A 56,632-nucleotide genomic window follows, 5' to 3' on the forward strand; every position below is an offset into this window, starting at 1 on the left:
CGGACCGCGTCCAGGGTGTCCATGACCGCCAGGGTGCCGGCCAGCGGCACCAGCGGCGACTCGGTCAGTCCCGACCGCAGGCACCGCATCACCTCCCGCGCCTGGTGGCCGTAGCCGTTGCCCCGCTGTGGCGGTGCCGTGTACGTCTGCGGCTCGTGTCCGTCGCGGTGCAGCACGAGAGCGGACGGGTTGTAGAAGTCGGCAGGAATCTCGATGCGTCCCGCCGTGCCGTACACCACCGCCCTGCGCTCGTCGTCGGCGAGCAGGGAGCACGACAGCACGGCCATGGCCCCGCCCGAGTGTCCGAGCAGGATGCCGGTCTGCTCGTCGACGCCCTGCGGCGACAACCGTGCGTGCGCCGCGACCGACTCCGGCGCGCCGAGGAGCAGATGCGCGAACGACACCGGATAGGTGCCGAGATCCAGCAGCGCGCCACCACCGGTGGCGGGGTCCCAGAGCCGGTGCTCCGGCGGCACGGTCACTCGCCCTCCGAAGTGGGCGTGCAGCGCGCGGATCTCACCGATGGCCCCGTCGGCCACCAGTTCCACGACACGGCGCACCAGCGGATGCACGTACGTCCACATCGCCTCCATCAGGAACAAACCCTGCTCGGTGGCGAGTTCGGTCAGGAGGCGGGCCTGGTGGCCGCTCAGCGCGAACGGCTTCTCGCACAACACCGGCTTGCCCGCCTCCAGACAGGCCGTCGCGGCCGCCACGTGGTTGGCGTGGGGAGTGGCGACGTAGACGACGTCGACCTCCGGGTCGGCCGCCAGCTCATGCCAGCTGCCGTAGGCCTGGGGTATGCCGTACCGCTGCGCGAACTGCCTCGCGGCAGCCTCCGATCTCGACCCCACGGCGGCCACCTGAGCCCCTGGTTCACGCAGAAGGTCCTCGGTGAAGGCGGCGGCCATGCCACCAGTGGCCAGGATTCCCCAGCGGATGATCTGCTCGCTCACTCACAACTCCTGTTCTGTACGACGAAGGGCTGCACGTCGCACTCTATGGGCACGTTCCCAATCGTGGGCAAGCCGTACCCCCGAACCTCCATAGGAGTACACCCGACGTCACGAGACTGCAGCAGTTGCCGTTCGGCCAGGGTTTCCCCTTCGTCACCGTCAACGGCACCTACGACGAGGCCCCCGCCACGGCGGCCACTCCGCTCTCACACCGCCCTTGCATGCTCGTCCGTCGCTCGGCACCGCTGGCGACAACGTCGGTGCCGCGCAGCATCTCCTCGTCCGACGGGCGTGCCCGCCGCACCACGACCTCATCCCCGCTTCTCGCCGCCGCACCGCCATACTGCCGTCTCTTCGGTGGACAGGCGCCGTGCCGGCGTCCCGACGTAGCGGTCGATGCGGCCGGAAACACGCGTGCGGTCCTTCAGCGGCGCCAAGTCTCCGTTTCGTTCAGGTGGACTCCCGCACCACCAGTTCGTTGGGCATGATCACAGGCTCCAGGGCCTGCCCTGCCAGCAGGCCGAGCAGGAGGCGGACGGCGGCCGACGCCTGGTCGGCCATCGGGCTGCGCACCGTGGTCAGCGGCGGGGCACTGTAGGCAGCGGCCTCGATGTCGTCGAAGCCGACGACGGCAACATCGTCCGGTACGCGCCGCCCCATCTCCCTCAATGTCCGCAGAGCACCGATCGCCATCAGGTCGTTGGCTGCGAACACCGCGTCGAGGGACGGCTCGTCGGCCAGGAGCTGACGCATCGCTTCGGCGCCGGAGATCCGGGTGAAGTCGCCCAGCGCCACCAACGGGCGCCGTCCGGTGGCGCCCAGGGTCTCGCGGTAGCCCGCGAGGCGTTCGCGGGCGTCGCTGAGATCCAGTGGCCCGGTGACGGTGGCGATGCGTTTCCGCCCTCGGTTCAGGAGATGGCGCACGGCGAGGTCGGCACCGCCGACGTTGTCCAGGTCCACGTAGGGCACGGCCGGGGCCGCGGTGCGGCCGAAGGAGACAATCGGCAGCGAAGTCCTGGCCAGCAGGGCGGGCAGCGGGTCGGCGCCGTGCAGGGAGAGGAGAAGGACGCCGTCCACGTTGCCGGCGGCCACGTAGCTTTCGACGCGGGCCCGGCTCCGGTCGGACTCCGCGAGCATGAGCACCACCTGTTTGTCGGCCGCCTCCAGTTCGCGGCTTGCGGCCCGCACCACGGTGGAGAACAGCGGGTCGTCGGAGAGCACTCCCTGCGGCGGGTCGGAGACGACCATCGCGATCGCGTCCGTCCTGCGCGTCACCAGTTTGCGGGCCGCCGCATTGGGGACGTATCCCAGTTCGCGTACGGCGCGCATCACCACGTCCCGGATCTCCGGCGCAACGGTGTGTTCACCATTGACCACCCGCGACACGCTCGACTTGGACACGCCGGCACGTGCCGCGACTACGTCCAACGTGGGTCGCTTCGCCCCGGACCGCCTCGCTGCCCCCGGTGCCATCTGCCGCCCCCGTCTGTCGTGCCCGTACTGTCGCGGCGCTCGGTGTCGCCGAACCGCCGTCCGGACGGGGCCGCGTCGGCACATCGTCCTGCCCCGACCTTACGAAATGCCCGGGCGTCCGCAATCCCCCGGTCCGGAAGAGGACCGGCACTCGTGCGGGACCGTTCCGTTCCGGTAGTCCACATGCCGCCGACGCCGTGGCGTTCAGGGAGCGCTCCCTGGCCAAGGGCGGGGTGGGCGGGCGCCTGCCGGGACACGACCGGGAAGTGGACCCACTCGACGATGACTGCCGTCTGACCAACGCGACGAGGGAACTGTCCACAATTAGGCTGCGATAGACAAGTTTTGATTGTCCATCAGATGCTGAGGCCATGCTTCCTCCTGCCGTGTCGAGACCCTTGACACCTCCTCGCGACAGCAGCAGGCTCCCCCTCCAGGGAGCGCTCCCTGACGTTCTCACCCCACGCATCCGCTTCGAGGAGCCGCCATGAGTCCGATGCGCCGCCGCCTGGGCCTGCTCATAGCCCTCGCGGTCACCCTGCTGTCGCTCGCCGGCCTGTCCGGCCCTCCGCCAGCCCACGCCGCCGACACCCTGCTCTCCCAAGGCAGACCGGTGACGGTCTCATCCACGGAGAACCCGTTCGCCGGCGCCAACGCCGTGGACGGCGACCTCGGCACCCGCTGGTCCAGCGCCTTCGCCGACCCCCAGTGGATCCAGGTCGACCTGGGTGCTTCCGCCAAGATCAGCGAGGTCTCCCTGAGCTGGGAAGCCGCCTACGCCAAGGCGTTCCAGGTCCAGGTGTCCGCCGACGCCCGTACCTGGTCCACGGTGCACGAGACCTCCGTGGGCCCCGGTGGCAATCAGCGGATGAGCGTATCGGGAACCGGCCGGTACGTCCGCGTGTACGGCACGCAGCGGGCCACCCAGTACGGCTACTCCCTGTGGGAGTTCCAGGTGTACGGCACGAAGGACACCGGCGGCGACCCGGACCCCGCCCCCGGTGAGAAGCTCCTGTCCTACGGCAGGACCGGCGCGGCGTCCAGCTCGCAGACCGACGGACACTGCTGGGAGTGCACCCCGGCCCGCGCCTTCGACCGCGACCCCGCCTCCCGCTGGGCGACCAGTCCCACGAACGGCTGGGTCGACCCGGCCTGGATCTCCGTCGATCTGGGCGCGACGGCGCAGATCAGCAGGGTGGTGCTCCAGTGGGACCCGGCGTACGCCAAGGCGTTCCAGATCCAGGTCTCTCCCGACAACGCGAACTGGACCCCGATCTACTCGACCACGACGGGGACCGGGTTGAAGCAGACCCTGGCCGTGTCCGGCACCGTCCGGTACGTCCGCATGTATGGCACCCAGCGGGCCACCCAGTACGGCTACTCCCTGTGGGAGTTCCAGGTGTACGGCACCGGCGGAGCGCCGATCACCCCGCCTCCGCTGCCGCCCGACCCCGCCGACCCGCCCCGGATCGTCTGGCAGGACGAGTTCAACACCCCGGCGGGCACCAAGCCGGACCCGGCCAAGTGGACCGCGGACCCCGGGACCGGCCCCAACAACGAGCTGGAGTACTACACCAACCACGACAACGCGAGCATGGACGGCGCAGGGCACCTCGTCATAGAGGCCCGCAAGCAGGCCACCCCCGGCACCTCGTGCCCGACCGACCCGCTCACCGGGAGCGGCACCTGCCAGTACACCTCAGCCCGGATGAACACCGGCAACAAGTTCGAGTTCACGTACGGCAGGGTCGAGGCACGGATCAAGGTGCCCAAGGGCAACGGACTGTGGCCCGCCTTCTGGATGATGGGCGCCGACTTCCTCGACGGCCGCCCGTGGCCGTACAACGGCGAGGTCGACATCATGGAGGTCCTCGGCAAGGACGTGAAGACCTCGTACTCGACCGTCCACGCTCCGGCGTACAACGGTGGTGGTGGCATCGGAGCGTCCTACCGGCTTCCGGGGGACGTCGACTACTCCGACGACTTCCACGTGTGGGCCGCGCACTGGGACAGCAAGGGCATCGTCTACAGCCTCGACGGCCGGACCGTCCTCACACTCGACAAGGCCGAGATCGAGCGGACCCGCGGCCCGTGGGTCTTCGATCACCCCTTCTACCTGATCCTCAACCTCGCCGTCGGCGGCGACTGGCCCGGACCGACCGACGCCTCGACTCCCTTCCCGGCGAAGATGCTGGTGGACTACGTGCGGGTCTACCAGTGACCGGCCGTTCATGACCGTCACCGCATGAACCCCGGCGGCCGCCACCGGCCGCCGGGCGCCCATGGGCCACGTGGCCGGGATCGGCGCTCCCGGCCACTCCGTGTCCGCGAGGCGCGCGGGATCGTCGGGTGCGGGCGATCGAGCCGCAGCCGGCAGGGACAGTCCCGGTGCCGGTCGCGGGGCCTGTGTGGCTCGCGCCGTGCAGGCCCCGGCGGGTCAGCTTGATCAGGAAGGAACATCCCCATGCTGTTGTCAAGCCGCCAGCGTGACGGGCAACGGGCCCTCGCAGCACTCTCCGTTGCGGAGCACTGAGGAGGCGCCCGGCGGGCGCCGGGCGAAGACCGAGCGGTACGGGGCCGGCGCCCCCGCTCCACCAGCCGGAAGCGGGCGCTCAGCCACCGTTCCGGTCGAGGCGACCGAAGTCGGAGTCGCAGGGCCAGCTGCAGAAGCCGGCACGTTCGACCTCCTGGTAGAAGGGGATGTCGTCGTCGCCCCGGTGGGCCGCCCGGTCGTGGTGGAGGTGGACGAGCGGGTCGCGGTGCCGGTCCATCGGTCCGTACCGCTCGACGCGCCAGACGAAGTCCTGGTCCTCGCCGCCCCAGCCGCAGAAGCGCTCGTCCATCCCGCCGATCCGGGTGTAGAGATCCTCACGCAGCCAGACGCAGCCGCCGGGCGGCCGACGCAGGTGGACGCCGCGCAGCCGGTCCTGGCCGGGGGCCGGCCGGTGGTCGAGGCAGCGGGTGCGGACGGCGTCCGCGCTGGAGGCCGGGTCGAGGAACAGCAGGTCCTCGAACGGCCAGTGCGCCTGGGTGCCCGGCTGCCGGAAGCGCTCGACGGCGCGCGCGACGAAGTCGCGGTCGACGAGGATGTCGCCGTCAAGGACGCAGACCAGTTCGGCGGGCCGGGCCCCGTGCACCACGCCGACGTTGACGGTCCAGGACTTGTTGAACCGGCCCGGGTCGGGGGCGAAGACGTAGGAGTCGCAGGCGTCGGTGAACATCCGGTCCCAGTGCGGCCGTTCGTCGCTCTCCACCACCACGACGCGATAGCGCTCACGCGGGTGCGACTGGTCGGCGAGAGCATTGAGCACGGCCGCGAGGTTGCGGACCCGGCCGGTGGCTCCGTCGGGGGCGCGGAACGGGATGACGACGGCCGCGTCGACGGGGTGCCCGCCGTGGTGCGGTGGGCGGGCCACGGAGGCCAGCAGCTCGGCGGGGTCCGGCGCGGGGCCCACGGCCGGCCGGCCGGCCGCTCCGGGCTGGACCAGCAGCCGGGACAACGACTCGGTGCGGGCGGCGGCCACGCGCAGCGCGTCGACGGCCCCGTCCTCGCCCTCGGGCCGACCGAGCAGTCCGGTGAGCGCGGCGGTGAGCCGGGCGGCGGCGTGGTCGTCGGCCGGGTCGTCGGTCAGCCGGTCGGCGGCTGCCCCGACCTGCTCGTCGTCGAGGGCGGTGAGCGCTTTGGCGGCGGTGCGGTGGGCGTCGGCGGACCAGTCCCAGTAGTCGGGGGCGACGGCGCGCGCGACCGGATCGTGCAGCAGGACCAGGCTGCTGGTGACGGCGGCGGCCAGCGCGGCGGGCTCGGACGGGCGGGCGGCGGACATCGGTCGTCTCCCCACGGTGTCGACGGGCGCGGTGGGCGGATGAGAGCAGGGTGGGCGGTGAGCGGGCAGGAGAGGTGAGCGGATGAGGGGGCGGCGCCGGAGGAACGGTGGCGGTCAGCTCGCGGGGGCGACCTCGGTCCAGCGCAGCGCGGTGAGGTCGGGGACCACCAGGTCGGCGTGGGCGAGGTCGGCCGCGCCGTGGGTGGTGGTGAGGGCGACGCAGCGCAGCCCGGCGGCCTTGGCGGCGCGGATGCCGGCCGGGGCGTCCTCGAAGGCGAGGCCGTCGGCGGGGTGGACGCCGAGGGAGCGGCAAGCGGCGAGGAAACCTTGCGGGTCGGGCTTGCCGGCGGTGACGTCCTCGGCGGTGACGATGACCTGGAACAGGCCGGTCCCGCCGACGTGTTCCAGCAGCTCGGTGGCGTGGGCACGCAGGCCGGAGGTGACCACCGCGAGCGGGACGCCCCTGCCGTGCAGGTCGGCGAGGAGGTCGGCGGCGCCGGGGACGGCGTACGGCGGCGGGCTGTCGGGGCCCATCAGGTAGCCGCAGGCCTCCTCGAACAGCTCGTCGACGGTGTGGCCGGGGAAGCGGTCGACGTGGTCGGCCAGGGCCTCCTGCCCGCGCCGCCCGACGAAGGTCGCGAGCAGGGCGTCGTCGCAGGGCAGGCCGTGGGTGGTGAACAGCCGGGTCCAGGCGGCCCGGCTGCGGTGCTCGGTCGCCACCAGGGTGCCGTCGAGGTCGAACAGCGCGGCCTTGGCGTGGAGGTGGTGGAGCGCGGTCATGGCGGTTCGTCCTTACGTGGTGCGGTCGGCTTCCGAAGCGCGGCCCGCGGCGGGCGCGCCGGGTCGTTCTCTGGTGGTGAACACCGGGCCCGCCGGTTCGGTTGCACCGGCCGCGGGGCCTGCCCCGGTCTTCGGAACGACGGTCGCCGCCCCGGCCTGCCCCGGCGCGGCGGCCGCGGCCCCCTCCTCGTCGGATTCCGGTCCCGGTCCCGATCCCTGCCCCGGACCCGACTCCGTGGCCGCCGCCCGCAGCGCGGCCAGGCCGCAGAGCGCGGCGATCAGGGCGAGCCCGGCGCAGACCAGCGCCCAGGCGCCCCCCGGACCGACTCCGTCGCTGCGGCCGAGCCAGGTGTAGACCGCTCCGAACAAGGCGATGCCGGTGACACCGACGACGGTGGAGAGGGTGTTGACGGTCCCGCTGAGCGTCGCCGCGAAGCGCGACGGGACGGCGGTGGTGAGCAGGTTGAGCAGGGCGGTGTGGCTGAGGCCGAGCCCGAAGCCGCCGGCGCACAGCACGGCGGTCAGCGGCCAGATGGCGGTGCCCTCCCCCGCGGGGACGACGGGGGCGAGGGCGTAGGCGGCGGTGAGCAGGGCGCAGCCGATGACCGGCAACAGCCGGGCGAGCCGCTGCGGGGACCGGCCGATGACCGGCCCGGCCAGCCCGAAGGCGAGGACCCAGCCCAGCGGCACGAGTCCGGCCTGCCAGGCGGGCAGCAGCAGCTGGCCCTGGAGGTGCAGGGAGAGCAGGTAGAGCATGGCCAGGTAGGTCAGCGTGGTCCCGGCGTACGAGGCAAGCGCCCAGCGGACGGCGGGGGCGGACAGCGGCCGCAGGTCGAGCGCGGGGGTGTCGCCCCGGGCGATGACGCGCCGCTCGGTGCGGATCAGCTGGACGCCGAGCGGGACGGCGGCGGCCAGCAGGATCCAGATCCAGTCCGGCTTCTCCAGACTGAGCGGGATCAGGACGGCGAGGGTCGCGGCGGCGAGCAGCACGGTGCCGGGTACGTCGTTGTCGCCGCGCCGGACGTCGGCGGGGGCCGGCCGGTCGTGCGGGAGCAGGGTGACGCCGAGCGCCAGGATCAGCACGCCGATCGGCACGTTGAGCAGGAAGACGGCGCGCCAGCCGGTGCCGAGGATGTCGGCGGAGACGATGGTGCCGCCGAGGACCTGGCCGAGCGCCGCGCCGCCGGAGAGAGTGAGGGCGTTCCAGCCGAGGGCCTTGGCGCGGGCGGAGCCGGTGTACCAGCGGTGGATGCCGACCAGGACCTGGGAGATCATCAGCGAGGTGGCCGCGCCCTGCAGGCAGCGGCCGGCGATGAGGACCGGGGTGCTGCCGGCCAGGCCGCAGCCGAGCGAGGCGAGGGTGAACAGGGCGAGGCCCCACAGGTACACGCGGCGCACGCCCTGGCGCTCGCCGAGCCGGGCGGCCGGGGCCAGCAGGACCGCCGAGCACAGCGCGTAGGCGGTGACCATCAGGGTGAGTTCGGAACTGCTCACGTGCAGGTCGGCGCTGACCGCCGGAGCGGCGAGGTTGACAATGGCCAGGTCGATGTTGGCCATCGCCTGCCCGATCAGCAGGACCAGCAGCGCGGTGCCGCTGGGCCCGGTTCGTCCGCCGGCGCTCTGCCCGGTGGTGGCGTGCACGGTGTCTCCCCTCGTCGCTCCCCGCCGGCGAGGTCCGTCCGCGCGGGAAGATCGTTCCCCTGCTTGAACACCGGCCGGCCCGGTCGGGTTGCGTCCGCCGCCGGGTCAGGCGCTGAGGACGCCCAGGCCGAGGTCCCGGTAGCCGGCGGCCCAGGGCCGGTGCTTCTCCAGGGCGGCGGCGGCGCGGATGACCAGCGCGTCCCCTCGGCGGCGGGCGGCGACCTGCAGGCCGACGGGCACGCCGTTGCCCGCCCGGCCGACGGGCACGGAGGCGGCGGGGCTGCCGATCAGGTTGTACGGGCTGGTGAGGGACCAGCCGACGTACGGGTCGACGCGCTGCCCGGCGACGGTGTCGGGGCCGACGGTGTCGCGGCCGGGGGAGTTGGGGATGCCGGCCACGGAGTTCACCGGGCTGACGATCAGGTCGTAGCGGTCGAAGACGCTCTCGAAGGCGTAGAGCACCCGCGTGCGGCCGAGGTCCTCCAGGCGGAAGTCGACGGCGCTGAGCGACTGTCCGACGCGTACGGAGTCGAGGTAGCCGGGGTCGATGGAGCCGGCGTAGGCGCCGAGCAGGTCGATGCCGCTGTCGCGGGAGATGGCGGCGGACTCGGCGTGCGCGACGGACAGGTAGCGGCGCCACATGGCGGTGAGTTCGGCGTGCGGCAGCGGCAGTTCGAAGTCGATCTCCTCGACGGTGGCCCCGGCCGCCCGCAGTGCGGGCAGCGCAGCCCGCACCACGGCCTCGACCTCGGGCTCGACGGGGTACCCGCCGAGGTCGGGGCTGTAGGCGACGGTCAGCCCGGTCAGGTCGCCGTGCAGCTCGTCGGCGAGTCGGCCGGTCACCGGGTACGAGTACGGGTCGTACGGGTGCTCGCCCGACATCAGGTCGACGCCCAGGGCGGCGTCGGCGACGGTGCGGGCGAGGGTGGAGTAGCAGACCATCGGGTTGTAGCGCCGGAAGGCGTTGGGCTTGGCGGGGACGGCGACCCGGCCGAAGCTGGGCATCAGGGTGAAGACCCCGCAGAACGCGGCGGGTACGCGCAGCGAGCCGCCGGCGTCGGAGCCCTGGGCGAGCGGCACCATGCCGGCGGCTACGGCGGCGGCGCTGCCGCCGGACGAGCCGCCGGCGTTCATCGCGGGGTTGAACGGCGTGGAGGCTGGCCCGAAGAGGGCACTGTCGGTGGTGGCCTTGAAGCCGAACTCGGGGGTGTTGGTCTTCCCGACGACGATCGCCCCGGCCTCTTCGAGGCGGGCGACGCAGGAGATGGTCTCCTGCGGGACGTCCTCGGCGAACACCAGCGAACCGCGGGCCATGCGCACGCCGGCCACGGGGTCGAGGTCCTTCACCCCGATGGGCACCCCGTGCAGCGGGCCGAGCTCGGCGCCGGAGCCGACGGCCCGCTCGGCGTCGGCGGCCCGCTCCAGGGCGCGCTCGCCGCAGACGGTCACGAAGGCGTTCACGGCGGGGTCGGTCTTCTCGATCCGGTCCAGTGCGGCCTGGACGGCCTCGACCGGAGAGATCTCCCGCCGGCGGATCGCATCGGCGAGCCGGGTGGCGCTGAGTTCGGTGCTGTCGGTCATCTGCTGCCTCGCACTGGTTCGACTGGTGGCTCCGAGAGCCGGGCGAGAGGGAGAACACCGGGTCGGCCGCCCGGGTTGCACGGCGGCGGTCCGGGTTGTGCGGGAGCCGCCCGGGATGCGGGGCGGCGGTCTCCGGGTCGAGCGGCGGCCCGGCGGTGCGTGCGGGCGCCGGTCCGGCGGCGCGGTCACCGGTACGCGCCTCGCGGGCGGGCTGCCGTGCGCGCGATTCGCGTCCGTGCGGTCACCGGTAGGCGACCCGCGGGCCGGGCCGCCGTGCGCGCGATTCGCGTCCGTGCGGTCCCCGCCGCGGTCCTCTTGGGATCCGCGCGCGTACCGGATCGATCCGGTCCGATCAAGACTTACCACATGCCCGACGCTCCGCTAGTCTCGCCGCAGAATCGGCAGGTCTAGACCTATCGGAGATCCGCCCATGGTCGCAGTGCCCCGTTCACCCCAAGCCCGGCCCGGTGGTCCCGCCACCCGCCCCGACCTGGTGCGACTGCTCGGTCGGCACTTCACCCGGGCCGAGCCGCGCGACAGCGCCCTCGCCTACGTCCGCGCGCTGCTGGCCGATCCGACCCGCGGCGGAGCCGCCGAGATCGCCGCGCGCACCGGCGCGGACAACGCCTGGAGCACCCAGCGGCTGCTCACCCGCACGGTCTGGGACGCCGACCTGCTGCGCGACAGCGTCCGCGCCCACGTGGTGCCACTGCTCGGGGCGTCCGGCCCGTACGCGGTGCTCTGCCGGCACGAGACGGCGCGGACCGGAGCGGGGGCCGTCGCGGTCGCCCCCGCCTCGGCGCGTGCTCCCGGCCGGGAGCGCAACACCCAGGTCGCCGCCCTGCTGTGCTACGTGTCCGGCGGCGCGGGCGCGCTGATCGACCGCGAGCTGTACCTGCCGCCCCGTTGGACCTCCGACCCGGCGCGCTGCGCCCGCGCGGGCGTGCCCCCTGAGCGGGCCCAGCCGCGCGGCATGGCCGCCCTCGGCCAGGAGATGCTGGAACGGGCGCTCGCCGCGACCGTGCCGATCGGCTGGGTGTTCGGCGGCCCCGACTTCGCCGACCCGCACCTGCGCCAGTGGCTGTGCCGCCGCCGGCTTCCCTTCTGCGTCGAGCTCCCGCAACTCCCCAGCGTGCAGGCAGAGTCCGAGTTATCGGCCGCGGGCGGCAAGCCCGGCCGGGAGGAGTCCTGGCAACTTCTGGGCCGCGACCTGGGGGCGGTCTACGGGCATCCCGCCCCCGGCTTCCGGCTCACCCTGCTGGCCCGCCGGCGGCCCGCCGGACACACCGCGCGCTTCCTGCTGCACGTGCCCGCCTCCGCACCCGACCTGCCCGCCGCCCGAGCCGCGGCGGCGGCCGGCCGCGCCGCCGCCCGAGCCGTCCGCGAGGCAGACGCCCGGGCCGGCCTGAGCAGCCATCACGTCCGCAGCTGGGTGGCCTGGTACCGGCACACCACGCTGGCGATGACCGCGGCCGCGCTGCGTCTGGAAGGCGGGCCGGCGGCGGACGGAGAAGCAGCGGACGGGGCCGCGCGCGGGGCTCCGCCGACGCGTCCGCACAGGTCGGACTGAATGGTTCCCCATTCCCGGAACCGTTTCCGGTTGTACAAGTACCGCTCCTCGCGGGGCGTGCTTGCCACCCCGACTCGGGTGATGTTCTAATCGCATCGGCGGAAAGCGGTTTCGAGTGCGCACGCAATGCACCCTCGAATTTATCCACCGTTTATATTGAATTGTCCGGCACCCGGGATCTCCATTCTTTTCGCGCCTCGGTCGGCCTCGATGAGTTCTCCGCAAATTCGCGGAGAGTTCAGGTTCCTCATCGGGGTGAGCGCGGTCCCGGCCTCTGTACAGCGTGTCTCGAATAGCCATTCCTACCAGGAGTCTGCGAAGCGACATGCCCCCATTGATGAGTGTCACCAGCCCGACGGCCGAGCAAGAGGTCCGGCTCGTCCTGGCGGGTCTGAGGGCTCGGGCCGAGGAGCTGAGCCGGGTCGCCGAGGCCACGGCGCGAATGCTGGCCTCGCCGGACAGTCTGACCCCGTCGGCGCCCCTCTTCCGCGAGTTCGTGCGCGAGGCGGTGCCGCGCTGGCACTTCGCCATGCTCAACGACCACGAGCGCAACGACGCACTGGCCACCGCCCTGGAGCGGGTGATCCCGCGCGGCGGCACCGTACTGGACATCGGCGCGGGCACCGGCCTGCTGGCGATGACCGCGGTGCGGGCCGGCGCCGAACACGTCTACAGCTGTGAGGCCAACCCGCTGATGGCGGAGGTGGCCCGGCAGGTGGTGGCGGACGAGGGCTTCGCCGACCGGGTGACCGTGCTGACCTGCCGCTCCGACGAGCTGGTGGTCGGCCGCGAACTGCCGCGCCGGGTCGACGCGGTGATCTCCGAGATCGTGGACTGCGGACTGATCGGCGAGGGCATCCTGCCCTCCGTACGGCACGCCCGCAGCGAACTGCTGGCCACGAACGGCGTGATGCTGCCGAAGGGGGCCCGGCTCCTCGGGATGCTCCTGCAGAGCGAGAACGCCGTGAACCTCAACCGCGTCGACCGGGCCGGCGGTTTCGACGTGTCCCGCCTCAACGCCCTCTCCACCCCGGGCCACTTCCCGATTCGGCTGCACACCTGGCCGCACCGCGTCCTCTCCGAGCCGCAGGAGCTGGCCTCCTTCGACTTCGCCGCCGACCCGCTCGGCCCCGGTGGCAGCAAACTCGCCGTCCCGGTGCGGGAGTCGGGGACGGTGCACGCCCTGGTCGCCTGGTTCGAGCTGGACCTCGGCGGCGGGGTGACCCTGCGCAACTCGCCGGACAACGTCGGCTCGCACTGGATGCAGGCGCTTCTGCCGCTGGCCGAGCCGGTCGAGGCGGAGGCCGGCGAGACCCTCCTGCTCGACCTGGTGTGGACCGACACCCACCTCTCCCTGGCCTGAGCCCCGCAGGCCGCCGCCGGAACCCGGCCGCGCGCACCCCGCCGTCACCGGAACCCGGCCGCCCGCACCCGACGCCGCCAGGCCCGCGCCCCCACCGACCAGCGGAAGGCAGATCCGAACATGTCGCACGCACCCGTACCGTACGAGCCGTTCGAACTGCGCGGCGAGGCGCTGCGCGAGGCGGTGCTGGCCTACGCCGCCAACCCGCTCTACACCGACAACCAGGAGTGGGAGAACTCCGACAACCCCTATCGACGCCAGCTGCGCCCGCAGGTGCTGCCCCACCTCGACTTCGACCGGGTGGCCCCCCGGGACCGGATCCTGGAGTACAGCAGCCTGGCCGCGCAGCGCCTGCTCACCAGCATCTACGAGGCCGACCTGGTGTTCTTCCCCAAGGGCGGCCTCGGCGGGCAGGGCGAGGACTTCCGCCGCTACTACAGCCCCGGCAACCGGGCCCGCGGCGAGCTGATACGCCCCGCCCTGGAACGCTTCGCCTTCGGCTTCCTGGAGCAGGAGGTGGAGGTCAGCGGGGACTGGACCACCGAGGGCCTGCTCACCTACCTGGAGGGCCTCGACGTCCTCGCCCAGGCTGAGCCGTCCCCCGCCGAGAAGGCGATCCGCGATTCCACCGACCCGCAGCGGGCCGCCCGGAAATGGCTCATCCAGTTCGCACCGGACTTCCTCTCCGAAGCCTCCCCGATGGCCCGGAACGTGCTCGGCTATTACGGGCCCGAGCAGTCGGAATGGTTCAAGATACTGATCGACGAATACGGCTACGGCGTCCACGACACGAAGCACAGCACGCTTTTCGAAGCCACCCTGGAATCGGTCGGCCTCGGCTCCGACGTGCACCGATACTGGCAGTACTACCTGGTGTCCAGTCTGGCCCTGAACAACTACTTCCACTACCTCGGGAAGAACCACGAGCACTTCTTCCGGTACATCGGCGCGCTCTACTACACCGAGAGCGTGCTCGTGGACTTCTGCCGCCGCGCGGACAGCCTGCTGACCGACGTTTTCGACGGCTCCGTGGACACCCGCTACTTCACCGAGCACGTCCACATCGACCAGCACCACGGCCGGATGGCGTTGGAGAAGCTGGTCAAGCCGCTCATCGCCCGGCACGGCGAACAGATCATCCCCGAGATCGTGCGCGGCATCGAGGAGTTCCGCCTCCTGAGCGACATCGCCGACGAGGACTTCGCCACCCAGATCGCCTGGATGGACGACGCCGACCGCTACGCGAAACTGCACGACCCGGTGTACGCGGCGATCGTCGAGGGCCGCATCGACCCCCCGCTCGCCAACGTCTTCGAACCCCGCGGCGAGCTCTCCAACACCCACAGCCACGAGGGCGACGAGCTCTGCCACATCGTCAGCGGCACCATGCGGTTCGTCAGCGGCTTCAACTCCTACCGGATCCTGGAAGCCGGCGAGGGCACGGTCATCCAGCGCAACAGGCTGCACGGCGCGATCATCGAGTCCGAGGAGTGCGCTTACCAGATCTACTCGGTGGGGGACTACCGCGCATGCCTCTCGTGACCTTCAAGGTCAGCGGCACGGACAACTGCGTCCGGATCGACGACCTGCCCTATGTGTACATCCGCACCGAGGCGGGCGGGTCGGTGCTCGCCGCCTCCTGCCCGCACCGGGGCGGACCGCTGCACCTCGGCACCCCGGACGCCGACAACCGGCGCCTGGTCTGCCCCTGGCACGAGCGGGGCACCTCGCTCAGCCGGCTGCGCCGCCTGGTGCCGGCCGTCCGCACCGGCGACACCGTGACCGCAGTACTGCCGGGCCCGGCCGACGCCGACGTGGAACTCTGCCACCTCCCGCTGTCCCCGGCGCTCGCCGCCGGAGCCTGACGCGCCCCGGGGGCGGCCCACGCGGCGGCCCCCGGGAGACAGGACCGCCCCCGTGACCTCCTCCCCCGCCACGCCGTCCGCACCGGTCGCCGTCATCGTCGACCCCTTCTCCTCCGGCGCCCGGTACGCGCCCGAGTTCGCCGCCCTCGGCGTCCCCTCGGTCGCGGTCAGCTCCCTGCCCGAGGTCCCCGCCGCCTACGCGGACTCCTGGGACCCCGACCGCTACCGGCGCCTCTTCACCTACGACGGTGACCTGGAGAAGCTGGTCTCCCGGCTCCGCCCGCTGGGCGTCCGCTGCGTGCTGGCCGGCGCCGAGAGCGGGGTCGAGCTCGCCGACCGGCTCACCGAACGGCTGCTCCCCGAGCAGGCCAACGCCCCGGCACTCTCGGCGGCCCGCCGCGACAAGGGCGCCATGGCGCAGGCGCTGCGCACCGCGGGCGTCCCGGCTATCCGGCAGATCTGCACCGACGACCGGACCGCTGTACAGGACTGGATCGACCGGGAGGGCCTGACGGGCCGCGACCTGGTCGTCAAGCCGCCCCGCAGCGGCAGCACGGACGGCGTCACCCGGGTCCCGGCCGGCGCGGACTGGCGGGTGCCCTTCGACGCCCAGCTGGGCAGGATCAACCAGTGGCACAACCTCAACGACCGCATGATGGTGCAGGAGTACGCCCGGGGCACCGAGTTCGTCGTCGACACCTTCAGCCACGGCGGCCGGCACACCGTCGCCGACATCTGCCGCTACGGCAAGGTCGACAACGGCGAGCAGATGGCCGTGTACGAGACCCTCACCTGGGTCTCCCCCGACGACCCGGCGGCCGGGGAACTCACCCGCTACGCCGAGGCGGTGCTCGACGCGGTGGGACTGCGGCAGGGGACCGCGCACATCGAGATCATGCTGACCGCCGAGGGCCCCCGCCTGATCGAGATCAACTCCCGCCCTCACGGTGGCGGCCACCCCGCGTTCAACCTGGCCGCCACCGGCGACAGCCAGGTGCACCGGGCCGTGCGCTGGCACGTGACCGGGGAGAGCGCCCCCAAGGGCTACCGCCTGCTGCGGCACATGACCGTGGTGTTCCTGATCGCCCGGCGCTCCGGGACGGTGTCCGGCGCGGCCGCCCTGGACGGGATCGCCGAGCTGGCCTCCCACCACCACTCGGCGATCCGGCTCCGGGACGGCGACCGGATCGAGGCCACCCGGGACCTGCTCGGCACCCTCACCCTCGGCTTCGTGGTGCTCGCACACACCGATCCCGCCCAGGTCGAGCGGGACGTGGCCCGGGTCCGCGCCATGGAAGCCGCCGTCGTGATCGCACCGGAGCCGGGACCCGGGCCGGGGGCCGCGCCGGAACCGGCTGCGGAATCCGCCCCGCGGCCCGCTCCGGAGCCCGCCGCCGCGGAGCCCGTCGCTCCGGAGCCCGCCGCTCCGGAGCCGGCCGCCCCGGGCCGCGCCGCGCGGTGATCCCGGCAGCCCTCGCCGCTGCCGCCAGCCCGGTCTTCCTGGCCAGCTGCGCGGCGGTGGTGTGCAGCCCCGGCCCGGACAGCATGCTGCTGCTCCGCCTGGTCAGCCGCACCCGCCGCCGTCCTCCCGTGCTGGCCGCCGCCCTCGGCATGCTGCTGGCCGGCGCCGGCTACGCGGTGCTGGCGATCACCGGCAGCATGGCCGTGGTGGCGCTGCGCCCCGGACTCTTCCTGGCCTGGCAGGCGGCCGGCGCGCTGGTGCTGGCAGTGACCGGCGTCCGGGCGCTGTGGGAGGCATTGCGCCCGGCGCCCGCCGACCCCGAGGCCGACGACCCGGGCGCGCCTGCGGCCGACCGGCTGCCCCGCCACCTGCTGCTCGGCTTCCTCTGCACGGCGGGCAACCCCAAGGTCGGGCTGTTCCTGACGGTCTTCCTGCCGCAGTTCCTGCCCCCCGAGGCGTCGCCGGCCGGCTCGCTGCCTCTGCTGGCCGCGGTCTACCTGTCAATCTGCGCGCTCTGGCTGCTGCTGCTCACCGAGGTCGGGGTGCGGGTCGTGTCCGCGCGCGGTGCGGGCGGCCGGACCGCCTTCCCCCCGGTCGCCTCCCGGATCGGCGGCGCGGTGGTCGGCGTGGTCCTGCTGCTCCTCGCCGCCGGGCTGCTGCTCCGATGAGTGCCGAGGCGCCGGCCACCGCCCGGGGGCCGCTGACCGTCAGGAGATCGCTGGCCGCCCGGGGACCGCTGACCGTCAGGAGACCTGTGCGGCGGGCCGCCCGCCCTCCAGGTCGAGGAGGAACCGCTTGGCCTCGACCCCGCCCGCGTACCCGGTCAGCGCCCCCGACGCGCCGAGCACCCGGTGGCAGGGCAGCACCACGCACAGCGGGTTCGCGCCGAGCGCCGCGCCCACTGCGCGGGCCGCCGTCGGTCGGCCGGCCAGCACCGCCACCTCGCCGTACCGCGCGGTCCGGCCGTAGCCGACGCCGCCGAGCGTGGCCAGCACCGTACGCCCGAAGTCGGTGCTCAGGCGCAGGTCCACCGGCACGGTGAACTCCCGGGTGCGGCCCGCCAGATAGGCGTCGATCTGCTCGGCCGCCTCCCGCAGCACCGCATGCCCGCCCGGGTCCGCGACCTCGTGCGGCGGCCGCAGACCCGCCCGTCGCAGCCGGTCGGCGGGGGCGGCCGACCAGCGGCAGGCCAGCAGCGCGCCGTCGTCGGCGAGCAGCGTCAGCCGGCCGACGGCCGTGTCGTGTTCGGTCTGGTAGCACTCGGTCATGCGGTGGTCCTTCGGCAGTGGGATGAGAGGAGGGAAGGGTGACGGAGGGGTCAGGCGGCCGCCGGGCGGCAGCTGAGGCACGCGCGGAAGCCGGCCGCGCGGGCGGCTTCCGCCGAGTGGAACGGCACCCGGTGCCGGTCGGTGATCCGGCGCGCATGGGCACAGGTGGGGTAGCAGAAGATACGGGTGGTGCCGCTGCCCAACCAGTGGGTGCCGTCGGCCGAGAAGCGGACGAGCCGCTCCTCGTCGATGCCCTCGTGCGCGCGCAGCCGGGCCACCAGCTCCGCGGGCAACCCGCACGCGACCGACCGCCCCTCCTCGTCGCTGAGCCGGTGCACCGGGATCAGCACCGGGGCCGGATTGGCCCGGACCGCCGCCGGCACCTCCGCCGCGTCCGCATCGGACAGCCCCGCCTCGCGGAGCAGCCAGCGCGCGGGCCGCAGCTGGCCACGCGGAATGGTCCGCACCGCCTCCAGCAGCCGCCGCCGCGCCTCCGGCAGCGTGCCGTAGTCGTAGCGCAGCGTCCGGTCCCGGCCGGTGCGCAGCGCCCCCACCACACCGGGCAGCGGCTTACGGCTGGGCAGCGCCGTACGCCCGGTCAGCCGCAGGTGCGCCTCCTCGAACGCCTCCGCGTCGGCGTGCCGGCCGGCGGGCGCGGCACCGGTGACGGCACCCCGGCCGAAAGCCACGAACAGATCGGTGACCGGGCCGTCGAGCAGGGTGTACCGGTCGTAGTCGTGGTCCGTGATCCCGGCCCGCCGCAGGATCCGGATCCCCAGATCCGCCGGCATGGGAACGCGCAGGACGTCGAGGCCGGGCAGGACGTCGAGGCCGGGCGGGGCGTCGTCGTCGGGCGGGGCGTCGGGACCGGGCGCGTCGCCGTACGGCAGGCCGTCCTCGTACGACCGGCCGTCCGTGAACCGCTGACGGGCAGCCCCGGGCACGGGCGTGCCGTTCACCCGGCGCCGGGCCGCACCGTCGGGGTCCTCGTCTCCGGGCCCGCTCATCCTCCCACCTCCTCCGCCGCCGGCCGGGGCATGTCGCGCAGTGCGGCCAGCCCTCTCGACACCTGTGCCTTGACCGTGCCGACCGGACGTCCCAGCAGCTCGGCGATCTCCGTGTAGCTCAGCTCACCCACGTGCCGCAGGACCACCGGCAGCCGGTGGTGCTCCGGCAGCGCGGCGAGCGCGGCCACCAGTCTCCCTCGTTCGTACGCGTGCTCCGCCCGTTGCTCGGGGCCGGGGCTCCCGTCCGCGAGCGGCAGGTCCTGGACGTCCACCCCCGCCTCTGCCGCCGGCCGGCGGGTCAGTGTGCGCACATGGTTGCGCCACACGTTGGTGCCGATCGCCAACAGCCACGCCCGCGGCTGGAGCGCCCGCCGCCGCTCCGGCGCATAGTCGCGCAACGCCGTGTAGGCCCGCAGGAAGGTGTCCTGCACCAGGTCCTCCACGTCGCGCGGCGACCCGTTCAGCCGCAGCAGCACCGCGTACACCGAGCCGCCGTGGGTCCGCACGAGCTCGGCGAACCCACGGTCGAGGTTCGCCGCGAGCAGCTCGGTGAGCGGAGCAGGCATCTCGTCCATCACCTCTCAGAACACCGCCGTCCGCGGATCGGTTGCACCGCCTCGGCGCGACGCTGCGGCGCGGGGCGCGGACCGGTGCCCGCCCGGGTGGCCATCATCGCCGGGATCCGCCCGGCACGCGGTCCGGACGCCCGCGGCCGCCCATCCGCAGGAACCTTTTTGCTCGCCGACGACCAGGACCTCGACTTCGCGCGTGGCACTTCGTGGGACGGCGGGAGGCGGACGGTCCGCCGCTCGGTTGCGTGTGGCTCTCGACCCCGGAGGCGGGTGACCTGTTCCAGACCCGGGCCCCTCGCGGCGCCGACCGCTACGAGACCGCTCGCCCTGTATCCGGGGCGGGAGAAGGACGGCGTCCGTGACGAGGGACCGAGCAACTCGGGGTCCCACCGGTCCTCCCGTTTCCGCCCGACGCCGTGGCCCACAGGGCGGGAGTGCTGGATGGTCTTCCCACAGCGGGACCAACACTGCCCAGTGCCCTGCGGGCTCTCCACCTTCTGCCTGAGTCGGCCGCCCATGGTACGCGGGCGATGACGGCCGCCGAGCGCGCCGCCGGCGACCGGCCTGCTCAACGCGTCCCCGCCCCCAGGCCCGTCGGGCACCTGGAGCCCCGGCTCCCCCGGCGGTGCCTCGGACCCGGCCCGGCCGGTCCCGGCAGGCACAGAGGGCCGGCGCAGAGGCGTGAGTCTGCGGCGCTGGCCCTTTCGCGTGCTCACGGCCGTGCCGTCCCCATGCCAGAAGGCCCGGGCGCACGTCGTCATCGTCGGCGTCCGTCCTCGTGTCGAAGGCGGTGATGCGCATGAGGGCGCGCACAACCTTTCGTGGCGTCACGGGTCAAACAGGTGCACGGGAAGCGGGTCGGCGCTCCGTGAGCATCAGATCCCTCCGCATCCGGGGGGCGAGGAGGATTTCATGGCACGTGTGCCTACGGCAGTGGTGGCGGCGGCGTTGATCGCCGCGGTGGCGCCGGTGACGTTCGGGGGATCGGCGGCCTTCGCCGCGCCCGCGATGCAGGCCGCCGTCACGACGGCGGAGGTCGGGACGGTCGTCCAGGACGGCGGTCCTGTGGCCGTTCCGGCGGGCGAGGAAGGGGCGGTGGCGCTGCGGTTCACGGCCTCGCTGCCGACGGGGGTCCAGGGGCCGTTGACCGGGGTCCTCCGGCTGCCCACCACGCTCACCGAGCTTGCGGGAAGCTCGCCGGTGAGCGAGAACGTGATCCGTTCCACCTGTTCGGTCGACGGCGTCGCGTACGGCGAGTGCCGGTGGAACATGCCCTACGTGCACGACATGCAGGATGTCGATCCCCCGTCTCTCGACCTTCCGACGGTGACCGCCGCAGGCACCCTTGCCTACACGGTCACCCTGGACGCCGACGCGAGTGCGCTCGCCCTGATCGACAAGGAAGCCCGGGTCGAGCTGAAGGACAGCACGGGCGCGGTGGTGGCTCGGGGAACGGTCGGCCTCGACTTCGTCCCCGGGACGCCTCCGCCGCGGCTGCGCGGCACCGTACACGCGCGGGACGCGTACGGCGTGCTGTGGCGGTACGAGGGCACGGGCGACGTCACCAGGCCGTTCGCCGCGCGCAAGCGCGTCGGTGGCGGCTGGAACGCCTACACCGCCGTCACCCCGGTCAGGAGCGCCAGGGCAGATGGCCAGGGCTCCCTCGTGGCCCGCGACAGGGCGGGTGTGCTCTGGTACTACGCGGGCACCGACGATCCTTCCGCGCCCTTCGCGCCGCGGAAGCGGGTCGGTGGCGGCTGGAACGTCTACACGGCCCTCGTCGGCGTCGGCGACGGCGGTCTGGTCGCCCGCGACAAGGAGGGCGTGCTCTGGCGCTACGAGCCTGGGTACGGCGGCGTTCCGTTCACACCGCGGCAGCGGGTGGGCGGCGGCTGGAACACGTACACCGCCCTGACCATGAACGGTGCCGGGGACGGTGTTCTGGGCCGTGACAAGGACGGCGCGCTCTGGAAGTACGAACGCACGGGCATCATTCCCGGTCCGCCCTTCGAAGCGAGACAGCGCGTCGGCGGCGGGTGGAACATCTACACCGCCATCGCCGGTGCGTCCGACCTCGGACGTGACAGGAACCCCGACCTCGTCGCCCGCGACCGCAACGGGAAGCTCTGGCTCTACCAGGGCGTGCGCAAGCCCCTGCCCCACGGGCAGTACAGCCTCGTCCCCGGCCCCACCCGGAGCGTGGTCGGCGGCGGATGGAACACCTACAACCTGATCTTCTGAGCTTCCGCTCCCCCGGCCGTCACCTCTCGTGGCGAGGCCGGACGGTCTGCCTGAGTGCTGGTCCGTCCGGTCCGGCAGACCCCGTCGGCTCAGGGCGTGCTGAACGGTGCCGGCCCTCGGCGGGTATCCGGCCCGGCCCGTCGGGGTGGAGGTGACCTGCTCGCGCGGAAGGTCGAGGCCCAGTCCGATGGCCTCGACGGACAGGACGGGCCCATTGCACGGCAGTGGGCCCACGGCGGATGCCGGGTCCGGATGATCACGTCTTGCGGGGTTCGATGTCCTGAGCCTCCGGAGCTGTTTGCACGGACGATCTTGACCGGGCAGCATAGCCCGACGACGGGACACCGTGGCCGCCGGGAGTCGCGGCGGCCGGGCGGGAGGAGCGCGGAATGATCAGGCTGGCGGACGGCCCCATGACCTGGGTGGCGACAGGCGACAGCATCACTCAGGGCGTCCTGCACACCCACGGCGGCCGCGGCTGGGTCGAGCACCTGCACGAGCGGGTCCGCTGGCAGCTGGACCGGCTCACCGACATCGTGGTCAACACCGGTGTCTCCGGCTGGGGCGCGGTCGACGTGCTGGCTGCCCACGAGCGGCTCATCGGCCGATTCGATCCCGATGTCCTGTCCGTGTCCCTCGGCACCAACGACTGCCTCGCCGGAGAGGACGGCCTGCCCGCGTTCCACGACGCGATGCGCCGGATCGTCGCCGGGGTGAGCCCGAGGACGCAGGTCGTGCTGCACACGCCCGCCCTGGTGGGTTTCTCGGGCAGGGAGCGACGCGCGGCACTTCCCGCGTACTGCCAGGCCGTACGGGAGATCGCCGAGGACACCGGCGCGCTCCTCGTGGACCACGAGACGCACTGGCGGAAGCACCACGGCACGGCCGACCCCATCGCGTGGCTCGACGACGCAGCCCACCCCAACGCGGTCGGCCACCTGCAGATGGCCGAACACACCCTGCATACGCTGGGCCTGGGCGGGCTGGACCCCCTCTAGGGACTGTCCGAGGAGTCGTGTGAGCTTGATCAGGGCTGTGGGCTAGGAGGCGACCCTGGGGGTGGTCGTGCCAGCGTGAGTGCTGGCAGTCCGCATCCTGGGCGCCGGGCTGCGTACGGTCCCATTCCAGCAGGCTCCGCGCCGACCGGTCCGCGAGGGTGGCGAGTTCACCGGACGGCGGCGCGGGCCGACCACGTCGAGTCGGGTAGCCCTCCTGGTACGCGGACACGATCCGCGCCAGGGTCACCGAGCGCCCGGGCAACCGGAGCCGTCGGGTCTGAAGCCTGTGCGACGTCGGCCTCCGAAACCCGGCTCCGACCGGCTTTCGGAGGCCTCGGAGGCCGACGTGGGTCGTTTCAAGAGAGTGTCGGCGGTCAGCGCTTGACGCCACGCGCCTTCATCCACAGAACGTTGAACTCCTCGGGCGTGAGGTCGGCCGGCCGGCCCTCGGGGGCGGCGTCCGGCGTCGTCTCCTCGCGCCAGTCCGACGGAAGGGCCGCGAGCACGCCAGAGGCGTCCCGGCGCACCGCGCGCAGTGGCTCGCCGCGGAAACTCTCGGTGTACTCCGTGATGCCGCCGGGGCAGCCTGACTCACTGATCGTCGTCCCGGTGGCGTCGAAGTCGTCCGGAACGGTCCGGAGGGCGAGCAGCTCCAGGTTCCACACCAGCACGCGCACCCGCTGCCCGTCGGCGTCGACGCAGCGGTATTCGGGGTCGAAGTCGTCGACGAACTCGAGTGCCGTGTCGAGCTCAGCGGGGTCGGACAGGGTCTGGGTCTCCCCCTCGTCGTCCGTGAAGAGAAGAGGGAAGGAGGGGACGTGGGACATGGACCTCAGTTCCTTCGTACGTGTGTGAAGAGAAACGGGCGCCGGCCGGAAGGGTTCCGGCCGGCCGCCCTACGGTGCATCCGGATCATCCGACAAGGGTCGGACCTCGGCGGTCAGAAACGCTTCCACCAGGGTCGGCCGTCGTTGTACGGCTGCCACGGCCGGTGCCGGCCGGTGCCGGCCGGTGCCGGGACGCCGGTGGTAGTGCCACCTCTTCCACCAACTGCCGCCGGACCAGTTGTGCCGGTGGTAGTGGATGCCGAACTTCCGCTGGCCCTTCCAGCTGAAGTCGCACTCGCCACCGCCCGTGTTGGGGAAGCGGCCGCAGCGGATCTTGCTGTTGCGCCAGACGCTCTTCGCTCCGCGCCACAGCTTCTTGCCGCCGCGCCAGATCTTCTTGCAGTGCTTCCAGCAGGCGACGGCGCCGCGGACGGCGACCCACACCCAGCGGCCGTCGAGGTCGAACTTGTTCCTCGGGTCCGCGTAGGCGTCGGCGGCTGCGCGCTGGATGGCGAGTGGGGTGGGTAGTCCGTGGGCGGCGTTGGCGACGACCATTGCTGGGCGGTGACGAGCCGCTCCAGGCCCTCCAGCGCCGTGAGCCGCTGAGCGACGGCCTTCACAGAAGTCGGGCCAGATCCGCTTCACGTGAACGAAGCCTGCAGCCCCCCATTGACATGCCTAGTTAAATGTCGGACCATCCGTTCGGCCTTCAAGTGATCATTTCGGGCCATTCTTTTCGAACTCCCAGGTCGATAAGCCCCTTTCGGTGGCCAGAATCGGCCTGCCCTGTGTCAAGGGTGGAACCTCATATGTCAGCAGTTGTGGCGCGTCGCGCTGTCGTCGGCGGCACGGCCGCCGTCTGTCTGGTCCTCGCCGGCGGTTCCGGCGCCCGGGCCCAAGGGACGCCGGGCGGTGACGGCTGGGAGAAGCGGAACGCCGGGTCGTACCAGGCGGCAAGCTCGGTCCCGGCGCAGGACACCAGCGGGGACTGCGAGTTCTCCCTGGACGGCGAGGCATGGGCAGCTGCCGTGAAGGTGGACGACCTGTCCCTCAAGCCGGGCGCCGACGGCAAGGTGCACATCCAGGTCCGGCCCGCCCAGGGCGCTGCCGACTGCACCGTCTCCCTCGCCTCGTACCGCACCCACGGTCCGACGTGGAACACCTCCGGGCTCCAGGTCTTCCACCACTTCGACAGTGCGTCGGTCACGAGCGGCGCGACCGACTCCCTTGACATCTCCGTCCCCGACGCCGGGTGTTACGCGCAAGTGGACCTGTACCGCGGCAGCGTGAAGTACGACGGACGGCACGGCGCCGACGACGGCTTTGAGCACGGCGACCTGCCGGAGGGCCCGGGCAAGCCGGTCATCAAGGAGAAGAACATCAGCTGGTGGAACGGCGGGAGCCGTGATTGCACCGCCGAGAGCACCCCCACCCCGAGCACGACCACGACGGCCCCGTCCACTCAGGAGCCCACCCCCAGCACCACCCCTGAGGCCGGTACCAGCTCGGCGACCTCGGTCTCGCCGTCGGACGAGGCCCCCGCGCCGAGCGACACCCCGGACGAGACCCCGTCCTCGTCCGAGACCGTCCCGTCGGACACCCCGACCCCGTCCGTGACCCCGGACGCCTCCGGCGGCGCGGCCGCGCCGCCGGCATCCGGCGACGACCTGGCAGAGACGGGCGGCGGGAACGTCACCGTGATCGCAGGCATCGCCGCAGGTCTGCTGGCCCTGGGCGGCGGGCTGGTCTTCCTGCGCCGCCGGAACGTGAACACGCGCGCCTGACCACCCACCACCTGCGTGAGGATCGCAGCATGACGCCCCGCCCCGACGAGGTTCCCACCTACATCTGCCCGGTGCCGGACTTCGCCGGAGCGGACCAGGTGGTCGATGTCGAACTGGTCCGACCCTACGTACCCACCGTCGCAGCACCCGCAGTCGGTGCAAGGCAGCCGACGGACATAGCCCTGCTCGACGGACGCGGCTCCCTGGCGGCGCCCGCACAGCCGCCTTGCTGCGACACCCACAGGCGTGGTCGCAGCAAGCGCAGGCTCACAACCGGGCGACGCCTGGGCACAGCAGGCCTCTTCCTGGCCGCCGTCCTCGGCGGCGCACTGTACGTTCTGGATGTCGGCAAGGACGCAGGGCCGCATCCTTCCGACGCCGGTCACGACGATCCGCAGGTGGCCAGCCTTCCTGGATTGTCCGGCTCTACACCGGTCTCACCCATGCCCAAGACCGACGCCGCCACCCCAGCAGTTCAGGGGCCGGGCCGGACATCGACCAGCACTGCCCTGCCCGCCGCCCCTCATCCCCTCCAGAGTGACGCGCCCGTCACGGGCTCCCCCGCAGACGCCGGCCCGACACCGAGTGTTGCCCCCTCGCCTCATGACAATCCTGCCCAAGGACACAGCTCGACACCGAGCAGGACACAAGAACCCGCGGAACCGAGCTCCCGGACCGAACCCCGAACCCTCAGCAGGGGTGACACCGGGCCCGATGTCACGAGACTGCAGCAACTGCTGTACGGCCAGGGGTTCACCTACGTCACCGTCAACGGCACCTACGACGAGGCCACCCGCCGCGGCGTCGTGCAGCTCCAGAGGGACCGGGGCCTCACAGGGGATCCCAAAGGCGTGTACGGGCCCGCCAGCCGTGCGTCCCTGGAAGGGACATAACCACGACGCCTCCATGGCCATGATCCGCGTTGCGGTCTGCTGGGCGGCGGTGCGAGGAAGACCGTTGACGTCAACCCGGTGCCGTTCCCCTGCCGGGGTTTGGGCAGCGACGGGTTCTCCGGCACGTCGGCATGGTTGGCACTCGGCCGTGTCTGTTGGATCTTGGCGGCATGTGCGACGCGTTGAGCCCTCTCATGAGTACCAGCCTCACGCGGAACCGGCCTGGACGCTTCGGCGTCACCCCACGCAAGATCTACTCCCATGGAGGACTCGCGCATGATCCGCACAGCCGTCCGGTATCTGTACCTCACTCGGCACGGCGAGGCCACGTCGGACGAGACCGAACTGACGGAGGCTGGCCGCCGCCAGGCCACCCTACTCGGAGAGCGGCTGCGTGGGGTCCCGCTGACGGCGATCCACCACGGGCCGCTCTCCCGTGCCGCACAGACCGCGCGGCTGGTCGGTGAGCAGCTCGACGGCGTCCCCCTGCAGCCCGCCGCAACGGCCGGCGACTACATCCCCTACGTGCCGTCGCGCGAGGAACTGCCTTCAGAGACGGCCGATGCCGTGCTGGACTTTCTGAACCACTTCCCAGTCGAGGATCGCAAGCAAGGTCCCGGCCTTGCGGAGGCAGCGCTAGCGCAGTTCACCGGGCCCGTCGTCGGCGACGAGCCACGCCACGAACTTGTCGTCACACACAACTTCCTCGTCGGCTGGCTCTTGCGTGCCGCCTTCGACGCCCCGAAGTGGCGCTGGATGGGCATCAACCACGCCAACGCGGCATTGACCGTCATCCGTTATGCGCCCGGCCGTCCCCCGGCGGTTCTCCTCTTCAACGACACCGGCCATCTCCCCGCTGAACTCCGCTGGACCGGCTTCCCGCAGGAGCTCCACATCTGAGATCTCAGCTCCCGCTTCCGAGTCACCTTGCGGACCAGATATGCATTCCGGCGGCGTGGAGCGCCGCGAGGTGGATGGTGGCGGTCCGGCCGCCCGACTGCGGATGGACGGCTTCGGCATCGGCGGAATGCAGGGCATGGTCCCGGGGCGTTGTGGGTCGTTTCGCCCGGATGGGGGCCTGCGCCAAGTAGCATCCGGCAGCAACACCTATCCCCTCGTAAGGAGTCGATTGCATGCCCGACGAGCCGATCAGCACCTCGATTCAGACCAAGTACGCGGAGCAGCTCGCCGCTGACCTTGCCACTAACCAGTCCGCGCAGGCCACTCTGATCGGTCGGCTGAACCTGCTGAAGGAGGAGGAGAAGTGGCTCGCCACGACGTTGGATTCCCTGCCCTCGTCCGCCGGCGAGTCGGCGGACGAAGGCGTTGCGGCTGACGCCGGTACAGAAGATGTCTCCGTGCCGCAGCCGAGGGCCAGGGAGACCACGGACACCGCTGCGTTGAAGCAGGCTCCGACGAAGAAGACCACCGCAGTCAAGCGTCCCGCCAAGGCGGCTCCCGCGAAGAAGGCCCCCGCTGTCGTTGAGGACGCCGAGGTCGAAAAGGCGCCCGTTGCCAAGAAGGCTGCGGCAGCGAGGACGGCGGCCCAGAAGCCGGTCGTCAGGAAGACCACGGCGGCGGCGAAGAAGGCCGTGAAGCCGACGGGCCCCACGCTCGGTGAACTCCTCAAGGAACTCCTTGCCCGGCAGCCTGGTGAGCCGAAGAAGGTCAGTGAGATCAGCGCCGAACTGAAGACAGCCCACCCCGAGCGCGCAACATCGGACCAGACCGTCCGCAATACCCTGGAGAGACTGGTGAAGGACGGCCTGGAGAAGGACACCCGCCAGGGCCTCGTCCTCTACACCTGGCCCACGGCCGAAACCCCTGCTCCAGCCGCTGTCGCGGAGCGGGCGAAGGACGAGGAGCCCGCCGAGGCGGACCTGGCCGGAGTCTGAGCAGCGCGGCCGCAGGAGGCTGTCGCGGGCGCAAGCGCCGCAGAGGGCCGGAGTAGCAGGAACTCGGTCACCTGCTGTCCCCTGCGGCCGCCTCACAGGTCGGCCCGGGCACGCAAGGGCACCGTAGCCACTTGCTGCCCAGCGCACATGAGGGTGATCACCGGGGGTGCCTTCCCGCGTTCACACCGATCGTTTCCCCAGCCGGGTGTCGCGAGATGCTCAGGAGTGCGTCCTGCAGGGAGAGGGGAAAAGCCGTGGCAGTCGGCGTTGCATCTCTCCGGGGTCGGCGAAGTCGCAGTCGTCGCCCGTGTCGTCGGCCCACGAGCTCGTGCACGAGGGGCGGTGGGACTTCGAGGGCTTCGGCTACGTGGTCCTGGACGAGCCGGACGAGCGGACGGGGGCTTGCGCCACCTGTACGTGGCGCTGACGCGTGCGATGAGGCGACCGTGCGCGAGATGCCGAAGGCTGTCGGACCGGGGCCAAAGCATGGTGGCGGTCCGACAGCCGGGAGCCCAGCGCGTGCGCCGGTACGGCTCCTCGGGGGCACGGCTCGGGGGTGCTGCCGAACCATGAGGCCAGCCTCGGGGACCGGGGAGCGGCGCGCCAGGATCGTCCACTCCTCACGTGCTGCCCAGACCTGCTCCCGCACACCGGTCAGTGGCGGGAATGACGATCCGGACACCGGACTGCTCGTGCGCTGCCCCGGCCTGCCACCCCGCGTGTCGGGCTACGTCAGCAGGGGCGGCCGGCCGGGTCGTCACCGACGTTCACATTGCCGCCCCACACGTACACGTGGTGGCGCGTGGGCTCCGCCATGCGCCCGTCCACTACGTGCCCGTGGTACCAGACGTCCGTGCCGTACGTGCCGATCCGCACGTACTGGCCGCGCACGTAGCACAGCCCGTCCATGTAGTAGCGGGCCACCGTCGAACCAGTGTTGAGGACCAGGGTGCTGCTCGTGGTGGGGGCCGTGCGGACGTTGCTGTTCGTCTGGAGCGAGACGTAGAAGTTGCTGGTGCCGGCGTGTGCGGTGCCGGTCGCGCCGGACATGACGAGGGCGGCGCCGGCGGCGGCGCCGGCGAGGGCGCGTCGGACAGTGAGCTGGGACATGTTCTCTCCGTCGGGTCCTGGGCCCCTGCGGGCCGAAGGGGGCTCGTCCCAAGGACGGGCCTGGGGACGCCTCCGTATGACTCGGTGCTCGAGATGTCGGAGACCTGCCGATCTCACAGCGCGGCAGCAGTCAGCCGGAGGGGATGACGGTCAGCTCGCCGAATCCTCGGACGGCAGAGCAGGCAGAGCCGGCGCACATCCAGGGAAAAGCCGCCGGGGCAGTGGGCGTCCCGGGGTCAGGGCCGTGGCGTCGAAGGCGAGGGCCGTCTCCCTGCACACCACCCACGCCGGTCGGTGCATCTTCCACTTCGCCCGCCCCGCCCCCTCGCCCCGGGCCCGGTCACGGAACGCGCCTCCGCCATGGCCGGCCTCGCCCCGCTACGCCCTGGCCAACGCGCAGACCACCCCCATGGACCGCGTCATCGCGCGGCAGATGGACTTGCGCAAGTCCTCCATGCGCGGTCAGAAAACCTTCGACCCGCACACCCTCCCCATCCCCGGTCCCCACCGCCGCCCCCCGCTGTGCGGACTTGACGGGAGGGACTGTCAGTGTCCGGCGCCGGCATGCTTACCTGGGTCATGCCCCGGATCCGCCGTCACGGGCAGGCACTCGGCGAGCAGGTCGACGACGTCGCGCCAGGCTCGCTGCGCGTGCCGTGGGTGGTAGCCGACGCCGGGGACCGTGGGGTGGTCGACCGGTGGGTGGTGGAAGCCGTGCAGGGCGCCGCCGTACACCGCAAGACGCCAGTCGACGCCCGCGGCCTGCATCTCAGCGGTGAACGCGTCCCGTTGCGCGGGCGGCATGATCGGGTCTTCCGACCCGACGCCGGCCCACACCGGGCAGCGAATGCGCGCCGCCTCGCCCGGCCGGCCCGTGGTCAGTGCGTTGACAGTTCCGATGGCGCGCAGGTTGACGCCGCCGCGCCCGAGTTCCAGCCCGACGGCGCCCCCGGTGCCGTAGCCGACGGCGGCGATCCGGTCGGGGTCCGTCCGCGGTTCGGTGCGCAACACGTCGAGCGCCGCATGGCCGATGCCCCGCATCCGGTCGGGATCAGCGAGCAGCGGTAGGCAACGGGCCAGCATCTCCTCGGGGTCGCCCAGATAGCGCCCGCCGTGAAGGTCGAAGGCCAGTGCCACATATCCCAGTTCGGCGAGAGCATCGGCCCGGCGGCGCTCGACGTCGCTGAGCCCCATGCCCTCTGGTCCGAGCAGCACCGCGGGTCGGCGGTCGACACCGGCCGGGAGCGCGAGGTGCCCGATCATCGTCAAACCGTCGGCCGGATACTCGACCGTACGCGTCGTCATCGTCGTCATGAGACTGGACTGTAGTGATCGTCGGACCCGGTCCGGCCGCTGTTCTGCCGCTGGCGGAACGGCACGCGTGCCCCACTGAGATACGGGGGCTGGGCTCAGGGTTCCAACCTCATCCCGTTGCCCCTCTGGCGCGAATATGGTGTCCGTGGCCGCGGCGGATACGCGTGCCCGGCCAGCCTCACGGGCTCGACGCGGTCAGGTACCGCTGGATCGTCGGTGCCAGCCATGCCACGATCTCCGCCCGCGCCAGCCCCACCGCCGGCGGCATCCGCAGCACGTACCGCGTGAGCGCCAGCCCCAGCAGCTGGGACGCCATGAGTGCCGCCCGTGCCGGGACCTGCTCGGGGTCGGGGCACACCTGCCGGGCGACCGGCAGCAACTGGTCCCGCAGGATGCCCTGCATGCGCTCCGCCCCGGCCTGGTTGGTCACGCCGACCCGCAGCAGAGCGGTGAGGACCTCGTTGTCCTCCCACATGTCGAGGAAGTGCTCGACGAGGATCCGCCCCGCGTCCTGCCGGCGGTCCGCCCCGCTCACGTCCGGCAGCCGCAGGTCGATGGCGACGGCCGCCGCGAAGAGGCCCTCCTTGTTGCGGTAGTACCGCATCACCATCGACGGATCGATGTTCGCGTCCTTGGCGATGGCGCGGATGGTGGCTCGCTCGTAGCCGTCGGTCGCGAAGCGCTCGCGGGCCGCCGCGAGGATCGCGCCGCGAGTGGCGTCGGAGCGGCGGGGGGCGCCGGAGCCGGGAACCGTGGAGGTGCTGTCGCTGACGCTCATGCCAACAAGCGTAGGCCAGTGCACGAAGGTCAACAAGTGTCGTCAACGATTGTTTGCCAACAAGCGTTGACATGCCTGTTACCGCCTCGCTAAATTTCCCAACAACCGTTGGCCAACATTTGTTGGCGTCAAGGGACGGCAGGCAAGCGTCGGCAACAGGAGGCCACCGTGAACGGCACCGCCACCCCTCGCGCCGTAATCGTCGTCGGCTCCGGCCCCACCGGCCTCCTCCTCGCCGGTGACCTCGCCACAGCCGGGACCACCGTGACCCTCGTCGAGAAGCGGCCGCGCAAGATCAGCAACCTCTCCCGCGCCTTCGGCGTGCACGCCCGCACCCTGGAGCAGCTCGACGCCCGCGGTCTCGCCGACGAGCTCCTCACCACCGGGGACACCATCACCGGCCTGCGGCTCTTCCGCCGCCTCACCCTCGATCTGAGCACGCTGCCCTCGCGTTTCCCGTTCCTGCTCATCACCCCGCAGTACGAGGTCGAGCGGCTCCTGGAACGGCGGGCGCGGGAGGCCGGGGTCGAGTTCGCGTACGAGAGCGAGGTCGTGGGGCTGCGGCAGGACGGCGAGGGGGTCGGCCTCGACGTGCGCGGCGCCGACGGAGCGGTCGTCACCCGCCGGGCGGCCTATGTGGTCGGCGCCGACGGTCACCGGAGCGCCGTGCGGGAGGCGATCGGCCTCGACTTCCCCGGTGTCTCCGTCATCAAGTCGCTGATTCTGGCCGATGTCCGGCTGGCCGAGCAGCCCGAGGGCGTCCTCACCGTCAACGGACGCGGCGACACCTTCGCGATGATCGCCTCCTTCGGCGACGGCTGGTACCGGGTCATGGGCTGGAACCGCCACAACGAGGTCTCCGACGACGCCCCGCTCGACCTCGACGAGGTCAAGGAGATCACCCGCCGTGCCCTGGGCTCCGACTACGGCATGCACGACGCCCGCTGGCTCTCCCGTTTCCACAGTGACGAGCGCCAGGCACCGCACTACCGGGTCGGGCGGGTCTTCCTCGCCGGGGACGCCGCGCACATCCACTCCCCGGCCGGCGGGCAGGGCATGAACACCGGTCTCCAGGACGCCGCCAACCTGAGCTGGAAGCTCGCCGCGGCCGTCCAGGGCCGGGCGCCCGAAGGGCTCCTCGACAGCTACGAGGCCGAGCGCCACCCGGTCGGCAGGGCCGTGCTGCGCAGCAGTGGCGGACTGGTCCGGCTGGCCCGCGCGCGGAATCCGCTGGTGCGTGCCGCCCGCGCCCTCGTCTCCGCGTTCGCCGGCATGGCCCCGCCCGTCCAGCGCAAGGCCGTGGGCCAGATCAGTGGGATCGGCTACGCCTACCCCGCCCCCCGCGGCGCCCACCGCCTCACCGGCACTCGCGCCCCCGACGTGGCCCTCAGGGACGGCCGGCTCTACGAGGCGCTGCGTGGCGGCCGGTTCGTGCTGATCACGCCCGGGACGTACGAAGGCCCCGGTGTCCGTGAGGGGTGGCTGACCGTGGAGCGCTGGGCGGGCGACCGCCGGACGACCGTCCTGGTACGGCCCGACGGATACGTGGCCTGGGCGGCGGAGGGTGCGGACGCGGCGGGGATCGGGGAGGCGGTGGCCCGGTATCTGGGCTGAGGGCCTGCAGAGAATCGACATGCTGACTTGATCTCTGTGAGGTCGCTGACGGTGAGGACCGCGGTGACGGCGGGGGGGGTGCGGAGCCGGGTTGTCGAGGGTGGGTTGGCGCGGCCGGTCTCGGCGCTACGTACCCCGTCCCGCGCTCAGGGCCGACAGCTCAGCGATCGGGAGAGAAGCGCACTCGCACGGCGAGGAGGTCACCCGACGAATCCAGATCGGCGAGCACCGGGAAGAAGCCGTCGCCCTAGCTCGTCATCGCGCACAGTACTCGAGCGTCACCGAATTGCACGGATCCGGCCTCGACGGGCGAAGCACGTACCTCGCGCATGATCTGCCAGTGGTGGGAGTGCGGTCGGAAGTCCACGGCCATGCGCCGTCCGCCCTCGTCCTTCCATCGGGACAGAGCACGTGCTCTTGCCCATGTCGGCCCTCCGCAGGCGGATGGCTCAGCTGTCCGACGGCCCCCGACAACTCGACGACCCGCAACACACCCGGCATCAAAAAGTCGCTGTGGACCCTCCACGATTCCACCTGCACTGCACGCCGACCAGTTCGTCCTGACTGAACCTCGTGGCGCGTGGTTGGCCGAGCTCGCACAGAAGAAACGCGAGCATGGAGTCGACCGCCCGGTCCAGACCCCCGAACGCACCATCCGGGCCTGGCTCGCCGAATGGAACGATCACCCGCGGCCCGTCCTCTCGACGAAGAGAGCCGACAAGGTCCTCGACGAAGTCGCCGCCTACTGCCACCTACCGGCTGACTCAGGTCACTCGTGGTGAAAGGTGAGAACGACCGGGCGGCGACAACCTCGTCCTGCTGCTGGCCTCGAACGGCATCACTCAGCGATCTCCGTGTGTGCCGGTCCCGAGTCGTAACGGTCGAGAAACTCGTTCGGCGGGAGGTCGAGCACATGGAGCTTCGAGAACACCTCCGTACCCGCGCCCACCTCCTCGTCGACGTCGGAGATCCGGTATGCCTGCATCATGTCGAGGACTTCGAAGTCGCTCTCCCCCGCGTACTCGGCCGACTCCCGCTCAGCCAGCTCGAGGGCGTCGTCGAGGGACCGCGCTCGGAACAGGACGACGCGCTCCTCGTAGGGGCGGTTTTCCCAGGTTGGCCAGCGGTAGAAGGTTCTGACGCCGTACCACCCCTTCGGCTCTTGCTTCATCGCCGGTCTGCCATGTCCTCTCGCGCTACACCCTGAATCACTGTAGAGAAGGATCCACTCTCACAACAGGCCCTAGGATGATCATCCGTTTGAACGGTGAGGGAGAGCATGATCGACGTCGACGGGTACTTGACCGTGCTGGGGGTGGCCCGGCCCGCCGCCCCGACCCTCACGTCGCTGTGTGCGCTGCACCGGGCGCAGGTGGAACGGGTCACATACGAGAATGTCGACATCCATCTGGGGCGTCCGACGGGCATCGGCGCCGCGGAATCCGTTGCCCGGATCCTGCGCGGGCGCGGCGGCTACTGCTTCCATCTCAACGGCGCCTTCGGCGCGCTCCTGGCGGCACTGGGCTACGACGTCACCCTCCACCGGGCCGGGGTTCAGGGCACTCCCGGGGATCCCGCGGGCGCGACCGGTGACCATCTGGCGCTCACCGTGCGGCTCGACGGTGAGCGGTGGCTGGTCGACGCCGGGCTCGGCGACGCGGTGCACGAACCGCTGCCCCTGCGCGAAGGCAGTTACGTCCAGGGGCCGTTCACCTACAAGATGGCCCCATCGGCGGCGGAGCCCGGCGGTTGGCGGTTCAACCATGACCCCCGCGGCTCGTTCACTGCGATGGACTTCGCGCCGGACCCTGTCGAGCTGTCCTCCTTCGCCGCGGAACACGCCCGGCTGTCCACTTCCGCCGAATCCGGCTTCGTCCGGGTCCTCACCGCCCAGCGCCGCGACGCCAAGGGTGTGGACGTGCTGCGCGGCCGCGTGCTGCGCCGGGTCGGCACCGGGGGCATGGACGAGTGGACCATCGCCTCGCCCGACGAGTGGTACGACGTACTGACCGGCGTGTTCCGCCTGGACCTGACCGACGTCGCCGCCTCCGCGCGGGCGGAACTGTGGCACCGCGTCCACACCGCGCACCAGGGGTGGAAGGCCGCCCGGCAGCGCGCGACCACGCGCTGACCGGACGGCCGCCTCGTCGGCTTCTTCCCGCTGTGGCTGGACCTCTACGGCCCGCTCGTGCACGGCTTCCTTCTGCCTGCCGTGAAAGTGGTCCGGTCCCGTGGCCCGCGCCCGGAGCCGTAACGCTCCATCCACCCTGACGCCGGCATCGCACGGTCGACGCCGGCCCGCCGAGGTTGGTGTACAGCTAGGCGACAGGAACCCACCGCCGGCCTACCGTCTCTCCCCTGCTCCGTCAGTTGATGGCGATTGCCCTCTGCCCGGTCACGGTCCGGGAGTCCCGTGCGGTGGCGAAGGTGTGGAGGCCCGGGACGAGGGTCCAGGTTCCGGCGTTCCAGACGGTCAGGTCGTCGGCGGGGATGGTGAAGGTGACGCGCTGGTTGACGCCGGGGGCGAGGGTGAGCTTGCGGAAGGCGACGAGGCGGCGTGGTTCGGCTGCCGCCCCGGCCGGGAGGGTGGCGTAGATCTGGACGACGTCGGTGCCCTGGCGGTTTCCGCTGTTGGTGACGGTGACCGAGAGGGTCACCGTCTTGGCGGTGGCGTTGTAGGCAGCTTCGAGGGCGCCGTGGGCGAAGGTCGTGTAGGACAGGCCGTGCCCGAAGGGGAACTGGGGCTGTTGTCCCTTGTCGTCGTAGTAGCGGTAGCCGATGGCGGTGCCCTCGTCGTAGGAGACGGTGGCGTTCGCACCGGGGTAGGTCGCGGCAGTGGTGCCGGGACCCTGCGCGGGGCTCGCGGGGAACGTGACGGGCAGCCTGCCGGAGGGGTCACTGTCGCCGAAGAGGACGGCGGCGAGCGCGGTGCCCATGCCGCGGCCTCCGTACCACGCCTGGACGACGGCTTCGACGTCGTTCAGCCAGGGCATCGCCACGGGCCCGTCGGTGTTCAGGACGACGATCGTGCGGGAGTTGGCGGCGGCGACGGCGCTGATGAGCTGGTTCTGGTCCGCGGGAAGGGTGAGCTGCTCGTGGTCCATCGCTTCGCCCGCGATGCGGTTGACGAAGACGACGGCGGCGTCGGCGGTGCGCGCGGCCTGGACGGCGGCGGGGATCAGGGAGGCCGGCTGCCAGCCGAGCGTGAGTCCGCACGTGCCCTGGTCGGCGGTGGCGTTGCTGTAAGTGAGCTCGATGGAGACGGCCTTGCCTGCGGTGAGCTCGATCGTGCCCTGAAGGGGGTAGTCGTAGGTGCCCAGGAAGAAGCGGCGGGTGCCTCGGGAACCGGAGACCACCGTGACGCCCCCGATCTTCAGCGTGGCGGTGCCGGCCGGCAGGAGGGAAAAACGGTGGAGGCCGGTGTGGGTCGGGGTCAGGGTCCCCGACCAGGTGGCGGACCAGACCGTGGGGAGGTTCTCGACCGGGGCGCTGGTGAAGTCGATGACGCTGTCGGTGCGGGTGGCGGCCGGGGTGCCGGTGGGCTGGGCGGAGGCGTAGTAGCGGCCGGTGAGACCGGCGGCTCCGCCGGAGGTGCGCAGCGCGGAGGCCGGGACGGTGGTCAGCGGGACGTCGCCGGTGGTCCCCTGAGCGTGGGTGACGGTGGTGCCGCCGCCGACGCGTGCCCTGATGGCCTGGAGGGGGGTGGTCCAGGTGCCGGGGTCGACGTAGGTGGAGCCGGCGACTCCGGTGAGGGCGTCGGTGCCGGCCGGGCCGATGACGGCGAGCGACCGGAGGGAGGACGGCAGCGGCAGCGCCGAGGAGCGGTTCGCGAGCAGGACGGTGGAGGCGAGGGCCGCTTCGTGGGCGAGGCTCTTGTGTGCGGCGGTACTGACGTCCGGGGCCGGAGCGGGGACGGGGTTGTCGACGAGTCCGTTGGCGAACATGGTCACGAGGATGCGGCGGGCCGCGTCGTTGAGCCTGGCGGCGGATATGGCCCCGCCGGTGAGTGCGCCGGGTGCGAGCTTGACGCCGCCGGGGCCGAGTCCGGCGAGGTCCATGCCGGCCTTGGCGGCGGCGACCTGGTCGTCGCCGGCCCAGAAGTCGGGGACGGTGTAGCCCTGGAGGCCCAGGCGGTTCTTGACGTCGGCGAAGAGGGTGGGGTGCTGGGTGGCGAAGGTGCCGTTGATCTTGGGGTAGGCCATCATCACCGAGGTGGTGGGCGCGGCGGCGATCACGCGGCGGAAGGGCGCCTGGTACATCTCGTGCATGGCACGGTCGGGCACCCGGGTGTCGGTGAAGAAGCGGTTCACCTCCTGGGTGTAGGCGGCGAAGTGCTTGACGGTGGCGGTGACCTGACGGCTCTGCATGCCGGTGGTGAGGGCGGCGCCGAGGCGGCCGGCGAGCAGCGGGTCCTCGCCGAGGCTCTCGGCCTGGCGCCCGAAGTGCCAGGTGCGGGTGACGTCGACGGTGGGTCCGAGGAGGGTGTTGTAGCCCTTGGCGCGTCCTTCGGTGCCGATGGCGACGCCGATACGCCGGGTCAGGTCCTCGTCGAACGTCGCGGCCTGGGCGAGGGGCACGGGGAAGGCGGTGACGTTCTGCTCGCCACGCAGTCCGGCGGAGGCGTCGACCATGGTGAGCGCGGGGATGCCGAGGTGCGCCAGGGCGGCGAAGTCGCAGCGGACGAGGGACTCCTTCTCGGCGGACGTCATCCGTGCGAGAACGGCATCGACGCGGTCGACGACTCGGGGATCGGCGGCGGCGATTGCTTGAACGGTGGCTCCAGGGCTCATGGTGGCGACTGCTGCTGTGGCAGCGGCGGCAGACAGGAAGGCGCGTCGGTTCACGGCGACTCTCCGGACGATAGGGATGACGGGCGGGACCCGCAGATTCGGATGCTGCAATCCGGCTGTAGGGGAATTCGCCGGTTTGCTCAGCGTCCCCCTCGAGGACTTCCCGCGTCCCGCGGGAACCTACAGGGGTTTTCAGGCGCCTCGCTCTCAGCACCTCACGCAATCCGAAAAGTTATGACCACGAACGCTTCGGGTCAACCCGCCGGACGTGATGAATTCTCGGACAGCAACTTGACCTGCATCGACATCGTTTTCTTATTCCACATGGAGAATTCGGCAGACCGTCTACCCAAGAGCCTTCGGGGCGCCATACAGATATTCGATGACTCTCATCTGTTCCATGGATAGGGGTGGTCACCTTTCACCGATATACACGTGCCCGGCATGGCTGTGAAGCCATGCCGGGCCGTCTCCCATGCTCTCAGATATCGCCGATCATCCTTCAGATGATGTCGACGGGCCGAGGGTGTGTGTTCCTGCGGCGAGTCTGCTGGGTGCACGCCCGGGCAGTTCGACGACGGCCGTGCAATTCGGGGGCACGGTGATCTCTGCCTTCATGCCGTCCGCGCTGGTCTCCCAGAACATGGATGCGGTGCCGTGGGGCGTTTCGTGGTGGGTGCGGGCCCAGGTGATACCGCCTCCCGGGCGAGGCCGGAAGGCGAGAGTCCGGGCGCCGGGCGAGGTGACTTCGAGACCGCCGACGACTCGGTGGAGCCAGTCGGCGACGGCTCCGAGGGCGTAATGGTTGAAGGAGGTCATGCCGCCGGGGTTGAGGGTGCCGTCAGGGCGGAGGCTGTCCCAGCGCTCCCAGATCGTGGTGGCGCCCATGGTGACGGTGTAGAGCCAGGACGGGCAGTCGGTCTGCAGCAGCAGCCGGTAGGCGGTGTCGAGATGGCCGGTGTCGGTCAGCGCGTCGCAGATGAGGGGGGTGCCGACGAAGCCGGTGGCGATGCGGGCGCCGTCTTGGGCTACGAGTTCGGCCAGGCGGGCGCCGGCGGCCTGACGTCGGCCGGAGTCCAGAAGGTCGAAGACGATCGAGAGCGCGTACGCCGTGGGGCTGTCGCTGGTCAGGCGGCCGTCGGCGCGGACGTAGCGACGGCGGAAGGCTGTGGTGATCTCCTCGGCCAGCGTGTCGTAGCGGGTGGCGTCACCGGTGTTGCCCAACTCGCGCGCGGCTCGGGCGAGGTGGCGGGTGGAGTGGGCGAAGTAGGCGGTGGCGACGAGGTGCCGGTCGGTGCGGCCCGCGGCGGGGTCGTCGGGCGGCGCGGCCGGGTCGAGCCAGTCGCCGAGCTGGAAGCCGGTGTCCCACAGCCGGTCGGGGCCGGCGAGCTTCTCCACGAGGTCCACCCACGCCTTGCCCATGGGGTAGTGGCGGCGCAGGAGTTCGAGGTCTCCGAAGCGCCGGTAGAGGGCCCAGGGGGTGAGGGTGGCGACGTCTCCCCAGGCGGCTCCGGGCTGGATGGGTGTCCACATCGGTTCGCCGGGGATGACGGGTACGTACCAGGGGATGGTGCCGTCGGGCAGCTGCTCGACGCCGACGTCGGTGAGCCAGGAGTCGAGCATGCCCGCGCAGTCGTAGAGGAAGCTCGCGGTGGGGGCGAAGACCTGGATGTCCCCGGTCCAGCCCAGGCGTTCGTCGCGCTGGGGGCAGTCGGTGGGGATGTCGACGAAGTTGCCGCGCATGCTCCACCTGACGTTCTCGTGGAGCCGGTTGACCATCGGGTCGCTGCATTCGAACCAGCCGGTGCGGCGCATGTCCGTGTGGTGGACGCGTGCGGTCACGGCCTGCGGGTCGAGCTCGCCGGGCCATCCGGTGATCTCCGCGTACCGGAAGCCGTGGAGGGTGAAGCGGGGCTCCCAGGTGTACGGTCCGCCGCCGGGCAGCACGAGGGTGTCGGTGGCGTGGGCCTCGCGCAGGGGCCGGGTGGCGAGGTCGCCGTCCTGGAGGACTTCGGCGTGCCGGAGGGTGAGGGTGGTGCCCTCGGGTCCGTCGGCGGTGACGCGGAGTCGCCCCACCAGGTTCTGGCCGAAGTCGAGCAGGTGTCGGCCGTCGGGGGTCCGGGTGACGGTGACCGGGGGGATCTCCTCCGTGCACCTGACCGGGGGGCCCTGGGGTGCGACGAGGGTCCCGGGGTCCCGGGTACCGGCCCGTACGGGTGTCCAGCCGCCCGGGGCCGCGGCCGGGGTGGACCATCGCGGGTCGTCGAGACGGGCGTCGAAGGTCTCGCCCTCGTACAGGCCGCTGGTCAGGATGGGGCCCACGGCGGCGTGCCAGGTGGGGTCGGTCGCGATCACGATGGTGGTGCCGTCGGTGTAGGTGATCTCTAGCTGCGCGATGAGGGACTGGTCGGTGCCGTAGATGTTGCGGGTGCCGCCGTCTAAGCCGTACGTGCCGCGGTACCAGCCGTCTCCGAGCCACGCGCCGAGGGTGTTGGGGCCCTCGGTGAGGAGCGCGGTGACGTCGTGGGTGCGGTAGCGCAGACGGTGGGGGTAGACCGTCCAGCCCGGGGCGAGCGCTTCGTCGCCGACCCTGGTGCCGTTGATCTCCGCCTCGTACAGGCCGTGGGCGGTGATGTACAGGCGGGCGCGGGCGATCGGCCGGTCGATCCGGAAGTCCTTGCGGACCCGGGCCGGGCGCCGGTCCGCGTCCGGGTCCTCTTCCCAGCCGGCGCCGACGGGTACGGCGATCCAGTCGTCGGGGTCGAGGAGTCCGGCTTCGACGGTGCTCGGCGCGCTCCAGGGTGAGGGTTCCACGTGGGTCGCGGACCAGGTGCGGACGCGGACGACGGCGCGCTCGCGGGAGGCGAGCTGTTCGCCGGGCCAGGGGACGAGGACGTGGTCGGTTCCGGTGACGCGGCCGGTCCGGTGCGTCCGGCCGTCGCGGTGGAGCTCGACCTCGTACGCCTCCTGGTCGTCGGAGCCGGGGGCGGCGGTCCAGGACAGGCGGGGGGTGCCGGTGCCGATGCCGAGACCGTCCGTCAGGTGCTCGAAGCGCACCGGGGAGGGCTGGTGGGGCTGCAAGGAAGGGGCCTTTCGTGTGCTCGGGGGGAGGGCGTTCGGTGGATCAGCCCTTGACCGCTCCCGAGGTGAGGCCCTTCATGACCTTCTGGTTGAGGAAGAGGTAGATCACGAGGGTGCCGAAGACGTTGATGCAGATGGCGGCGAACAGCGGGCCGTACTGGGTGGCGCCGAAGTCGCCGGTGAAGTTGAGCAGTCCGACCTGGATGGTGCGCAGGTCCTGGCTGTTGGTGAAGGTGAGGGCGATGAGCAGGTCGTTCCAGATGAAGAAGAACTGCACAAGGCCGACGGTGAGGAGGGCGTTGCGGACCATGGGGACGCTGATGGTCCAGAAGGCGCGCAGGATGCCGGCGCCGTCGAGGGTCGCCGCCTCGAAGAGTTCCCGGGGGACCGTCTTGTAGTAGGTGGCCATCATGAAGACGGTGAGGGGGAGGCCGGTGCCGGTGTAGGTGAGGATCAGCGGCCACAGGGTGCCGGAGAGACCGGCCTGGAAGTACACCGTGAACAGCGGTAGCAGGATCATCTGCGGGGGGATCATCATGCCCGCGAGGAAGACCAGGAGGGTGAGGCTGCGTCCCTTCCAGACCATGATCTGCAGGGCGAAGCCGGCCGCGGTGCCGAGGAGCAGGATCAGCGCGAGGGCAGGGACGACGGCGAGGAGGCTGTTCTTGACGTAGAGGCCGAGGTTCCCGGTGGTCCACGCCTCGGCGTAGTTGCCCCACTCCCAGGTGGTGGGAAGGCTCCAGGTGGAGTTGTTCAGGTAGTCGCTGTTGGACTTCAGTGATGTGAGGAACATCCAGACCAGCGGGTAGATCTCGACGATCAGGGGGACGCCGACGGCGAGCCGGATCCAGAGCCGGCCGCCCGTCCGACGGGCGGGCCTGCTCGTGCGCCGGTGTCCGGCGGAGGTCTTCAGCGGTGTGTCGATGGCCATGGCGTTCAGCCCTCCGTGATGTCGCGCCGGGAGACGCGGTAGACGGCCAGGCTCACCAGCAGGCACACCACGGTCAGGAGCAGCGCGATGGCGCTGCCGTAGCCGTACTCGCTGTAGGTGAAAGACGTCTGGAACATGTACAGGGTCAGCGGGGTGGTGTCGCTGCCGGGACCGCCGTTGGTGAGGGCGACGACGGAGTCGAAGACCTTCAGGGTGCCGTTGATGCTGAAGACGAGGGACGACATGAGGACCGGCAGGGACAGCGGCAGGACGATGTGGCGGATGAGGCGGAGGCCGGAGGCGCCGTCGAGGCGGGCCGATTCGAGGACCTCGTCGGGGATGTCGACGAGTCCGGCGAAGAGGAGCACGGCGTAGAAGCCCATGGAGCGCCAGATGTCCATGACGATCAGGACCCAGAAGGCGCTGCCGGCGCTCCCGAAGAAGTCGACGGACTCCAGTCCGACGGCGTTCAGCAGGGAGTTGACGGGACCGGTCTGGGGGGCGACCTGGAAGAGCTTCTGGAAGAGCAGGCCGACGGCGACGGTGGGCAGCACCACCGGGAAGAAGACCAGGGTGCGGATGAGCGCCGAGGACTTCTTCAGAAAGAAGACGTACAACAGGGCCAGGAGATAGCCGGCGACGACCTGGCCGGCGGTGACGATGACCGCGTACTTGAGCGTGAACCACAGCGCGTCGTGGACGGCCGGGTCGTCGAGGAGCCGGGTGAAGTTGGCCAGACCGTTGCCGGTGAAGCCCTCGATGGAGTTGCCCTTGGTGAAGGAGTACCCCAGCGACCACACCATCGGGATGAGCATGATCAGTGTGTAGACGAGGAGTGCGGGACCGAGCAGGATCGCGATCGCCCTGCGGTCACCGAGTACGCGGTGCATGAGTGGTGTCCACTTCGTTTCTGGTGAAGGGCCGGCCGAACGAGGCGGGCGGCGCGCCGCGGGCCGGCAGGCCGCCCGACTCGTGGGGGATTACTGGCCGCCGAGCGCGGCCTGGACGTTCTCCATGAACTGCTTCGGGCTCACGCTGCCGTTGACGAGGCCGGCGGCGTTGGTGTTGCTGATCGTGGTCGCCTTGGTGGTGAAGAGGGCCTCGAACCACAGGACGTTCTGCTGGGAGGAGCTGATGGTCTTGCGGACGGTGGTGGTGACCTCGTTCGCGTCCTTGACCGGGGTGTTCACCTTGAAGCCGGAGATGGTCCCGTGGTCATTCAGAGCCGTGCTGCCGTAGTTCTCGGTGATGCAGCCGACCCAGGCACCGGTCTTCTTGTCGAGGTTCTTCGAACCGAGGGTGATGGCCAGGCCTATGTTGGAGGGGTACTGGTCGATGGCCCCGGCGCCGCCCTTGACCGCGGGGAAGGGCATGAAGCCGACGTTCTCGGCGCCGACCTTGTTCTGCTTCGGGTCGGAGATGTTGGCCAGGGCCCAGCTGCCCATGTAGAACATGGCGGACTTGCCGGTGAGGAACTGGTTCATCGCGGTGTCGTAGTCGATGGAGCCGACGCCCTTGCCGAAGTAGCCCTTCTTTCCGAGCGCCGCGATCTCCTCGGCCGCCTTGACGTAGGCCGGGTCGGTCAGCTTGGCGGAGCCGGCGTCGACCTTGTCGAGGGCGTCGGGGCCGAGGCTGCGGTACAGGTAGCCGCTGATGAGGCGGGTCAACGGCCAGCCCTGCGCACCGGACGCGGAGAACGGCTGGACGCCTTTCGCGTTCAGCTTCTCCGCGGCGGCCAGCAGCTCGTCCCAGGTGCCGGGGACGGCGACGCCGTTCTCCTTGAAGAGCTTCTTGTTGTAGAAGATCCCCTCGATGTTGTACTCGTACGGCAGCGCCATCAGTTTGCCGCCGTAGAGGGCCTTGATGGTGGAGACTGCGGCCGGCTCCAGCTGATCGAGGACCCCGAGTCGGTCGAGCTCGAGCTGGATGTCCGCCACCTTGCCGCTCTTGGCGAGTTGCTTGGTCAGCGCGGGGGCGTTACCGGCGGCGAACTGGGCGGGGAGCGCGTCCTGGCCGGCGAGCAGCTGGAGCTTCTGGTCGAGCTGGGCCTGCGGGACGGTCTCCACCTTCAACGGCAGAGCGTCGTTCTCGGCCTTGCAGGTGCCCTTCGAGAGCGTGGTCAGCGCCGTCCGCGTGGTCGTGTTCTCGGTGACACTGAGGTAGGTGAAGTCCTTGGGCGCCGCGGAGGTGCCGCCGCCACCGCCGCCGCAGGCGGTGGCGAGAACGGCCAGGGACATGACGCCGGCCGAGACGAAGGTCAGGCGGCGGGCGCGGATCGTGCGGTGGGGCACTGGTGACTCCCAGGATCGTGAGAGAAGAAGGGGCGCTCAGCGGGCGCAGAGGGCGGCGCGAGGATCAGCCGCGCAGAGACAGAGCGATGTAGAACGTTCTCTATCTGAACTGGCAACACCATGACGCCACCCCTCTGGCGTCGTCAAGACACAGACGCGTAACATCACCTTTGCCTGGTCGAATGAACCAGCCCAGTCACTGCTCTGGGCGTAGAACATTGCACTCAGAGTGAGGAGATCGGGGTTCTCATGGTTGCGGACAGCTCGTCCAGGAACACCAAACGGGTGACGATCACCGATGTCGCCCGCCATGCCGGCGTGTCCACCGCCGCCGTCTCCAAGGTCATGCGCAATGCCTACGGCGTCAGCTCCGGCATGCAGGAACGCGTCCGGGCGGCCATGGCAGAGCTGGGGTACCGGCCCCACGCCGCCGCCCGGGGCATGCGCGGGCGTACGTACACGATCGGGGTCCTGCTGGACAACGTCCGTAACCCCTTCTTCGCCGACATCCTCGACGGCATCCGTGAACAGCTGGAGGACAGCGAGTACACGGTGCTGATCGGCGCGGCCGGCTTCGGCGCACAGGACCAGGCGCGCACCATCCGGGCGATGGTGGACCGCCAGATGGACGGCCTGATCCTCATCGCGCCGGGCACGCCCCGCCCCGAGGTCCTGGCCACGGCCGCGGTGACCCCCACCGTGGTCATCGGTCACCACGACCCCTCCGACGCGCACGACTCCGTCGTCGACGCCGACGACCTCGGCGCAGGGCTGGTGGTCGACCATCTCGTGGCGCTCGGGCACCAGGACATCGCCCTGGTCTCGGCCGCCGGTAACAAGGCAGGCCGCTGGCTGCGGACCCCGGAGATCGCTCTTGCCGACGGTTACCTCAAGGCCATGGAGCGCCACGGTCTGTCGGGCCGCGCGCGCGTGCATCACGCCGCCTATTCCGACGAAGGCGGCCGCGCGGCCGGCAGCGCGCTGCTGTCCGGCGACGCCCGGCCCACAGCGATTCTGACCGGCGCCGACATCGCGGCTCTGGGTGTCTACCGGGCAGCCGCCGATCTGGGTCTTTCCATCCCCGACGACCTCTCGCTCGTCGGCTACAACAACACCGCGATCGCCTCGCTCGCCCCCGTCCAGCTGACCAGCGTGGACCAGGCCGGACACACCATGGGCACGACCGCCGCCAGGATGCTGATCGAACGCGTCGAAGGACGGCGCGACCGGGCCATGCAGGTCAAGATGACCCCACGACTGGTCGTCCGGCGCAGCACCGCAGCGCCGGGCGCCCCGTAGGCGCAGGTCGAGGGAATGCGTCCCGCGTGGCGTATCGGGATGAAGGACGTCGCCCGGACAGCGGGGGTTTGCCCCGGCACGGTGCCCCCCGTCCTCGCGCGTCCTGAACTCGTCTCCCCCGCCACCGGGGCCCCGTTCGTCTCCGTCGTCGACTCGCTCGGGTGCGCCAGGCTCGCCGGTGGCGGGCAACTGCGCGGCAGCAGCTCTTCGCAGCTGCCGGCGCTGTACGGCGCGGACGTCACAGACCCGCGCGATGCGGCCCTCGCCGCCGGGGTGGAGTGAGCGGCCCAGGAGGCGGGCCTGGTTGGGCTGACGTGCGGCAGCGGAAGCGATGCGGAACGCGTACGGCATGACGCTCCGGGACCGAGACCGGTGATGCGCCGCAAGCACCAAGGGGCGCCGCTGACCCAGGCCCGCCGCCCCGCCCGCACCGTGGGTGTGCGGGCGGGCCGTCTGCTCATCGAGCAGGCGGCCCGGAAGCCTCATGAACACGTTCAAGAGGTGCTGACACCCGAACTGGTCGTGCACCGTTCTACCTTGAGCGTTCCCGTGTGGCGCCCTGCCCGTATCACTCCTACACGCCTTCGGGCGAGTGGGCGGGGACGGCACGACGGGCCGCCGTGAAGAGCGCCGCGGCGAGGACGGCGGCAGCCACCCCGAGCAGAGCCACCGCGGAGGCGAGGCTGCCCGCCGGCTCCTTGCCGGCCAGCAGGACCAGCGGGCAGAGGAACTGTCCGAAGAAGAAGGCCGCGGTCCACAGGCCCATGCCGCGGCCCCGGTCGGCGTAGTCCAGGAGGGACATGGCACGGGTGACCAGCGACGGCAGCAGCAGGCCGGTACCGACGCAGTTGACGACGGCTCCGGCGATCAGGAGGGGGAGGCTGTCGGCGAGGCCCATCAGCAGGAAGCCGGCGGCGCACAGAGCGAAGAGGGCGGGCAGCCGGTGGCGACGGTCCGGGGTGAGACGGGTGAAGACGACGGAGCCGAGGACAGTGGCGGCACTGGCCACCGCGGTGACGGCGCCGATGGTGCCGGTGGAGTCGGTGCCCAGGTCGTCCAGGAGGTAGGCCATCTCGACGGGAACGGTGTAGAACACGACGGCGCCGAAGACCGTGAGAAGACAGGTCCCCGCCATGCGGCGTACCGGGAAGGCGCGTCGGGGGGTCCGCTCAGGAGTCTCGGCATCGCGCTGTGGGGGGAGAGGCGTCGGCAGGACACGGGCCATGACGGGCGCGATGACCAGGCCCACGGCGTAGAGCCAGAAGGGGGCGCGCCAGTCTGCGGCCCCGAGGACTCCCCCGAGGACGAAGAAGACCGTCGCCGACGCGGAGGCACACATGGCCTGGAGGGCGAGGTAGCGGTCGCGGAGCTCGCCACTGTAGTAGTCGCCGATGAGGGTCGTGCAGACCGTCATGATCGCCGCTTCGGCGATGCCCACGAGGATGCGGCTGATCAGGATGGCGTGCAGCGAATCGAGCCAGAGGGGGGCTGACCCGAAGAGGGCGTAGAGAGCGGTGGCGACGACGAGCAGGCGTTTGCGGCCGAGCCGGTCGACGATCATGCCGGCGAACGGGGCGAGCAGGGCGAGAGCCAGCGCGGGGGCGGTGAGCACGACGGGAACCAGCGCCGCGCTTCCCGGCACGCCGTCGAAGTGGTCCTGCATTCGGGGCAGTACGGGGGCGAGGAGCACCGCGCCGAGGACGGGCAGGCAGCTGCCGGCCATGAGCACGACGGCGGGGAGGCGTCCGGCCGCAGCGGTTTCCTGGGCATGGTCGTGGGGCGGCGGTACGACAGCAGCGGGCATGACGGCGCTCCAGGGCGGGAGAGGGGAAGACGGCGCCCGGTCGGGACGGCGGACCGGGCCGATGCCGGGACCGGGGCGGACGTGCCCTCGACTATGCGTGTCGGCAGGCGCGCTGCCCACCCTTTCCGCCATCCGGTTTAGCGATGACTCCCATCCATTGAATGGATAGGCCGTGCTCCCGATTTTTCGTGGCGGAACGGCGACAGGTGGCATGCGAGAAGACGTCAGGGCTGCGTTTCCGCGATGCGGCGGCCGACCCTTGCCGCGGTCTCCCGGAGCCAGGTGTGGGCCGCGTCATGGGTGTGAACCGGGTGCCACCAGAGGGCCTCGCGCAGCGGCACGGCCTCGTAGGGCGGTTCGAGGACGCGTACGGCGGCGATGGGGGCGAGCAGGCGGGCGAGGCGGGCCTGGACGAGGGCGATGCGGCGGGTGCCTGCGACGAGGGCGGGCAGGGCGTGGAAGCTGTCGACGGAGACCTCGACGCGCGGCTCGATGCCGAGCATGCCGAGCTGGCGTACGGCGGGGGCGTCGTAGGTGCGCTGGTAGGTGACCCAGGGCAGCCGGGCGAGGTCCTGCCGGGTCAGGCGGTCCTCAACGCTGGGGTGGTCCTCGGCGACGACGAAGACCCACCGGTCGTCGTAGAGGTCGGTGGCGGGGAATCCGCTGATGACGCCGTGGGGCATGAGGAGGCCGTCGGTGGCGCTGAGCAGGCTGGCGGTGTCGTCGACGACGGTGATGGGGGTGCGGGTGAAGCGCAGCCGGATCCCCGGGGCCTCCTCGTGGATGACACGGGCGAGTTCGACACCGAAGACGTCGACGGCGTAGTCGGAGGCGATGATGCGGAACTCGCGGGTTTCGGTGGCCGGGTCGAACGTCGCCTGGCTGGTGAAGAGGCGTTCGAGCACGTCGTAGGCGGTGGCGGTGCGGTCCAGGAGGACCTGGCCGAGCGCGGTGAGCTCGTACTGGCTTCCCACACGGGAGAGGAGCTCATCGTCGAAGTGGCGGCGCAGCCGGGCCAGCGCGGCGCTCATGGCGGGCTGGCTCAGGCCCACGCGTTGCCCCGCTCTGGTGACGTTGCGTTCCTCGAGGAGGGCGCGGAGCGCGACCACGAGGTTCAGATCGAGTCGGGCCAGGTTCACGAGGGGGAGTCCTTCCGGAACGACACGGCATTAGGTATTTGTCGAATCGATGACGACGATCCACAGAATCTATTTCCCTGATTACCTGATGCGGGTCCACATTAGTCCCATCGCAATCAGGAGGACATGTCGGTGAAACCTCAATCCGGTTCTGATCTTTTCGTCGGGCCTTTCGCTCTCGGCACTCTCGCCGCCGATGACGGGCCCGCCTTCCCCGCTCTCGTCGACCGCGAGGGGCAGGTTCTCGACCTGCGGACGGCCTTGGCCGATCCGGCTCTGACCATGCGGGGCCTTCTGGAGGAGTGGCCGGATGTTCTCCCCCGGCTGCGTGCCCTCGCCGCCGAGCCGGATCCCGACCGGCGCTCCCTGTCCGAGTTCCGTGTCCTCGCGCCGGTGGAGCCGCGGCAGGTCTTCCAGTCCGGCGCCAACTACCGCCGGCACGTCATCGACCTGCATGTCGCGCACCGGGCGCCGGACGACGACCGCTCCGAGGAGGAGCGGCGCGCCGAGGCGGCCGAGATCATGGACCGGCGGGCCGCCGAGGACCTGCCGTATGTGTTCATCGGCCTCCCGAGCTCGATCACCGGCCCGTACGACGACGTCACGCTGCCTGCCTGGGCGGCGAAGCCGGACTGGGAACTGGAGCTGGCCGCGGTGGTCGGCCGGCCCGCGTACCAGGTCTCGCCCGAGGAGGCGTTGGAGTACGTAGCGGGCTACACGATCGCCAACGACCTGACCGACCGGGCGACGGTGTTCCGCCGGGACATGCCGCAGATCGGCACGGACTGGCTCCGCAGCAAGAACGCGCCCGGGTTCACCCCGCTGGGCCCGTGGATCGTGCCGGCTGATTCCGTCGGTGACACCGGCGACCTGCGGCTGACCCTGAAGCTCAACGGCGAGGTCATGCAGGACGAGTCGACCAAGGACATGATCTTCGACGTGGCGCGCATGGTGGCCTACGCCTCCCAAACGGCGCAGCTCCTGCCCGGTGACCTCGTACTCACCGGATCGCCCGCGGGCAACGGCATGCACTGGGGCCGGCTGCTGCGCGACGGCGACGTCATGGACGCCTCCATCACCGGCCTCGGCGCGCAGCGCACCCGCTGCACGGCGGAGGAAGTGTGAACCGCGCCGACCCCGCGGGCGTGATCGCCTCGGCCGCGAAAGCCTGCTCCAACTGGGGCCGTTGGGGCGAGGACGACCGCCTGGGCACCGTGAACTTCCTGGACGAGCCCAAGCGCCGTGAAGGCGCCGCGCTGGTCCGCCGGGGCGCGAGCTTCTCGCTGTCCCAGCGCTTCGACATCAACGGCCCGCAGAAGGGCTGGCGGCGCCGGACCAACCCGGTCCACACCATGCTCGACACCGGCACGGACGCCGCCCTGGGCAACCAGGGACTCCCCCACGGCATCGGCGGCGCCGACGACGTGATCGCGATGCCCCTGCAGTGCTCCACCCAGTGGGACGGCCTGGGTCACATCTTCGACCACGGCAAGGCGTGGAACGGCCGCCCGGCCGAGGAGGTCGTCACCTCCGACGGCGACCAGGTCACCGGCATCGAGCACATGGCCCCGCACATCGCCGGACGCGCCGTCCTCCTCGACGTCGGCCGTACCGTCGGGGACGACGGCGAACTCCCCGACGGGTTCGCCATCACCGAGGAACACCTCAAGGCCACCGCCGAAGCCCACGGGGTGGCGGTCGGCCGAGGTGACATCGTCCTCGTCCGCACGGGTCAGCTCTCCCGGGTCCGGCGTGACGGGTGGGGCGACTACGCCGGCGGGGCAGCCCCGGGTCTTTCGTTCACCACGGCGTCCTGGCTGCACGGCAGCGAGATCGCCGCGATCGCGACCGACACCTGGGGCTTCGAGGTGCGGCCCAACGAGTTCGACCATGCCTTCCAGCCCCTGCACCAGGTCGTCATCCCGCACATCGGCCTGCTGATCGGCGAGATGTGGGACTTCGAGGCCCTCGCCGACGACTGCGCAGCTGACGGCATCCACGAGTTCTGGCTCACCGCGGCCCCCCTGCCCATCACCGGCGCCGTCGGGTCTCCCGTCAACCCCGTCGCCGTCAAGTAAGTCCGGGGCCACCGGCCCGAGGAACAAGGGAGTTCCCCATGAGCACATCCCGCAGAGTCCTGGTCGTCGGCGGCGGAGCCGCTGGAAACACCGCGACGATCCTGCTGCGCCGCGCCGGGATCGACGTCGACCTCGTCGAGGCCAAGGACGACTGGAACGCCACTGCCGGCTCCGGCATCACCCTTCAGGGCAACGCGCTGCGCGTCCTGCGCGAACTCGGCGTCTGGGAAGAGGTGAAGGCGTCCGGCTTCCCCTTCGGGTCGGTCGGCATCACCACGCCCGACGGCACCGTCCTGCACGTCCAGCGCGACCTGCGCACCGGTGGCGACGACCTGCCCGCCACCGTCGGTATGCCGCGGCCACGGCTCCAGCAGATCCTGATCGACGCCGTTCGCGCGAGCGGCGCGACCGTCCGTCTGGGCACGACCGCCACGGTCCTGGACCAGGACACCACCGGCGTCTCGGTCCGGTTCAGCGACGGCAGCGAGCACCGCTACGACCTGGTGATCGCCGCCGACGGCCTGGGCTCGGCCACCCGGGAACAGATCGGGATCACCGACAAGCCCGAACCGACCGGCATGGCCATCTGGCGGGTCGCCGCCCCGCGCCCCGTCAACGTCGAACACACCGACCTCGCCTACGGCGGCCCCGCGTTCATCGCGGGCTACTGCCCCACCAGCGACACCACGCTCTACGCGTACGTCGTCGAGAAGAACCGCGACCGCTCCTCCATACCCCCCGCGTCCTACGCCCGGGAGATGGTCCGCCTCGCCTCGGCCTACGGCGGCGCGTGGCCGGAGATCACCGCGACGATCACCGACCCGTCGAAGGTCAACTACACCTGGTTCGACCGGCTGCTCGTCGAAGGTGCCTGGCACCGCGGTCGGGTCGTGCTCGTCGGGGACGCCGCACACTGCTGCCCGCCGACCATGGCGCAGGGCGCGGCGCTGTCCCTGGAGGACTCCTGGGTCCTGGCCCAGATGCTCACCGCCGCGGACACCTGGGACGACGAGCTGCTCCAGGCCTACTACGAGCGCCGGATCACGCGAGTCCGCCCGGTCGTGGAGGGCTCGGTCCAGATCGGCCAGTGGCAACTCGACGGCGTCCGCGACGCCGATGTGCCCGGCCTGATGGCCCGCACCATGACCATGCTCAGGGAGCTGCCGTGACCGCGCCGACCGTGGATGTCCACGCACACGTCCTGCTGCCGGAGATCGAGGCGCTCGTCGCGGGCCTTCCCGGGCACGCCGAGGCCAGGGCGCTCGACACCCGCCGCAACGGTCCCGACGCCCTTGCCGTCAGCGGCCCCATGGTCCGCGACCGCATCCCGGCCCTGACCGACCCCGCCGTCCGGCTCGCCCGGATGGACGCACAGGGCGTCGACGTGCAGCTCGTCAGCCCCTCGCCGTCGCACTACCACTACTGGGCGGACGCGGACACGGCAGAGAAGATCTACCGCCTGGCGAACGAGGCGACCGCCACGCACTGTGCGGCGGCACCGGGCCGGCTGCGAGGACTGGGGCTCGTTCCGCTACAGCATCCCGAGCTGCTCGTCCCGGCCCTGGACCACGCGCTGGAGCACGGGCTCGCCGGAGTGGAGATCTCCAGCCACGCCCCCGACCGGGAGCTGTCCGACCCGGCGTACGAGTCGTTGTGGACGCGGGCCGAGGAGACCGGGGCGGTCCTGTTCCTGCACCCCTTCGGCTGCACCCTCGACGAGCGCCTCGACCGGTGGTACCTGTCCAACACCGTGGGTCAGCCCACCGAGAACGCCGTCGCCCTGTCGCACCTGATCTTCTCCGGAGTCCTCGACCGGCACCCTGGGCTGAAGATCGTCGCGGCCCACGGAGGCGGCTACCTGCCCACCCACATCGGGCGCAGCGACCACGCCTGGCGGGCCCGGACCGACGCGTCGGCCGGATGCGCCCGGTTGCCCAGCAGTTACCTGCGGCGCCTGTACTTCGACTCGCTCGTGCACGACCCGACCGTGCTGCGGGCGCTGGTGGAAGCGGCCGGCGCGGACAGGGTGCTGCTCGGCTCGGACTTCCCCTTCGACATGGGATCCGACGACCCCGTCGGCGCGCTGCGCGCGGCGGATCTGTCCGAAGCCGACTTCCACGCCGTGCGCGGCTCCAACGCCGCCGCCCTGCTCCCCCTCTCCCCCGCCTGAGGAGGCACCCCATGCCGAACAACCGCCTGCTCACCCACCTGCGGCACGTCGACCTCGCCGTGCCCGACTACGACAAGCAGCTCGACTTCTACGCCGGCGTCTGGGGCCTGACCAAGGTCGCCGAGGACTCCGGCATCTCCTTCCTCGCCGCCGAGGGCAGCCCCGAGCAGTACGTGGTCCGGCTGCGCAAGGCCGACGAGAAGCGCCTGGACCTGGTGTCCTACGGCGCCGCGACCCCCGCCGACGTGGACACCCTCGCCGAGCAGCTCCTGGCCGGAGGCGTGCAGCTGATCTCGCGGCCCGGCACGGTCGACACCCCAGGCGGCGGCTACGGCTTCCGGTTCTTCGACGTCGACGGGCGCACCATCGAGGTCTCCGCCGACGTCGAGGTCCGCCGGCACCGCAAGATCGAGGAGAAGGAGGCCATCCCGGTCAAGCTGTCGCACGTGGTGCTCAACTCCCCCGACCTGGAGGGCACCCGCGCCTGGTACGAGCGGCACCTCGGCTTCCGGCTCTCCGACTCGCTCAGCTCGCCCCACATGGGCGACGTCATGCACTTCATGCGGATCAGCTCCCAGCACCACTCCATGGCGCTGGCGAAGGGACCGCACACCTCCCTGCACCACGTCTCCTTCGAGATGCGCGGCATCGACGAGTACATGCGTGGCTCCGGCCGGGTCCTGCGGGCCGGCCACACGAAGATCTGGGGTCCGGGCCGGCACATGGCCGGGGACAACACCTTCACCTACTTCCTCGACCCCCACGGCAACACCGTCGAGTACACCACCGAGCTGGAGAACCTCGACGAGGACACCTGGCACCCCCACGTCTACGACTTCTCGCAGCCCGAGGTCACCGACCAGTGGGGCACCGCGAACGCGATGAACGAGCTCGTCGCCAAGGAGTCCTTCAACGACCCCGACCGAGGCTGCTTCATCGCACCGCCGGTCTGACCCCGGCCGCCCGATCCCCGGGAACGCGGCGGCCCCTGTCCCGCCCTGACTGCCGCCGTGTTCCCGGCCCCGGTCCACGGGACCGGATCCGTCCGAAGAAGGCCGACAACGGGCCATCTCTCCGTCCCGGACGGCCCGGTCCCGTGTTCCCCCTGTTCCTCCACCTGGGAGCCGCACCATGCGCTTCGCCGCTTTCGCATACCGGCACCGGAACCGTGTCGCCGTCGTCGAGGACGACGGCACCCTGTTCCCCCTGCCCGGAGTCACCTCGCTCACGGACCTGATCCGCGACACCGAAGGCCTGCCGGGCCTTCTCGCCGCCGGAGCCGCGGCCCTGGACGTGCCGCCCGGACCGCACGTCTCCGAAGTCCGGCTGCTCTCGCCGCTCCAGCCCTCCTCGGTCAGGGACTTCGTCACCTTCGAGGAGCACGTCGAGGGCGTGCGCCGCTCCGTCAGCGGTGAATCCGGAGTACCCGCCCAGTGGTACGAGGCGCCCACCTACTACTTCACCAACCCTCACGCGGTCTTCGGCCCTCATGACGACGTACCCATGCCCCCCGGGTCGTCCGTGCTCGACTTCGAGCTGGAGGTGGCGGCCGTCATCGGCCGCGAGGGCCGTGACCTCACCCCGGAACAGGCGCGGGAGCACATCGTCGGTTACACGGTGTTCAACGACTGGTCCGCGCGGGACCTGCAGTCCGCCGAGATGCAGGTCGGCCTCGGCCCGTGCAAGGGCAAGGACACCGCCACCACTCTCGGCCCGTACCTGGTGACCGCCGACGAGCTGGAGCCCTACCGCGACGCCGACGGCTTCCTGCGGCTCGCCCTGACGGCCGAGGTCAACGGCGAGAAGGTCGGCAGTGACCTGCTGTCCAACATGAGCTGGACCTTCGAGGAGATGACCGCCTACGCCTCGCGGGGCACCCGGATCGTCGCCGGCGACGTCCTGGGCTCCGGCACCTGCGGCAACGGCGGCTGCCTGGCCGAACTGTGGGGCCGCTCCGGCCAACAGCTCCCGCCACCGCTGAAGCCCGGCGACACCGTCACTCTGACCGTGGAAGCCATCGGGTCCCTCACCACCCGCGTGATCCCCGGAACCGAACCCGTCGCCCTGCCCAAGGGCCGGCGCCGCACCCGGGAGCGGCCGTGAACGGCGGACGTCTCGCGGGAAAAGTCGTCGTCGTCACGGGCGCAGCCCGCGGCCAGGGCGCCGCCCAGGTGGCGGCTCTGCAACGTGAAGGCGCCACGGTCGTCGGCACGGATGTGAACGGCAAGGAAGGCGTCCGCCGGCTCGACGTCACCCTGGCCGACGACTGGGCCGATCTGGCCGACTTCCTCCGCAGTACCTACGGGACGGTGCACGGTCTGGTCAACAACGCCGGCATCACCTGGCGGGCCCGGCTCGACGAGGTCACCGCCAAGGACATGAGCTGCGTCCACGCAGTCAATGTGAACGGTCCGCTCCTGGGCATCCAGCACCTGGCCCCGTTGATGCCGCCGGGTTCGTCCATCGTGAACGTCGGCTCCTCCGCCGCGCTGACCGCCCACTATCCGGTGGCCTACACGACGAGCAAGTGGGCTCTGCGCGGACTGTCGAAGATCGCTGCCATGGAGCTCGGCCCCCGCGGGATCCGGGTGAACACCATCCATCCCGGGTTCATCGAGACGGAGATGACGGCATCGGCCGCGCCCGTCTTCCGGGAGTCGAACATCCGCGAGACGCCCCTCGGCCGGGTGGGCACCGTCGAGGAGGTGACCCCGGTGGTGGTCTTCCTGCTCTCCGACGAGTCGTCGTTCATCACCGGCGCGGAGATCCCGGTCGACGGCGGCCTCACCTCGCACGGCGGGGTGAAGTCGGTGTCCGACGCGCTGCTCGACGGGACCGCACGGTGAGACGGCTCACGGGGAAGGTCGCATCGAAACCGAGGGATCGCGCGACAACCTGCTCGCCGACACCCACACCCTGTGCGACGCAGCCCGGCCCATCGCCCTCGGCCGGCTGGGGACGCCCCAGGACGTCGCCGGGGCGGCAGCCGTCCTCGCCTCCGAGGAAGCCTCGTACGTCTCCGTCGCGCATCTTGGCGTCGACGGCGGCCGGTCCGCCGTGCTGCCGGGCCCTCACACCTGAAAGGACACCCGGAATCGTGGACAAGGTCATCCGTGAACCCGCGACCGCCGTCGCCGACATCCCCGACGGCGCGTCGCTCGCCGTCGGCGGCTTCGGACTCAGCGGCATCCCCGAGACCCTCATCCGGGCCCTGCACGCCCAGGGCGCCGCCGGTCTCCAGGTCGTCTCCAACAACTGCGGCATCGACGACCGGGGCCTGGGAATCCTGCTGGCGGCCGGACGCGTCAGCCGGGTCACCGGCTCCTACGTCGGCGAGAACAAGGAGTTCGCCCGCCAGTACCTCAGCGGAGAGCTCGAGGTCGAACTCGTCCCGCAGGGAACCCTGGCCGAGCGGCTGCGAGCAGGAGGCTGCGGCATCCCGGCCTTCTACACCCCGGCCGGGGTCGGCACCCAGGTCGCCGACGGCGGACTGCCCTGGAGGTACGCCGCCGACGGCACCGTCGCCGTCGCCTCCCCCGCCAAGGAGACCCGCGCGTACGACGGGCGGCCCCACGTCCTGGAGCACGGCATCACCACCGACTTCGCCCTCGTACGGGCCTGGCGGGGCGACCGGCACGGCAACCTCGTCTTTCGCCGCGCCTCCGCCAACTTCAACCCCCTTGCCGCCATGGCCGGGCGGATCACGGTCGCCGAAGTCGAGGAACTCGTCGATCCCGGCGCCCTGGACCCGGACCAGGTGCACCTGCCGGGCGTCTTCGTTCAGCGCGTCGTACCCCTCACCCCCGCCCAGGCGGCCGACAAGCAGATCGAGAAGAGGACGGTGCGCGCCTGATGGCCTGGAACCGCAACCAGATGGCCGCCCGGGCCGCCGCCGAGCTGACCGACGGCTCGTACGTGAACCTCGGCATCGGCCTGCCGACCCTCATCCCGGCGTACGTGCCGGCCGATGTGCATGTGGTGCTGCACTCCGAGAACGGCATCCTCGGCACCGGCCCCTACCCGTCCGAAGACGAGGTCGACCCCGACCTCGTCAACGCGGGCAAGGAGACCGTCACCGTCCTGCCCGGAGCGTCGTTCTTCGACTCCGCCCTGTCCTTCGGCATGATCCGCGGCGGCCACATCGACACCGCCGTCCTCGGTGCCATGCAGGTCTCGTCTGCCGGTGATCTATCGAACTGGATGATCCCCGGCAAGATGGTCAAGGGCATGGGC

Annotated in this window: 49 protein-coding genes (2 of these 49 only partly in view); 27 read left to right on the forward strand and 22 right to left on the reverse strand. The window is 71.3% G+C overall.

Going from position 1 to position 56,632, the window contains the following annotated elements:
• Positions 1 to 956: the 5' portion of a Gfo/Idh/MocA family oxidoreductase gene (locus tag ABZ567_RS20770; protein ID WP_360791991.1), read on the reverse strand. It extends 34 nt beyond the left edge of the window; 956 of the gene's 990 nt are visible here — the first part of the coding sequence; its start codon is at positions 954 to 956; the stop codon falls past the left edge of the window.
• A 450-nt stretch (positions 957 to 1,406) separates the two neighbouring features.
• Entirely contained in the window at positions 1,407 to 2,429 is a 1,023-nt protein-coding gene (locus ABZ567_RS20775) for a LacI family DNA-binding transcriptional regulator (protein ID WP_360791994.1), read from the reverse strand.
• Between the two features lie 487 nt (positions 2,430 to 2,916).
• Here ABZ567_RS20775 and ABZ567_RS20780 point away from each other — a divergent pair, with 487 nt between their 5' ends.
• The gene (locus tag ABZ567_RS20780; RefSeq protein ID WP_360791997.1) at positions 2,917 to 4,650 is read left to right on the forward strand and encodes a discoidin domain-containing protein; all 1,734 of its coding nucleotides are present in this window, start codon (positions 2,917 to 2,919) and stop codon (positions 4,648 to 4,650) included.
• Between the two features lie 391 nt (positions 4,651 to 5,041).
• On the opposite strand, the gene ABZ567_RS20785 is transcribed toward ABZ567_RS20780, so the two are convergent.
• The 4 genes from ABZ567_RS20785 to ABZ567_RS20800 form a co-directional block, all read right to left on the reverse strand.
• On the reverse strand, positions 5,042 to 6,253 hold the full coding sequence (locus ABZ567_RS20785; protein WP_360792000.1) for a galactosyltransferase-related protein: 1,212 nt from the start codon (positions 6,251 to 6,253) through the stop codon (positions 5,042 to 5,044).
• A gap of 114 nt (positions 6,254 to 6,367) precedes the next feature.
• Positions 6,368 to 7,033 (reverse strand): HAD family phosphatase, encoded by a 666-nt coding sequence (locus ABZ567_RS20790; protein ID WP_360792003.1) that lies wholly within the window; start codon positions 7,031 to 7,033, stop codon positions 6,368 to 6,370.
• A 12-nt stretch (positions 7,034 to 7,045) separates the two neighbouring features.
• Positions 7,046 to 8,674: an MFS transporter gene (locus tag ABZ567_RS20795; protein ID WP_360792006.1), complete on the reverse strand. Its 1,629-nt coding sequence runs from the start codon at positions 8,672 to 8,674 to the stop codon at positions 7,046 to 7,048.
• A 105-nt stretch (positions 8,675 to 8,779) separates the two neighbouring features.
• Positions 8,780 to 10,255: an amidase family protein gene (locus tag ABZ567_RS20800; RefSeq protein WP_360792009.1), complete on the reverse strand. Its 1,476-nt coding sequence runs from the start codon at positions 10,253 to 10,255 to the stop codon at positions 8,780 to 8,782.
• Positions 10,256 to 10,685: 430 nt separating this feature from the next.
• Here ABZ567_RS20800 and ABZ567_RS20805 point away from each other — a divergent pair, with 430 nt between their 5' ends.
• From ABZ567_RS20805 to ABZ567_RS20830, 6 genes are all read left to right on the forward strand, one after another.
• Positions 10,686 to 11,825, forward strand: a complete 1,140-nt coding sequence (locus ABZ567_RS20805) for a transposase (RefSeq protein WP_360792012.1) — start codon at positions 10,686 to 10,688, stop codon at positions 11,823 to 11,825.
• A gap of 337 nt (positions 11,826 to 12,162) precedes the next feature.
• A complete protein-coding gene (locus tag ABZ567_RS20810; RefSeq protein ID WP_360792015.1) occupies positions 12,163 to 13,188 on the forward strand; it encodes a 50S ribosomal protein L11 methyltransferase in 1,026 nt (341 codons plus the stop codon).
• Positions 13,189 to 13,308: 120 nt separating this feature from the next.
• Positions 13,309 to 14,730 (forward strand): iron-containing redox enzyme family protein, encoded by a 1,422-nt coding sequence (locus ABZ567_RS20815; RefSeq protein ID WP_360792018.1) that lies wholly within the window; start codon positions 13,309 to 13,311, stop codon positions 14,728 to 14,730.
• Positions 14,718 to 15,053, forward strand: coding sequence for a Rieske 2Fe-2S domain-containing protein (locus ABZ567_RS20820; RefSeq protein WP_360792021.1), 336 nt, complete (start codon positions 14,718 to 14,720; stop codon positions 15,051 to 15,053). Before ABZ567_RS20815 ends, ABZ567_RS20820 begins: the two co-directional genes overlap by 13 nt.
• A gap of 52 nt (positions 15,054 to 15,105) precedes the next feature.
• Positions 15,106 to 16,515 (forward strand): ATP-grasp domain-containing protein, encoded by a 1,410-nt coding sequence (locus tag ABZ567_RS20825; RefSeq protein WP_360792025.1) that lies wholly within the window; start codon positions 15,106 to 15,108, stop codon positions 16,513 to 16,515.
• A complete protein-coding gene (locus ABZ567_RS20830) occupies positions 16,512 to 17,183 on the forward strand; it encodes a LysE family transporter (RefSeq protein ID WP_360792028.1) in 672 nt (223 codons plus the stop codon). The genes ABZ567_RS20825 and ABZ567_RS20830 overlap by 4 nt, the downstream gene beginning before the upstream one ends.
• 75 nt (positions 17,184 to 17,258) lie before the next feature.
• Here ABZ567_RS20830 and ABZ567_RS20835 read toward each other — a convergent pair whose 3' ends face one another.
• The 3 genes from ABZ567_RS20835 to ABZ567_RS20845 are packed head-to-tail and all read right to left on the reverse strand — an operon-like array spanning position 17,259 to position 19,356.
• On the reverse strand, positions 17,259 to 17,783 hold the full coding sequence (locus tag ABZ567_RS20835) for a methylated-DNA--[protein]-cysteine S-methyltransferase (RefSeq protein WP_360792031.1): 525 nt from the start codon (positions 17,781 to 17,783) through the stop codon (positions 17,259 to 17,261).
• Between the two features lie 50 nt (positions 17,784 to 17,833).
• Positions 17,834 to 18,790 carry an Ada metal-binding domain-containing protein gene (locus ABZ567_RS20840; RefSeq protein ID WP_360792034.1) on the reverse strand — a complete coding sequence of 319 codons (957 nt, stop codon included), beginning with the start codon at positions 18,788 to 18,790 and terminating at the stop codon, positions 17,834 to 17,836.
• On the reverse strand, positions 18,787 to 19,356 hold the full coding sequence (locus ABZ567_RS20845; protein ID WP_360792036.1) for a sigma-70 family RNA polymerase sigma factor: 570 nt from the start codon (positions 19,354 to 19,356) through the stop codon (positions 18,787 to 18,789). Before ABZ567_RS20845 ends, ABZ567_RS20840 begins: the two co-directional genes overlap by 4 nt.
• A 918-nt stretch (positions 19,357 to 20,274) precedes the next feature.
• On the opposite strand from ABZ567_RS20845, the gene ABZ567_RS20850 reads away from it, so the two are divergent.
• Both ABZ567_RS20850 and ABZ567_RS20855 read left to right on the forward strand, forming a co-directional pair.
• Positions 20,275 to 21,603, forward strand: a complete 1,329-nt coding sequence (locus ABZ567_RS20850; RefSeq protein ID WP_360792039.1) for a tachylectin-related carbohydrate-binding protein — start codon at positions 20,275 to 20,277, stop codon at positions 21,601 to 21,603.
• 389 nt (positions 21,604 to 21,992) lie between these two features.
• Positions 21,993 to 22,601 (forward strand): SGNH/GDSL hydrolase family protein, encoded by a 609-nt coding sequence (locus ABZ567_RS20855; protein WP_360792042.1) that lies wholly within the window; start codon positions 21,993 to 21,995, stop codon positions 22,599 to 22,601.
• 374 nt (positions 22,602 to 22,975) lie between these two features.
• Here the strand turns inward: ABZ567_RS20855 and ABZ567_RS20860 are convergent, their stop codons facing one another.
• Both ABZ567_RS20860 and ABZ567_RS20865 read right to left on the reverse strand, forming a co-directional pair.
• Complete coding sequence (locus ABZ567_RS20860) at positions 22,976 to 23,428, reverse strand: hypothetical protein (RefSeq protein WP_360792045.1); 453 nt, start codon at positions 23,426 to 23,428, stop codon at positions 22,976 to 22,978.
• Positions 23,429 to 23,497: 69 nt separating this feature from the next.
• Complete coding sequence (locus tag ABZ567_RS20865) at positions 23,498 to 23,983, reverse strand: hypothetical protein (RefSeq protein ID WP_360792048.1); 486 nt, start codon at positions 23,981 to 23,983, stop codon at positions 23,498 to 23,500.
• Between the two features lie 254 nt (positions 23,984 to 24,237).
• Between ABZ567_RS20865 and ABZ567_RS20870 the strand changes: the two genes are divergently transcribed.
• From ABZ567_RS20870 to ABZ567_RS20885, 4 genes are all read left to right on the forward strand, one after another.
• A complete protein-coding gene (locus ABZ567_RS20870) occupies positions 24,238 to 25,212 on the forward strand; it encodes an LAETG motif-containing sortase-dependent surface protein (RefSeq protein ID WP_360792051.1) in 975 nt (324 codons plus the stop codon).
• A gap of 443 nt (positions 25,213 to 25,655) precedes the next feature.
• Complete coding sequence (locus ABZ567_RS20875) at positions 25,656 to 26,105, forward strand: peptidoglycan-binding protein (protein WP_360792328.1); 450 nt, start codon at positions 25,656 to 25,658, stop codon at positions 26,103 to 26,105.
• A 276-nt stretch (positions 26,106 to 26,381) separates the two neighbouring features.
• Positions 26,382 to 27,005 (forward strand): histidine phosphatase family protein, encoded by a 624-nt coding sequence (locus tag ABZ567_RS20880; protein WP_360792054.1) that lies wholly within the window; start codon positions 26,382 to 26,384, stop codon positions 27,003 to 27,005.
• A 233-nt stretch (positions 27,006 to 27,238) separates the two neighbouring features.
• Positions 27,239 to 28,000 (forward strand): hypothetical protein, encoded by a 762-nt coding sequence (locus tag ABZ567_RS20885; RefSeq protein ID WP_360792057.1) that lies wholly within the window; start codon positions 27,239 to 27,241, stop codon positions 27,998 to 28,000.
• A gap of 732 nt (positions 28,001 to 28,732) precedes the next feature.
• Here ABZ567_RS20885 and ABZ567_RS20890 read toward each other — a convergent pair.
• The 3 genes from ABZ567_RS20890 to ABZ567_RS20900 all read right to left on the reverse strand — a co-directional run bounded on the left by ABZ567_RS20890 (position 28,733) and on the right by ABZ567_RS20900 (position 31,202).
• Positions 28,733 to 29,110, reverse strand: coding sequence for a hypothetical protein (locus tag ABZ567_RS20890; RefSeq protein WP_360792059.1), 378 nt, complete (start codon positions 29,108 to 29,110; stop codon positions 28,733 to 28,735).
• 546 nt (positions 29,111 to 29,656) lie between these two features.
• A complete protein-coding gene (locus ABZ567_RS20895) occupies positions 29,657 to 30,424 on the reverse strand; it encodes a dienelactone hydrolase family protein (protein ID WP_360792062.1) in 768 nt (255 codons plus the stop codon).
• 178 nt (positions 30,425 to 30,602) lie between these two features.
• Positions 30,603 to 31,202: a TetR family transcriptional regulator gene (locus ABZ567_RS20900; RefSeq protein ID WP_360792064.1), complete on the reverse strand. Its 600-nt coding sequence runs from the start codon at positions 31,200 to 31,202 to the stop codon at positions 30,603 to 30,605.
• A 168-nt stretch (positions 31,203 to 31,370) separates the two neighbouring features.
• On the opposite strand from ABZ567_RS20900, the gene ABZ567_RS20905 reads away from it, so the two are divergent.
• Positions 31,371 to 32,816 carry an FAD-dependent monooxygenase gene (locus tag ABZ567_RS20905; RefSeq protein ID WP_360792067.1) on the forward strand — a complete coding sequence of 482 codons (1,446 nt, stop codon included), beginning with the start codon at positions 31,371 to 31,373 and terminating at the stop codon, positions 32,814 to 32,816.
• Positions 32,817 to 33,654: 838 nt separating this feature from the next.
• Here the strand turns inward: ABZ567_RS20905 and ABZ567_RS20910 are convergent.
• A complete protein-coding gene (locus ABZ567_RS20910) occupies positions 33,655 to 33,987 on the reverse strand; it encodes a hypothetical protein (RefSeq protein WP_360792069.1) in 333 nt (110 codons plus the stop codon).
• Between the two features lie 108 nt (positions 33,988 to 34,095).
• Between ABZ567_RS20910 and ABZ567_RS20915 the strand changes: the two genes are divergently transcribed.
• On the forward strand, positions 34,096 to 34,947 hold the full coding sequence (locus ABZ567_RS20915; RefSeq protein WP_360792071.1) for an arylamine N-acetyltransferase: 852 nt from the start codon (positions 34,096 to 34,098) through the stop codon (positions 34,945 to 34,947).
• Between the two features lie 235 nt (positions 34,948 to 35,182).
• Here the strand turns inward: ABZ567_RS20915 and ABZ567_RS20920 are convergent, their stop codons facing one another.
• The 5 genes from ABZ567_RS20920 to ABZ567_RS20940 form a co-directional block, all read right to left on the reverse strand.
• Entirely contained in the window at positions 35,183 to 37,606 is a 2,424-nt protein-coding gene (locus ABZ567_RS20920; RefSeq protein WP_360792073.1) for a glycoside hydrolase family 3 C-terminal domain-containing protein, read from the reverse strand.
• Positions 37,607 to 38,101: 495 nt separating this feature from the next.
• Positions 38,102 to 40,687: a family 78 glycoside hydrolase catalytic domain gene (locus ABZ567_RS20925; protein WP_360792075.1), complete on the reverse strand. Its 2,586-nt coding sequence runs from the start codon at positions 40,685 to 40,687 to the stop codon at positions 38,102 to 38,104.
• Between the two features lie 43 nt (positions 40,688 to 40,730).
• Positions 40,731 to 41,618, reverse strand: coding sequence for a carbohydrate ABC transporter permease (locus ABZ567_RS20930; RefSeq protein WP_360792077.1), 888 nt, complete (start codon positions 41,616 to 41,618; stop codon positions 40,731 to 40,733).
• Positions 41,619 to 41,623: 5 nt separating this feature from the next.
• Positions 41,624 to 42,508: a sugar ABC transporter permease gene (locus ABZ567_RS20935; protein ID WP_360792079.1), complete on the reverse strand. Its 885-nt coding sequence runs from the start codon at positions 42,506 to 42,508 to the stop codon at positions 41,624 to 41,626.
• A gap of 90 nt (positions 42,509 to 42,598) precedes the next feature.
• Positions 42,599 to 43,909 carry an extracellular solute-binding protein gene (locus ABZ567_RS20940; RefSeq protein ID WP_360792081.1) on the reverse strand — a complete coding sequence of 437 codons (1,311 nt, stop codon included), beginning with the start codon at positions 43,907 to 43,909 and terminating at the stop codon, positions 42,599 to 42,601.
• A gap of 285 nt (positions 43,910 to 44,194) precedes the next feature.
• Between ABZ567_RS20940 and ABZ567_RS20945 the strand changes: the two genes are divergently transcribed.
• Positions 44,195 to 45,208 (forward strand): LacI family DNA-binding transcriptional regulator, encoded by a 1,014-nt coding sequence (locus tag ABZ567_RS20945; protein ID WP_360792083.1) that lies wholly within the window; start codon positions 44,195 to 44,197, stop codon positions 45,206 to 45,208.
• Between the two features lie 39 nt (positions 45,209 to 45,247).
• Positions 45,248 to 45,490, forward strand: a complete 243-nt coding sequence (locus tag ABZ567_RS20950) for a hypothetical protein (RefSeq protein WP_360792085.1) — start codon at positions 45,248 to 45,250, stop codon at positions 45,488 to 45,490.
• A gap of 292 nt (positions 45,491 to 45,782) precedes the next feature.
• Here ABZ567_RS20950 and ABZ567_RS20955 read toward each other — a convergent pair whose 3' ends face one another.
• Together ABZ567_RS20955 and ABZ567_RS20960 are read right to left on the reverse strand one after the other, a co-directional pair.
• Complete coding sequence (locus ABZ567_RS20955; protein WP_360792330.1) at positions 45,783 to 46,931, reverse strand: MFS transporter; 1,149 nt, start codon at positions 46,929 to 46,931, stop codon at positions 45,783 to 45,785.
• A gap of 305 nt (positions 46,932 to 47,236) precedes the next feature.
• Positions 47,237 to 48,151: a LysR family transcriptional regulator gene (locus ABZ567_RS20960; RefSeq protein ID WP_360792087.1), complete on the reverse strand. Its 915-nt coding sequence runs from the start codon at positions 48,149 to 48,151 to the stop codon at positions 47,237 to 47,239.
• 126 nt (positions 48,152 to 48,277) lie between these two features.
• Between ABZ567_RS20960 and ABZ567_RS20965 the strand changes: the two genes are divergently transcribed.
• From ABZ567_RS20965 to ABZ567_RS21010, 10 genes are all read left to right on the forward strand, one after another.
• Positions 48,278 to 49,276 (forward strand): fumarylacetoacetate hydrolase family protein, encoded by a 999-nt coding sequence (locus ABZ567_RS20965; protein WP_360792089.1) that lies wholly within the window; start codon positions 48,278 to 48,280, stop codon positions 49,274 to 49,276.
• Positions 49,273 to 50,229: a cyclase family protein gene (locus ABZ567_RS20970; protein WP_360792091.1), complete on the forward strand. Its 957-nt coding sequence runs from the start codon at positions 49,273 to 49,275 to the stop codon at positions 50,227 to 50,229. Before ABZ567_RS20965 ends, ABZ567_RS20970 begins: the two co-directional genes overlap by 4 nt.
• Before the next feature lie 38 nt (positions 50,230 to 50,267).
• Positions 50,268 to 51,398: an FAD-dependent oxidoreductase gene (locus ABZ567_RS20975; RefSeq protein ID WP_360792093.1), complete on the forward strand. Its 1,131-nt coding sequence runs from the start codon at positions 50,268 to 50,270 to the stop codon at positions 51,396 to 51,398.
• Complete coding sequence (locus tag ABZ567_RS20980; protein ID WP_360792095.1) at positions 51,395 to 52,399, forward strand: amidohydrolase family protein; 1,005 nt, start codon at positions 51,395 to 51,397, stop codon at positions 52,397 to 52,399. The genes ABZ567_RS20975 and ABZ567_RS20980 overlap by 4 nt, the downstream gene beginning before the upstream one ends.
• 11 nt (positions 52,400 to 52,410) lie before the next feature.
• Positions 52,411 to 53,352 (forward strand): VOC family protein, encoded by a 942-nt coding sequence (locus ABZ567_RS20985; RefSeq protein WP_360792097.1) that lies wholly within the window; start codon positions 52,411 to 52,413, stop codon positions 53,350 to 53,352.
• 178 nt (positions 53,353 to 53,530) lie between these two features.
• The gene (locus ABZ567_RS20990; RefSeq protein ID WP_360792099.1) at positions 53,531 to 54,502 is read left to right on the forward strand and encodes a fumarylacetoacetate hydrolase family protein; all 972 of its coding nucleotides are present in this window, start codon (positions 53,531 to 53,533) and stop codon (positions 54,500 to 54,502) included.
• Positions 54,499 to 55,245, forward strand: a complete 747-nt coding sequence (locus ABZ567_RS20995; protein WP_360792101.1) for an SDR family oxidoreductase — start codon at positions 54,499 to 54,501, stop codon at positions 55,243 to 55,245. The genes ABZ567_RS20990 and ABZ567_RS20995 overlap by 4 nt, the downstream gene beginning before the upstream one ends.
• A gap of 49 nt (positions 55,246 to 55,294) precedes the next feature.
• Positions 55,295 to 55,480 carry an SDR family oxidoreductase gene (locus tag ABZ567_RS21000; protein WP_360792332.1) on the forward strand — a complete coding sequence of 62 codons (186 nt, stop codon included), beginning with the start codon at positions 55,295 to 55,297 and terminating at the stop codon, positions 55,478 to 55,480.
• A 16-nt stretch (positions 55,481 to 55,496) separates the two neighbouring features.
• Positions 55,497 to 56,252 (forward strand): CoA transferase subunit A, encoded by a 756-nt coding sequence (locus ABZ567_RS21005; RefSeq protein WP_360792103.1) that lies wholly within the window; start codon positions 55,497 to 55,499, stop codon positions 56,250 to 56,252.
• Positions 56,252 to 56,632, forward strand: partial view of a CoA transferase subunit B gene (locus ABZ567_RS21010; RefSeq protein ID WP_360792105.1) — the 5' portion only. Its footprint extends 270 nt past the window's final position; only the first 381 of its 651 coding nucleotides appear in the window; it begins with the start codon at positions 56,252 to 56,254; the stop codon falls past the right edge of the window. The genes ABZ567_RS21005 and ABZ567_RS21010 overlap by 1 nt, the downstream gene beginning before the upstream one ends.

This window comes from Streptomyces sp. NPDC016459 (assembly GCF_040632845.1).
In the GTDB taxonomy this organism is placed as follows: Bacteria; Actinomycetota; Actinomycetes; order Streptomycetales; family Streptomycetaceae; genus Streptomyces.

What these genes read in the sequence shown, in the direction of transcription:
- ABZ567_RS20865 (WP_360792048.1), bottom strand. Translation starts at nt 23,983, where the DNA reads ATGGTCGTCGCCAACGCCGCCCACGGACTACCCACCCCACTCGCCATC.
- ABZ567_RS20805 (WP_360792012.1), top strand. Translation starts at nt 10,686, where the DNA reads ATGGTCGCAGTGCCCCGTTCACCCCAAGCCCGGCCCGGTGGTCCCGCC.
- ABZ567_RS20835 (WP_360792031.1), bottom strand. Translation starts at nt 17,783, where the DNA reads ATGACCGAGTGCTACCAGACCGAACACGACACGGCCGTCGGCCGGCTG.
- ABZ567_RS20850 (WP_360792039.1), top strand. Translation starts at nt 20,275, where the DNA reads ATGGCACGTGTGCCTACGGCAGTGGTGGCGGCGGCGTTGATCGCCGCG.
- ABZ567_RS20920 (WP_360792073.1), bottom strand. Translation starts at nt 37,606, where the DNA reads ATGAGCCCTGGAGCCACCGTTCAAGCAATCGCCGCCGCCGATCCCCGA.
- ABZ567_RS20985 (WP_360792097.1), top strand. Translation starts at nt 52,411, where the DNA reads ATGCCGAACAACCGCCTGCTCACCCACCTGCGGCACGTCGACCTCGCC.
- ABZ567_RS20875 (WP_360792328.1), top strand. Translation starts at nt 25,656, where the DNA reads ATGCCCAAGACCGACGCCGCCACCCCAGCAGTTCAGGGGCCGGGCCGG.
- ABZ567_RS20965 (WP_360792089.1), top strand. Translation starts at nt 48,278, where the DNA reads ATGTCGGTGAAACCTCAATCCGGTTCTGATCTTTTCGTCGGGCCTTTC.
- ABZ567_RS20800 (WP_360792009.1), bottom strand. Translation starts at nt 10,255, where the DNA reads ATGACCGACAGCACCGAACTCAGCGCCACCCGGCTCGCCGATGCGATC.
- ABZ567_RS20885 (WP_360792057.1), top strand. Translation starts at nt 27,239, where the DNA reads ATGCCCGACGAGCCGATCAGCACCTCGATTCAGACCAAGTACGCGGAG.
- ABZ567_RS20785 (WP_360792000.1), bottom strand. Translation starts at nt 6,253, where the DNA reads ATGTCCGCCGCCCGCCCGTCCGAGCCCGCCGCGCTGGCCGCCGCCGTC.
- ABZ567_RS20975 (WP_360792093.1), top strand. Translation starts at nt 50,268, where the DNA reads ATGAGCACATCCCGCAGAGTCCTGGTCGTCGGCGGCGGAGCCGCTGGA.
- ABZ567_RS20815 (WP_360792018.1), top strand. Translation starts at nt 13,309, where the DNA reads ATGTCGCACGCACCCGTACCGTACGAGCCGTTCGAACTGCGCGGCGAG.
- ABZ567_RS20855 (WP_360792042.1), top strand. Translation starts at nt 21,993, where the DNA reads ATGATCAGGCTGGCGGACGGCCCCATGACCTGGGTGGCGACAGGCGAC.
- ABZ567_RS20950 (WP_360792085.1), top strand. Translation starts at nt 45,248, where the DNA reads ATGAAGGACGTCGCCCGGACAGCGGGGGTTTGCCCCGGCACGGTGCCC.
- ABZ567_RS20840 (WP_360792034.1), bottom strand. Translation starts at nt 18,790, where the DNA reads ATGAGCGGGCCCGGAGACGAGGACCCCGACGGTGCGGCCCGGCGCCGG.
- ABZ567_RS20935 (WP_360792079.1), bottom strand. Translation starts at nt 42,508, where the DNA reads ATGCACCGCGTACTCGGTGACCGCAGGGCGATCGCGATCCTGCTCGGT.
- ABZ567_RS20910 (WP_360792069.1), bottom strand. Translation starts at nt 33,987, where the DNA reads ATGAAGCAAGAGCCGAAGGGGTGGTACGGCGTCAGAACCTTCTACCGC.
- ABZ567_RS20880 (WP_360792054.1), top strand. Translation starts at nt 26,382, where the DNA reads ATGATCCGCACAGCCGTCCGGTATCTGTACCTCACTCGGCACGGCGAG.
- ABZ567_RS20890 (WP_360792059.1), bottom strand. Translation starts at nt 29,110, where the DNA reads ATGTCCCAGCTCACTGTCCGACGCGCCCTCGCCGGCGCCGCCGCCGGC.
- ABZ567_RS20810 (WP_360792015.1), top strand. Translation starts at nt 12,163, where the DNA reads ATGAGTGTCACCAGCCCGACGGCCGAGCAAGAGGTCCGGCTCGTCCTG.
- ABZ567_RS20990 (WP_360792099.1), top strand. Translation starts at nt 53,531, where the DNA reads ATGCGCTTCGCCGCTTTCGCATACCGGCACCGGAACCGTGTCGCCGTC.
- ABZ567_RS20775 (WP_360791994.1), bottom strand. Translation starts at nt 2,429, where the DNA reads ATGGCACCGGGGGCAGCGAGGCGGTCCGGGGCGAAGCGACCCACGTTG.
- ABZ567_RS20820 (WP_360792021.1), top strand. Translation starts at nt 14,718, where the DNA reads ATGCCTCTCGTGACCTTCAAGGTCAGCGGCACGGACAACTGCGTCCGG.
- ABZ567_RS20780 (WP_360791997.1), top strand. Translation starts at nt 2,917, where the DNA reads ATGAGTCCGATGCGCCGCCGCCTGGGCCTGCTCATAGCCCTCGCGGTC.
- ABZ567_RS20955 (WP_360792330.1), bottom strand. Translation starts at nt 46,931, where the DNA reads ATGGCCGGCAGCTGCCTGCCCGTCCTCGGCGCGGTGCTCCTCGCCCCC.
- ABZ567_RS20900 (WP_360792064.1), bottom strand. Translation starts at nt 31,202, where the DNA reads ATGAGCGTCAGCGACAGCACCTCCACGGTTCCCGGCTCCGGCGCCCCC.
- ABZ567_RS20845 (WP_360792036.1), bottom strand. Translation starts at nt 19,356, where the DNA reads ATGCCTGCTCCGCTCACCGAGCTGCTCGCGGCGAACCTCGACCGTGGG.
- ABZ567_RS20790 (WP_360792003.1), bottom strand. Translation starts at nt 7,033, where the DNA reads ATGACCGCGCTCCACCACCTCCACGCCAAGGCCGCGCTGTTCGACCTC.
- ABZ567_RS20930 (WP_360792077.1), bottom strand. Translation starts at nt 41,618, where the DNA reads ATGGCCATCGACACACCGCTGAAGACCTCCGCCGGACACCGGCGCACG.
- ABZ567_RS20915 (WP_360792071.1), top strand. Translation starts at nt 34,096, where the DNA reads ATGATCGACGTCGACGGGTACTTGACCGTGCTGGGGGTGGCCCGGCCC.
- ABZ567_RS20870 (WP_360792051.1), top strand. Translation starts at nt 24,238, where the DNA reads ATGTCAGCAGTTGTGGCGCGTCGCGCTGTCGTCGGCGGCACGGCCGCC.
- ABZ567_RS20895 (WP_360792062.1), bottom strand. Translation starts at nt 30,424, where the DNA reads ATGACGACGATGACGACGCGTACGGTCGAGTATCCGGCCGACGGTTTG.
- ABZ567_RS20860 (WP_360792045.1), bottom strand. Translation starts at nt 23,428, where the DNA reads ATGTCCCACGTCCCCTCCTTCCCTCTTCTCTTCACGGACGACGAGGGG.